Origin of the sequence: Mesorhizobium sp. M0698, assembly GCF_040320455.1 — a bacterium.
GTDB lineage: Bacteria > Pseudomonadota > Alphaproteobacteria > Rhizobiales > Rhizobiaceae > Mesorhizobium.
Genome location: NZ_JAMYPQ010000009.1, coordinates 167,520 through 218,709, shown reverse-complemented (window position 1 = coordinate 218,709; position 51,190 = coordinate 167,520). Strand labels below are relative to the sequence as shown.

The window sequence follows — 51,190 nt, the reverse complement described above, 5'->3', positions numbered from 1 at the left end:
ACCCCCTCCCCTCCCCCCACCGCTCGCAGGGCTGCGCGGCCGGGGTGTTAACTTTTAACCACCACACACAAAACCCACCCCCCCGCCCGGCCCCCGCCCCCCGCTTCTCTGTCGACCTGTGCGCAGCTTAGCGCATGATCATGCGCTGTTTCTCGCGATTTTGCGCATAGCTGGCCTTGTCATAGGCGGCCTGCGCCTCAAGCTGCTCCTTGGTGAAGTTCGTGTAGAGATAGCGCTTGCCGTTCTTGTCGGTCATGAATTTCAGGTTGTCCATGCCGACCGCCACCTCCTTCTCGCCGATGCCAAGGAAGCCGCCGACGTCGATGATGACTGCGTCGACCTTCTTGTCGCCGCCCAGCACGATATCGCCGATCTCGCCGACGTTGACATCGTTGGCGCCGTAGACGGTTGTTCCGACCAGATCCTCGGCCCGGATTTCGCCTATCGGCATTTCAGTCAGTGTCGACTTGTCGATCGACCCGGTCTTGGTCTGGTCTGCCGTCGTTGCGGGCGCTGGGGCATTTTGAGCCGTCTTGCCGGCCTGGTCAGTGTTGTTGGTCGTCGCAGTGTTATCGGTCGTGGCAGTGTTGCTGGCCGTCACAGTAGGCGTGACGACGGCTGGCGCATTAGCCGCGGCATCGTTCGACGCTGTGGTCGCCGGGGCCGGATCATAGGGCTTGCGGTCGAAATCCGGCTGCGCCGTCAGCTCTTCCCTGGTGGTTTGGGCAACCAGCCAGCGATCGCCGTTCCTCTCGGCCCACTGCGCCTTGTCGAAATCATAGGCGACGTTCTTTTCACCTATGCCGAGGAAGCCGCCGACACCGATGACCAGCGATTGCGCCTTGGCTTCCTTGTTGATGACGATGTCGTTTATGTCGCCGATGTTCTGGGCGTCGTCGCCGGTACCGTTGTAGACGGTCTCGCCGATGATATTGGTGGCAAGATTGCCTTCCGCGCGCTTCACGACCGGAGCGGGGTTGTTACCGGCCGGCGCCGCCGGGGCGTTCTGCGCCGTATCGGTGGAGGTCGACGGAGCGGCAGGAGCCGTAGCCGTGGTGTCTGTCGCCGCAGGCGCCGGATCATAGGGCTTGCGGTCGAAATCCGGATGAGCCGTCAGCTCATCCTTCGTCGTTTGCGCTATCAGCCAGCGATCGCCATTTCTTTCGGCCCATTGCATCTTGCTGTAGTCGAAGGCGACGTTCTTGGTCCCAATGCCGAGGAACCCGCCGACGCCGATGACGATGGATTTTACCTGGCCGCGTTCGTCGAAGACGACATCGGTGACCTTGCCGATATTCTCTGCATTGTCGCCGGTGCCGTTATAAACCGACTCGCCGATGATATTGGTGACAAGGCTGCCCTCGGCGCGTTGCACCGGAGCGGCTGGAGCGGAATTCTCTACGGCGGGTGCTTGCGCCGGCGCCGGGGTCGTCGCCGATTGCGCAAATGCACCCGTCGCAATCAATGTTGCGACTGCTGTCGTGGTTAAAAGGGTGCGGATCATCTTAGTGTCTCCTCGTCGGTGATTTCGTGCACGCCGTGCCCGCATAGCGTCGCTGCGGGCGCAGCGTCTTCTGCATGTTCACAACGTTGTGACCACACTGTTGTTCCGAAAAAAGCCGTGGTGCACCCGGTGCGATGTCAATGGTTCTCGGATTCGCCGCGTTGGTCGAAAGGAACATTTTCTCGGCCGCCCCGTTCCACTCCCGGCTGGGGCTCCGTCCCGGCCCGATAGGTGCTGGAAAATGGAACGGCCATGCAGTTTGCAGCGGTGCTGAACAAGGACGGGGGCACCCTGCGCACCATCGATCTTGAGGCCTTCGCCAGTCGGATGCGCGGCACGCTTGAGACTGCCGGCCACTCGATCGATATCGAAATCGTCGCCGGCAAGGATATCGTTGCCACGCTGGACGGCGTAGCTTCCAGGCGCGGCATCGACGTCGTGCTGGCTGGCGGCGGCGACGGAACCATTTCGGCCGCGGCAGCCCGTTTGATGAATGGGGAGAAGGCGCTGGCAATTCTGCCGGCTGGCACAATGAACCTTTTTGCGCGCGGCCTCGGTATTCCGCAGACCCTCGATGCGGCACTGAAATCGTTTGCCGACGGCGAGGTGATGGCGATTGACATTGCAACAGCCAACGGCCGGCCTTTCGTGCATCAATTCTCGATCGGCATGCACGCCAGGATGGTGCAACTGCGCCAGAAGATGGAATTCGGCTCGCGGTTGGGGAAGATGCGCGCCTCGGTGCGAGCCGCTTGGGCGACGATCAACAATCCACCGGCGATGAACGTAACGCTGACGATCGGCGAGGCCGAGATCAGAACCCGGATCACCGGTATCGGCATCACCAACAATCTGTTTGGCGAGGGCCACCTGCCCTATGCCGATAATCCGGCAGGCGGCGTGCTGGGCATCTATGTCACCGTGGCGCGGCGGCGCGGCGAATTGATCAGGTTCCTCTTTGACGTCGCCCGTGGCAAATGGCGCGGCAACGAGCATGTCGAAATCCATCAGGCAAACCGCGCCGTTTTGAAAATCCATTCGACGAACAGGAAAGTTCAGGCCGTCATGGACGGCGAACTGGTAAAGCTCGATCGCGAGACGACCGTCGAAATCCATCCGCGCGCGTTGAATGTTCTCGTCCCGGCGCGCGCCGCCGAGGCAAAGGTTGCCTGACGTGGGATGCGTGATGTGGGGTTGCGTGATGCAAACTGGCGCGAGCGATGGAGAGAACCTAGCCGCTGGGCGTGTTGCCCTGTTCGGTCTTCGGCGTCTCGATCATCCAGCCGTAGATTTCGGCGACGCCCCAGGCGATAAAAGCCAGCAACAGCGCGGCGATCAGGATACGAAGGACATGCCGACCCCGCCGCCCTTGACGGGCTTTGTTTTCAGGAATGGTTTTTGGCATTGTCTGGCTCCATATTTGGCGCCGGCAGGCGTAACTGGCGGGGCGTTGGCTGGTAACGGTCCCCCGCCGCGAAAGTTCCGGCTCTGCAAGGCGGCAGACGGGCCGGTTGGCCTGACCAATCAGCGGAGCCGGCCACCGGGGGCATAGTGGACGACAATAGCCAGAACACGCCGGGCCTGCCGGCCGATATTCGCCGTGTGGTGGGCGCCGCGGACCGTCTTGCCGTGCTGCACGGCCTCGACACGCTGGACGGGGCTGCCGACCCTGATTTCGATCGTATCGGCGGTCTTGCCGCTTCGGCGATGCAAACGTCTGTCGCACTGATCACGCTGGTCGATGCCGAGCGGCAGTGGTTCAAGTCCTGTATCGGCCTCGACGAGACCGAAACCGCAACCGAGACATCGTTCTGCGCCTATACCATCGCAGCCGGCAACGTGCCGATGGTCGTGGCCGACGCGGCGGCGGATCCGCGGTTCAAAGCCAATCCGCTGGTCACCGGCGAGCATCATATCCGCTTTTACGCAGGCGTGCCCATCGTAATCGACGGCGCGCTGATCGGCACGCTGTGCGTGCTCGACCGGAAGCCGCACGCACGTCCCTCCTCTGTCCAGCTCGACCAGCTGTCGGCGCTGGCCGGCCTTGCCGCCAGCCTGTTCACGCTGAAGGATGCAACCCGCAGTGCGGCGATTGCCAAGGCAGCACTGGTTCGAGAGGAAAAGCGGCGCGCTATCGCGCTCGACGCGGCTTCGCTTGCCAGCTGGGCATGGGATATCCGCAGCGATATGATCGACTGCGATGTCCTGCTGCCCGAATTGTTCAACCTGCCGAAGTCGAACAGGCTGAGGGCGCGCGACATCCTGACCGCCATCGACCCGCGCGACGTTCACCAGACCGAAACACGCTTTCGCGACGCGCTGACCGGCAGCGACGATTATTTTGGCGAATACCGTGTCAAAGGCCTCGATCCGCCGCGATGGATCGCAACGCGCGGCCGCGTCATAGAGCGCGACGGCGAGGGCAAGCCAACGCTGATCTTCGGCGTCAACTACGACATTACCGAACGCAAACTTGGCGACGAACGTCAACGGCTGTTGCTGCGCGAGCTCAATCACCGCGTCAAGAACACTTTGGCAACCGTACAGGCGCTGGCGACGCAGACCGTTCGCCATGCCCGCCAGCCAAGCGAATTCCTCGAAGCCTTCAGCGCCAGGCTGCAGGCACTGGGCGTTGCGCACAGCCTGCTGTCGGACCGCGAGTGGCGCGGCATCGGCATCCGCGAGCTGGTGGAGATCGAGCTAAAGCCGTTCCAAGCCGCCGGACAATCGCGCATGGCGATCTCCGGCGCCGATGTCCTGCTCTCACCCGACCAGGCAGTCGGGCTCGGGCTGATCCTGCATGAACTGGCAAGCAACGCACTGCAATACGGGTCGCTCTCGGTTTCCTCCGGAAAGGTCGATCTCGATTGGAAGGTACAAGGCAGGAAGGGCGCACGGCGTTTGTTGCTGGCCTGGCGTGAAAGCGGCGGCCCGCGGGTTGCGCCGCCCGAACGCCATGGCTTCGGCTCGATCCTGATCCGCCGCAGCCTGGCCAAGGTCATTTCCAGCGAGGTGACCCATGAATTCCGGCCGGAAGGCGTGGTCGCCGAAATATCGATTCCGCTCGAAGATTTGTGACGCCAGCATTTTGCGACCGGCGCCAGAATCGTTTGCCCCGAACTATCCCTCCGAACTATTCCCGTTTGCCGGTATCCGGATCATCGGAGCCGCGCTTCACGTTCTCGCGGTAGATAGCGTAGGCGGCGAGTGCTATCGCCGGGCCGAGAATCGCGCCCAGTCCGGCCTTCCCCGGGCCACCTTTGCCCTTGAGCAGCGCCGGCAGCACGGCGAGTACCGCAGTGATGCCGATAGCCTTCATGTCGGCGTTGCGTCGCTTCGCCCGGCGCCTGGCGCGCGAGCCGGCCGACATCCAGTAGACGAGCAGGATGAGACCGGCGATTGCCAGAAAGCCGATCCCGAAGCTCAGGGAAGCTGCCATCGGCCCATAGCGGGCCGCCGTCCAGATATAGGCCGCCCCGACGAGGAAGCCGAGGCCGCACAGCGCCGCGAGCGCTGCGATCGAATAGACAATCGCAGCGACGCGTGCGCGTTGCACCGCCGCAATGGTTTCGCCCGAGGCGAGGCCCGAGATCAGCGATGCAAGCATTCCCATGCGTGCAGAACTAACGGCGCGCGAGAAGAGCGAAGAGGAATCCGACGCCTGCGGCGATCGCCAGCGAAGTCACCGGTTTTTCGCGCATATGCGCTATCATCTGCGCCTCGATGTCCCTGGCGTTGCTGCGCAGGCTGTCGAAGGCTGCCTCGCCCTGGGTTCGCAACTGCTCGACGCTTTCGGCGGCGGCTCGCCGTGCTGCCCCGTAGCCATGTTCGCCAGTTTTGGCCAACAGCTTGGTAAGTTGGTCGATGTCGGCCTTCAATTGTGCGATGTCGGCCTCAATATCGGAATTCGTGCGGGCTTCGTTCGCGGCCTTTCCTGCGGCAGTCGCCATTGCTTCACTCTCCATGCTTTTGCTCGGTCGAAACGCCCGACAGACCCCAAGGTTCCGGCACGAACCTCTTCTAACCCTATCTCCGGCAGCGCGCGTTGCAAATGCCTTGCACGGGCCGAGGCCGACGCATCCGCGCCGGCACGTCTTTTTTAAATGACAGCATGCCAAATAACGATCATGACTTCCCCCGTTTCACGTTAGAGACGCATTTAAGGAGATATTGCTGCGTGCGCGCATCACTTGACGGTTTGCGGATTCTTATCCTGGAAGATGAGTTCCTGATTGCCATGGATATCGAGCAGCTTTGCCGCGACTACGGCGCGCTCAATGTGGTCATCGCCCGTGATCTGACTGAGATCGAACAGCAAGACGTTGCCGCGCAGTTCGATGTGGCCATCGTCGACCTCATGCTGAGCGGCGTTTCGACGCTCCAATTTGCTTCGCGGCTGCGTGAAGCGGGCATCCCGTTCGTCTTCGCCTCGGGCTATTCGGATACCGACGAGATCAAGAAATCCTTTCCCGGCGTCAGGCTGGTCACCAAGCCCTATTCGGGAGACGATCTCGTCGAGGCAGTGGTAACGGCCTGCAGGCGCACGCCTCTTCGCTGAGGCGCGGAGCGGTTCGAACACGCCGCGCTTCACGCAGCCGTCGACCCGGTTACCTGAGCCGAAATTGCGTCCGGGCCATACTCGTCTTCACCGGAGATCTTCAGGATTTCCTGCAGCCGTGTGCGGGCGCGGCTGACGCGGCTCTTGATCGTTCCGACGGCGCAGCCGCAGATCTCGGCCGCTTCCTCGTAGGAGAAGCCCGACGCGCCGATGAGGATAATGGCTTCGCGCTGGTCTTCTGGCAGCAACTCGAGCGCGCCGCGAAAGTCTTCGAGGTCGAGCTGGCCGTGCTGGGCCGGATGAACGGCAAGCCTGGCCGTCATGACGCCATCGCTGTCCTGCACCTCGCGGCCACGCTTGCGCATCTGCGAATAGAATTCGTTGCGCAAGATCGTGAACAGCCACGCCTTCAGATTGGTGCCGGGCTGGAAGCTTTCATGCTTGTCCCAGGCCTTGACCAATGTTTCCTGCACCAGGTCGTCGGCCTTGTCGGCGTTTTGCGTCAGCGACACGGCAAAAGCCCGCAGGCTCGGGATCGAGCCGAGCAAGTCGGTCTTGAAGCCCTGAGAGACGGCCGCCATGCCTCAGTCCTTCTTTTGTACAGGTTCGGCCTTTTCCAACTGGCTGAGCAGTTGGGCGAAGCGATCCGGCACATTGTCGGAGACCAGCTCGTCATAGTATTGTTTGAGTTTGCGGCCGATTTCCGAGTTCGGCCCAAGCGGGTCGCGGGAAGCAGCCCGGCGCCCGTTGCCAACGCCAGCCGTGGTAGCTTTCGTCATGTTCTTCATTTCGCCCTTCGTCCCAGCCTTAAGCCGCCCTTCAACACATAACGCAAGGCAAGCGGCAGCCTCGTCTGGTTGCCCAACCCGCCTTTAAACGCCAGCCTCACATATTAGTTCCGCACGATTGGAACCTTTTTCAAGGAGCCAGCGTTTCAATTGCTGGGCTTGCAAACCGTTTTTAGCTGTAACATGCAATCACGTCATATGAGGGAGACGTCCACTATGAGCCTATCAGCAACCATCGCTCCGCACCTGCCGTTCCTGCGCCGCTTCTCGCGCGCCGTATCCGGATCGCAAGAGAGCGGCGACGCGCTGGTCGCCGCAATGCTCGAGGCCATTATTGCCGATGTCGACATCTTTCCGGACGCATCGAACGACCGCATCGCGCTCTACAAGGTCTTTGCCAAGCTCTTCACCTCGGTGGCCATTCGCGTTCCGCAGGAGCATGCCCAGTCGGCATGGGAACAGCGCGCCGCGGCCAATCTGAATGCAATTGCGCCTCGTCCCCGCCAAGCCTTTCTGCTGGTTGCGGTCGAAGGCTTCAGCGAAGACGAGGCGGCGGAGATTCTCGACGTCGACGAACAGCAATTCTCCGAACTTCTCGCGCAGGCGAGCAACGAGATCTCCCGTCAGGTGGCAACCGACGTGCTGATCATCGAGGATGAGCCGCTGATCGCCATGGATATCGAGGAAATGGTCGAAAGCCTCGGCCACCGCGTCGTCGGAACGGCGCGCACCCACGCCGAGGCGGTGGCGATGTTCGGCAAGGCGCGGCCAAAGATGGTGCTTGCCGATATTCAGCTTGCCGACGGCAGTTCGGGCATTGCGGCCGTCAATGAGATCCTGTCGTCCACCTCGGTGCCGGTGATCTTCATCACCGCCTTTCCCGAGCGCCTGCTCACCGGCGAGCGGCCGGAACCGGCTTTCCTCGTCACCAAGCCGTTCAATCCGGACATGGTCAAGGCTCTTATCAGCCAGGCCCTGTTCTTTGACCGGCACGCCAAAGCCGCGGCATGAAACAGCCGGCGGCCGAACTGAGGCCGCCGGGATAGCCACTCCCTTGGATCAGATGGGCGTGACGCCGGCTCAATTCACTGGCAACCAACTGGGGCAACCAACTGGACCTTTCCACACACCACGGCAATTCGGGCCCTGAAGATTTTCAGCATCGTCTTTTTCGGAAAATGGTGGAACAAACGGAGGCGAATCACGTTTTCACCGCAGCATTGGAAGGAGATCGATCATGCTTTACTGGGCGCTCGTATTTCTCGTCGTGGCGATTATCGCCGGTGCGCTTGGTTTCGGCGGCATCGCTGGCACCTCGGCCGGCATAGCGCAGATATTGTTCTTCATCTTTCTCGCCTTCCTGATCATATCGCTTATTGCCGGCCTGATCAGACGAGCGTGAATGCCAAGCGGCCATTCAAGCGAACACTGGAAGCCGCACCCCTCAAACGGTTTCCAGCCACCGCCGGGCAGTGTCCTCCAACGGGATGCCGCTCGGCGGACCGCTTTTTAAGGCTTGATACGAACCTCCTCCTTTTGGAACCCATTTTTCCGCGAACCGTTCAGCCCGACATGGGTTGAGCAAATTGACCGATGCGTTCCAGAGTCGGAAAAATGAAAGACCGCGGCCAGAGTGATGAGATCATCGCTTTGCATCCCGCCGAAAGCGGGATGCAGCTTGGTCGGGCCCTTCTCCATGCACTGCACAATGCCGGGATTTCCGTCCTGTACCAGGATCGCGAGATGAAGACGGTGTGGGCGCGCAACATGCGCGCGCCCTGGACTTCCGATGCCTCCGACAACAACGGCATCTTGCCGCCGGCGCAGGCCGAGCGTATCGGCGCCGCCAAGCACGAGGTCATCGTATCCGGCAATCCTCAACATCTTGAACTCAGCGTGCCGGCCGATGACGGCGCCCGCTGGTTTCAGGTGTGGATAGACGCCGACCGCAGCGAGACCGGCGCGGTGCAGGGCGTCGTGACCACCATGGTCGAAACAACCGAGCAGAAACGCCGGGAGCAGACGTTGAAGGCGCTGCTGCGCGAAGTCAGTCATCGCTCCAAGAACCTTTTGGCCATCATCCAGAGCATCGCCACCCAGACGGGCCGTTATTCCGGCAGCATTGACGATTTCCTGACGCGCTTCCGGGGCCGATTGCAGTCGCTGGCCTCCTCGCAGGATTTGGTTACGTCATCCAACTGGCGGGGAGCGGCGCTGCGCGAGCTGGTTTCCGGTCAGGTCGGCAGGTACGGCGCGGATCCCTTGCACAGCCTACGCTTCCGCGGCGCAAATCCATATCTCAACCCCAATGCCGCCTTGCACATCGGCTTGGCCATGCATGAGCTCGCCGTCAATTCGGTCAGCTATGGCGCACTGTCGCGCAGCGACGGTTTCGTCGAGGTGACGGCCGATCTGACGGCAGCTTCCGCTGGCGAGCCTGCGCTGTCGCTGACATGGGCCGAAGTGATCGGAGCCAACGACAATCAGCGCAGTGAGAAGCGTTTTGGCAGCGTCGCGCTCGAACGCGTCGTGCCCACTTCATTGAATGGAACGGCGACACTTGAGATCACCGGGAACCGCCTCGAATACCGCCTTGTCGTTCCTCACGGCAATTTCGAGACGGATTAACGAGCGGCGGTCGCCGCGCGAAGGCTTGCTGCGCATCGCCATCTTTAACCGACTGTTCACCATAAAGTCCGATCCTGTCCGAACGTGCCGATCCACCGGATTGAGTTTGGCACAAAATGAAGGGAATGGGCCTTGACGGCTGCCGACTTGAACAGACTGGAACAGGCCGCTCGCGTCTCGATGGGCGGTTTTCAGGATCCCGACGCGTCCGCAGCGCCCGCGCCTCGTGCTTCGCCCCTCCGCTTCGCCGCCGTCGCGCTTATGGCCGCGATCGTCCTGACCGCCGCGTCCCAACTGATCTGAATGGAACTCTGCTTGATCGCTTTGAAACCACTGCCCGAGTGCTCGGCCGTGCCAGTTCGCGGTCACCGACCTGCAGGGCCAGGCCCAACATGTCGTCGCCAGATGCCTTGCCGTCGATCCGGCGCTCGAGGACGACTATGACAGGATCGTCTGGAACGTGCGTCCCAGCGGCACGCTCGATGCGTCCTTGGAGATTTCCGGGTTCGTGGTAGCATCGAACGGCGCACGCCCCGAAAAAGACTATCTTAATCAACAATGAAATCGTGCGGGCAAAGGCCGTACTTTCATGCTAAATGGCGGCTGGAGCTTATTAAAGTGAGGACAAAAGTGAGGATGACTCCATGCGGAAGATGATTATTGCCATGGTTGCCGTGGTTGCGGTCAGCGGCTGCACCACCACGGAAGAGAACGTGGGTATCGGCACTGTGGGCGGCGCGCTCATTGGTGGCGCTGTCGGCGGCGGCAAGGGCGCTTTGATCGGCGCCGGCGCTGGTGCGATTGGCGGTCTGCTCGTTCGCCGTCTGCAAAATGGCTACTGCCAATACAGAGATCGTCACGGCCGGATTTACACAGCTCGCTGCAACTAGTTTCGAGCTCCAGGCGAACAGCAAACGCGGAGGCAGGCCACCTGTCTCCGCGTTTGCCCTTTTAGAGCGCTGTTGCGACGCGGCCCACGAGACGGCGTTTCAGGCCGGCAGCGGAACCTTGATTTCCACGTTCAAGCCATCTTCGCGAAAATCGCGCCTGATTGTGCCACGCAATTCGCGCGTGACGTTGAGATCGATCAGTCTAGTGCCAAAACCGCTCTTTGCCGGTGTCTCGAGCTTCTTCTGACCGGCCTCGCGCCAGTTGAGAGCCAATGTCCGGGTGCCGCTACGGGCGTCGAGCGACCAGTCGACCTTCAGCGCACCGACTGAATTGCCGGCTTCGCCATGCTTCAGCGCATTCGTCGCCAGTTCGTGAAAGACGAGGCCGAGTGCCTGCGTCGTCTTTTCATCGAGAAGAACCTGCGGTCCCGACAGCAGCCCTTCAGGAAGCTCGCTGCCGAACACCTGGCCTAGCTCGATGCGCAGCAGGTCGCCGAGATCGGCTTTCTGCCAGCGTGAGCGCGTCAGCATGTCCTGGGAAGCCGCCATCGCCTGCAGCCGGGCCGAGAAAGAAGCCGAGAATTCCTGGACGTCGGTGGTGTGCGATGCTGTCTGGCGCGCGATTGCCAGCACCCGCGTGATCGAGTTCTTGATGCGATGCTTCATCTCCTGCAGCATCAGGTCTTTTTCCAGCAGGCTCTTTTCGGTCGTTTCGTGAAGCAGCGAGACCGCCTCATAGGCCCGCTCCTGATAGCGGGCCACCAGCGCGATGGCGCCCGCAAGCAGCAGTCCGAACAATCCGAGCATCACCGGGATGGCGCGCGAGGAAGGTTGCGAGAAAGCACTTGTCGGCCTGAACAGGACGACCCACGGCCGGCCGGCGACGGTGATCTTGCGGGTGACCAGCAGCCTGTCGCCGAGGCTCGAAACAGGCGGCGTTTCCGATTGGAACAGCAGGTTGTCGCTGTCCACCGTGCCGTCATAGATCTCGGTGTTGACCGGCAGCAATGGTGCCCGGCTGAGCGCAGCCTGGAACAGATCACGGGCGCGGAAGGCCGCATAAAGGAAGCCGGCAGTCGAGGATCTCGTCGCGTTCACGGCGTCCGGCGCGGTTTCGACATTGAGCCGGACGAAGACGAGGAACCCGGTAAAGGTCTGCGCGGCACCCGTATCCTTGCCGAACTGCACGAGCCCGCTGGCGTGCTGCTGGTCGTCGGCCATCGCCTTTTCGATCGCCTCGCGCCGCGCCGGCCCGGTGAACATGTCGTAGCCGATGCTGGATTTGTTGGACGGATCCAGCGGTTCGAACAGCACGATGGGCGTACGCCACGGTAAGTTCGTGTCGGGATAGATCGGATGGCTTGCGCCGTGATCGTGCAGGATGTCGCGCTCGACCGCCGCCTCGTTGCCAGTTTTCGCCAGGCGGAGGAAACCGATGCCGCGCAGGCCGGCGAAATTATTGTCGATGTCGAGCGCGTTGAAGAAAGCCTTGAACTCGCCCTGCGAGATACCGCCATTGCGTGCGTCGAACAGCGCCCGGGTCGAACGCAGCAGCGACAGGTCCAGGTCGATGCGGCTTTCGATCCGGTTAAGCGCGTCGTCTGCCGTCGCCTCGAATTTAATGCGGGCCGCCTCCTGGGTGGCAAAATAGGCAAAACCCGCCATCGTCAGGCTGATCAGCGCGACGGCGATAAAAGCGACGGTCGGAAAAAGCTTCTTCAATTGCTGATACGTCCCGTGGACGGTTCGGCATCTTTATGGGCAAGTCCCGACGCCAACACAATGGCGAGGCGAAAGCATGGTGACGGCTGGCACATTTTGGCGGCTTGTGATTAGCCGGCTAATTCTCGTTCATGCGGCGATCTTCAGCGCGCCCGGCCCCGGAATGGCGCCGGGTGGGCACTTGCCGAGGATGATCATGCCGAGCACCTCGTCCTGGGTGACGTCGGTTGTGCGCGCCGTTCCGACAACCCGACCGTTCTTCATGACGCAGACACGGTCGGCAAGCTCGAACACGTCGTGAATATCATGGCTGATCAGGAAGATGCCGATGCCGTCGGCCTTGAGCTGCCTGACCAGTTCGCCGACCTGCGCCGTCTCTTGCGGCCCGAGTGCCGCCGTCGGCTCGTCCATGATCAGGATGCGAGCATTGAACAGGATGGCGCGGGCGATCGCCACCGACTGCCGCTGGCCGCCCGAAAGCTTTACCACCGGCTCCTTGAAGCGTTGGAAACGCGGATTGAGCCTGCCCATCACCTTGCGCGCCTCGGCCTCCATGGCGACGTCGTCGAGCGTACCCCAGCCGGTCATCAGCTCGCGGCCGAGAAACAGGTTGGCGGCCGCATCGACATTGTCGGCCAGCGCCAGCGTCTGGTAGATCGTCTCGATGCCGTACTTCTTGGCGTCGCGGGGATTGGAGATCGAAGCCTCCTCGCCGTTGACGAAAATCTGGCCCGCATCGCACTTGTAGGCGCCGGACAGGATTTTTATCAACGTCGATTTGCCGGCACCGTTGTGACCGAGCAAAGCCATCACCTCGCCCGGGAAAAGGTCGACAGAGGCATCGTCGACGGCGCGAATGCCGCCGAAAGCGATGGAGATGTTGCGCATGTCGATCAGCGGCGTGGGAGCGGTTTTGTCTGCCATGCTCGTCCTTCCTCCCTATAGATCCTGCTTGAGCATCAAGTTGTACGAAAACCGGTTTCCACCTTGCGGGATCATGCTCAGACCCGTTTGCGATAGACGGTATCGAGCCACACCGCGACCACCAGCACGGCTCCGACAACGATGCTCTGCAGCGGCGAATCGATGCCGAGCAGCACCATACCGGACTGCAGCGACTGCATCAAAAGCGCGCCGAGCATGGCGCCGAGCACTGTGCCGGAGCCGCCGGCGAGCGACGTGCCGCCGATCACCGCCGCCGCGATGACCAGGAGCTCGTCCAGCGTGCCCAGCGCATTGGTCGACGAGTTCTGCCTGGCTGACGAGATCGCTGCGGCGATCGTCGCCAGCACGCCCATGATCATGAACACCTTCATGGTCACCCAGCGCGTGTTGATACCGGCAAGGTTGGCTGCTTCCGGATTGCCGCCGATGGCGAAGACATAGCGGCCGAAACGGGTACGCTTGGCGATGAAGGTCATGATCAGCCCTACGGCTACAGCCATCAGCACGGGTATGGCGATGCCATGGGCGATGAACAGCCCGCCTTCGGGAACGGTTATATTGTTGGCCGCCGCATATCTGTTCACGATGCCGACCGGCCAAGGATAGGAATTGGCAAGCCATATGGCGCCCATGATGACAAGGCAAGTGACGGCCCCGAGGAACGTCTCGGCCCAGATCGGGCGTAACGGGAAGCGGAACCGCTTGCGCTGCACCCGCCCGTTGAGCAGCATGAACACAACCGCCAGGCACGCGACAATTCCGACGATCCAGCTCCATCGCGCACCGATCGAACCCGTCGGTCCGCCGCCCATCAGCTGGAAAGTGGCATCCAGCGGCGCAATCGTCTGCCCACTGGCGACCCACCATGCGGCACCCCGCCAGACCAGAAGGCCGCCCAGCGTCACGATGAAGGCCGGCACCTCGAGATAAGCGATGATGTATCCCTGGAACGCTCCGATCAGAAGGCCAAGCGCGAGGCCGATGGCCAGCGCCAGGATCCAGATCCAGGGGTTGCCTAATTGCAGACCGACCATTCGCACCAGGAAATGCACCTGCGCAAAACCCATGACCACGCCGATCAGGCCTTCGGCGGAGCCGACCGACAGGTCGATATTGCGCATGACGATAACCAGCACCATTCCGGCGGCCATTATGGCCACGGCCGAAGTCTGCACCGACAGGTTCCAGAGATTGCGTGGCGTCAGGAAGGTCCGGCTGTCGAAGTCGAACGGATTGACGCCGAGCCGTACGCTAGAAATGACATGCAGGCCGACCCAGATGACCAGCAGCGCGCCGACCATGCCGAGCATGCGCGTGTCGAGTTCGGTTGCCTTGAGAAATCGGGCAACAATGCCGAGTTCGGATTCCCGTGCCCGGTCTGTCGTGCTGTCGACCGGCGTGTTGGACGTCGTGTCGGTCATGATGTTTCTCCCGCCGGGTTGCCGTCTGCCGCGGATGCCGGAAGCAGCCTAGAAGTTATCCGCCGGAAGCGGAAAAACAACTCTTGTTGGAAAAACGCCGCGGCGAGCGGCCGCGGCGTTCGGACTTTTCGGAAACGTCGGCTCAGTTGCAGACTGCAACAGTGCCAGCCGTCACCCCGGCGCAGACCTCTTCTTTCTTGATCCAGCCGGCGTCGATGACGACGTTGAGGTTGTCCTTGGTGATGGCGACCGGGGTCAGGAACAGCGACTTGACGGTATTGCCGCCGGGCGTGGTGAAATCCTTCACGCCGGCAATGTCGGTCATCTGCTTGCCGTCGGCCAGTTGCGAGGCGATCTCGGCGGCATTCTTGCCGAGCTCGCGCGCATCCTTCCACACCGACACGGTCTGTGTGCCGAGCGCGATGCGGTTCAGCGCGGCGTGGTCGCCGTCCTGGCCCGAAACCGGAACCGATCCGGCCAGCCCTTGCGCCGTCAGCGCGGCGACGACGCCGCCGGCAGTGCCGTCATTAGCGGCGACCACGGCATCGACCTTGTTGTCGTTGGCGGTCAGGAACTGTTCCATGTTCTTCTGAGCGTTGGCCGGCAGCCAGCCGTCCGTATAGGCCTCGCCGACATTCTTGATCTTGCCGCCGTCAATGGCCTCCTTCAGCACCTCCATCGAACCGGCAAACAGGAAATCGGCATTCGGATCGGAACCCGAACCCTTGATGAAGACGTAGTTGCCTTCCGGCTTCACCTTGAAGACTTCGCGGGCCTGCATGCGGCCGACTTCCTTGTTGTCGAAGGTCAGATAGAACACGTCCTTGTTCTCGATCAGCCGGTCATAGCCGACGACCGGGATGCCTTCGTCCAGTGCCTTCTGCACGGCCGGCCCGATGGCCGAGGCGTCCTGCGCCAGGATGATCAGTGCGCTGGCGCCCTGCGAGATCAGGCTCTCGACGTCGGTGAGCTGCTTGCCGGGGTTGGACTGTGCGTCGGCGGAAATATACTTGTCGCCTGCGGCCTCAATGGCCGCCTTCATTGCGGCCTCGTCGGTCTTCCAGCGCTCTTCCTGGAAGTTCGACCAGGAAACGCCGATGACCTTGTCTTTAGCCTGCGCCACCGACGCCAGCGCCAGCGTCATGGCGACACCCGCCAGAATGGCGGTCGTGAATTTCTTCATCATATCCTCCCTGCGCCGCGTACGGCGTGACCAATTGGCTCAAAGACCAGCTTAGAAGCTCTAATTTTTTCGAGCCTCGAAAAAATACTGGCCCGATCTCCGGCTGCTGTCAACATCGATTCTGATGGATTTTGATGACTCTGCGAGTTTTTTCGAGCGTCGGAATAAACGATGACAGCGCCACCTGCATCTGACACTATTTGCCTGCGTCCGACACTATTTGTCGGACATTACCGACGGCTTCCGGTTCATGAGCGGCCGCGGCAACCGGGAGGAAAGCAAAACAATGTCGGTCGGAATCCGCCATGACGATTTGCGCCGGCGCAACCGGGCGATGGTGATCTCGGCGGTGCGCCGGGCCGGCCAGCCATCGCGTACTGAGATCGCAGCTACTACCGGCCTCAGTCATTCGACCATATCGGCGATCTCTTCCGACCTGATACGGGAAGGCATCCTCGCCGAGAGCAAGGCAAGTGAGCCCGTTTCGTTGAAACGCGGTCGTCCGCAGGTCGGCCTCGCCCTCAACCCGGAAGCGGCGGCGGTGCTGACCGTGGTGTTGTCGCTGAATTTCCTGTCGGCCGCCATTATCGACTATACGGGACAGGTGGTCGCCGAGGAACAGCGCCGGCTGGACACGCTGACCATGCCGCGCGACGAGCTGATCCGTGAATGCATGGCCATCGTCCGGCGCCGGCTGCAGGATCCAGACCTTGACGTCCGCAGTGTCGCCCGCATCGCCCTGGCGATTCAGGGCATTACCGACTCCCCTGCACGCGCCATGCTGTGGTCGCCGATCACGCCGCAGACCGACATCGCCTTTGCCGACATGCTGGAGGACGAATTCGGCATCCCGGCAACGGTGGAGAACGACTGCAACATGATGGCGGTGGCTTTGCGCTGGCGCAATCCGGATCGCTATCGCGACGACTTCATCGCCATCCTGCTTTCGCATGGCATCGGCATGGGGCTGGTGCTGAAGGGCGAACTGTTCACCGGGACGCATTCCTCGGGTGGCGAATTTGGCCACATGATCCATCGTCCGGGCGGCGCGCTCTGCCGTTGCGGGCGGCGCGGCTGCATCGAGGCCTATGCCGGCAACTACGCCATCTGGCGCAACGCCAGGCAGATGAGCGAAGAAAGCGAACCGATCGCCGACGTCAGCGACGCCGACATGCGAGCACTGGCGGCCCGGGCGCGCGAGAAAGATGGGCCGGAACGCGAGGCCTACCGCAAGGCCGGCGAAGCGCTGGGTTTCGGTCTCGGCTCGCTGTTCGCGCTGATCGATCCGGCACCGGTCGCGATGGTCGGCGCCAGTGCCGCCGCCTTCGATCTGATCGAGCCGGCCTTGCGGAAGGCAATCGCCCAGACCGCCGGCGGCCAGCATTCGGGCTCGATCTCCTTCGATACAGAGCCGAACGAATTGCCGCTGATCCGCGAAGGCTGCGCGATGCGGGCGCTAAGCTTCGTCGACCAGGAGATTTTCGCGCCGGGCGCGCAAATGAGGCCCAGCGTCAGAAAGAACGTAGCCTGACCAGGCGGGTCAATCTTCCCTGATCGCATAGCCGGCACCGCGGATGGTGCGGATGACATCCGGCATCCGGCCGTTGTTGACGGCTTTGCGCAGCCGCCCGACATGCACGTCGACGGTGCGTTCGTCGATGTAGATTGTCTCGCCCCAGACATTATCGAGTAACTGGCTGCGCGAGAAGACACGGCCCGGATGCCGCATCATGAACTCGAGCAGCCGGAATTCGGTCGGCCCGAGCCTGATTTCGCTCTTCTTGCGATAGACCCTGTGCGATTCGCGATCGAGCACGATGTCGCCGACCTTCAGCACGCTGGACAGCACTTCCGGCTTGGCGCGCCGCAGCAGCGCCTTGACCCTGGCCATGAATTCCGGTGTCGAAAACGGTTTGACCAGATAGTCGTCGGCGCCGGTCGAAAGCCCGCGCACCCGGTCGCTCTCCTCGCCGCGCGCGGTCAGCATGATGATCGGCAGCCGCTCGGTTTCGGGGCGCACCCGCAACCGACGACAGAGCTCGATGCCGGAAACCGCTGGTATCATCCAGTCGAGCACCAAAAGGTCGGGCACATTCTCCTGCAAACGGATCTCGGCTTCGTCGCCGCGTGTCACCACCTCGACCTGGTAGCCTTCGGATTCGAGATTGTAGCGGAGCAGCACACCCAATGGCTCCTCGTCCTCCACCACCATTATGCGTGGTGCGATCATCGGCTGGGCACCCCCATCATGTCACCGGTGCGGACATTGTCGTTTCGTCCTGCTTCGGACGATTGACCGGCAATTGCTCGCCGGTCAGCACATAATACGCATTTTCGGCGATGTTGGTGACATGGTCGCCGATCCGCTCCAGATTCTTGGCGCAGAACAGCAGGTGCGTGCAAGCGGTGATGTTGCGCGGATCTTCCATCATGTAGGTCAACAGCTCGCGGAACACGGACGTGTATTTGACGTCGATGCGCTCGTCGGCGGCACGCAGCTTGGCCAACGCGGCCGCATCGCCTGCAGCATATTCCTCGATGACACCCTGCACCTGGATGAGAACCAGCTGCGCCATCGCGTCGATGGAATGCGACAGGTCCCGCGGCGTGGCGCTGAGGCCGACCGCACTCACGCGCTTGGCGATATTCTTGGCAAGGTCGCCGATGCGTTCGAGGTCGCCCGCCATGCGGATCGCTCCGACCACATGGCGAAGATCGTGGGCCATCGGCTGGCGTTTGGCGATCAGGGTGATGGCGCGGTCGTCCAGTTCGCGTTGACGCGCATCCATGATGGCGTCGTCGGAAACGACGCGTTGCGCCAGCACGTTGTCGGAATTCAACAGGGCCTTGGTCGCCCCGCCGACCATCGAACCGGCGAGGTCGGCCATGTCGCGGATCAGCTTGCTGATCTGCTCGAGATCCTCGTCGAAAGAAGCGACTGTGTGTTCGCCCATGGTCCTGTCCTCATATGCATGATCGGAACGGCTCAGCCGAAGCGGCCAGTGATGTAGTCCTGCGTGCGCTTCTCGCGGGGCGACGTGAAGATCTTCTCGGTCCGGTCGAACTCGACCAGTTCACCCAGATACATGAAGGCGGTCTGGCGCGACACGCGCGCCGCCTGCTGCATGTTGTGGGTGACGATGACGATCGTATAGTCGGCTTGCAATTCGTCGATCAGTTCCTCGATCTTGGCAGTCGACAGCGGGTCGAGGGCCGAAGCCGGTTCGTCGAGCAGAATGACTTCCGGCTTCACGGCCACGGTGCGGGCGATACAGAGCCGCTGCTGCTGGCCGCCGGACAGGCTCAAGCCGCTGGCGTTGAGCTTGTCCTTGACCTCGCTCCACAGCGCGGCGCGCTTCAACGCCTGTTCGACGCGGCCGTCCATCTCGGACTTGCCGAGGTTCTCGTAGAGCCTGACGCCGAAGGCGATGTTCTCGTAGATCGACATCGGGAACGGCGTCGGCTTCTGGAACAGCATGCCGATCTTGGTCCTGAGGAGGTTGAGATCCTGCGACCGGTCGAGAATGTTCTTGCCGTCGAGCAGCACCTGGCCCTCGGCCGTCTGTTTTGGGTAGAGCTCATAGATGCGGTTGAACACACGCAGCAGCGTCGATTTCCCGCACCCCGAAGGGCCGATGAAGGCCGTGACACTGCGCTCAGGCAGTGACAGGCTGATGTCCTTCAGCGCCTTGCTCTGGCCGTAGTAGAAGTTGAGATTCTTGACCTCGATCTTCGTCTTCTCGACGACCGTTTCGGCCATCGTCATGTCTGGGGACAACATCTGTGTCATCTGTCCTCTCTGCGTCCGGTAAGGCTGCGGGCGAGGATGCTCAAGCCCAGAACCGTCAGGGTGATTATGAGTGCGCCGGTCCACGCCAGTTGCTGCCATTCCTCGTAAGGGCTGAGAGCGAACTGGAAGATGGTCACCGGCAGGCTGGCCATCGGCGCGTTGATATTGCTGCTCCAGAACTGGTTGTTGAGCGCGGTGAAGAGCAGCGGCGCCGTCTCGCCGGAAATGCGTGCTATCGCCAGCAATATGCCGGTGACGATGCCGGACAATGCGGCGCGGTAGGCGACCGAACGGATCACCACCCAGCGTGGCGCGCCGATCGCGGCACCGGCTTCACGCAACGCGTTCGGCACCAGGTTGAGCATGTCTTCAGTGGTGCGCACGACCACCGGAATGACCAGGATGGCAAGCGCAACGGCGCCGGCAATGGCCGAGAAATGTCCCATTGGCCGCACCATCAGCTCATAGACAAACAAGCCGATGATGATCGACGGCGCCGACAACAGGATGTCGTTGATGAAGCGGACGACGGTGGTGATGCGCGAAAAGCGTCCATACTCGGCCATGTAGGTTCCCGCCAGCACGCCGATCGGCGTGCCGACGACAACGGCGATGATCGTCATCAGCAGGCTGCCCGCGATGGCATTGAGCAGGCCGCCGGCCTCGCCCGGTGGTGGCGTCATCTCGGTGAAGACCGCGAGCGAAAGCCCGGCTGTGCCCTTATAGACCAGTGCGCCGAGGATGAGCGCCAGCCAGGCAAGCCCGATGCCGGCGGCGACGACGCAAAGCGCCATCATCACCGAATTCCTGGCTTTGCGGCGGCTGTGGAGCGATGAGGATGTCGACATCGGTCAGGCTCCCGTACGGGCGTCGATCCGCATCAGCATATAGCGGGCGGCGGCAAGGATCAGGAAGGTGATGACGAAGAGGATCAGGCCGAGCGAAACCAGCGAGGAGGTGTAGAGGTCGCCGTCGGCCTCGGTGAATTCATTGGCGATGGTCGCCGAGATCGTCGTGCCCGGCGCGAACAGGGAGGCACTGATGCGGTGGGCGTTGCCGATGACGAAGGTCACCGCCATGGTCTCGCCGAGCGCCCGGCCGAGGCCAAGCATGACGCCGCCCATGATGCCGATGCGGGTATAGGGAATGACCACGCGCCGGGTCACTTCCCAGGTCGTGCAACCGATGCCATAGGCCGATTCCTTCAGCACCGCCGGCACCGTATCGAAGACGTCTTTGGTGATCGAGGTGATGAAGGGCAGCACCATGATGGCAAGGATCAGCGCCGAGGTCAGAAGGCCGATGCCGTAAGGAGGGCCAGCGAAAAGGCTGGATAGTCCCGGCACGCCGTGGAAGACGTTGATGATGAAGGGCTGTATCGCCGTCTGCAGGAACGGCGCGAACACGAACAGGCCCCAGATGCCGTAGATGATCGAAGGAATGCCGGCCAACAGCTCGACCGCTATGCCGATCGGGCGCCTGAGCGGGCGCGGGCAGAGCTCGGTGAGAAAGACTGCAATGCCGATGCCGATCGGAACCGCGATCAGGATGGCGATGGCCGCCGTGACCAGGGTGCCGTAGATCGGCGCCAGTGCGCCAAATTTTTCCGTGACCGGATTCCAGCTTTCAGTCGTCAGGAAAGAAAAACCGAACGACGACAGCGCCTGCCATGAGCCGGCAAACAGCGAGATCGCGACACCGCCGAGGATGACCAGCACAAGAATTGCGGAAGCGCGGGTGAGTCCGCGGAATAGGGCATCTGTGAGCGCGAAGCGCCGCACCGTAGCTTCCCTGGCCCGGGCTGCTGCAGATGATGGCATGGCATCGGAAGCGATGGTCATTGGGTCCTCGCGATTGAAGGCAACAGGGAGGGCGCCATCGACGCCCTCCCTGGAGGAGATTACATAGCCGAGTAGAGCGGCTTGCCGTCGTCGCCGACGACTTCCTTGGCCCACATGGCCTTGACGCTCTCAACCACCTTTTCGGGCATCGGAACGTAGTCCAGCTCGCCGGCCATCTCGTCGCCCTTGTCGTATGCCCAGGCGAAGAATTTGAGCGCTTCGCCGGTGGTCGCGGCATCATCCGGCTTCTTGTAGAGCAGGATCCACGTTGCCGCCGTCATCGGCCAGGACTCGGCGCCCGGCTCGTTGGCGAGGATGACACCATAGCCCGGCTGCGAGCTCCAGTCGGCATTGGCCGCTGCCGCCGAGAACGCCGCCGCGGTGGGCTCGACCTTCTTGCCGTCCTTGTTGATCATATCGGTGTGGGTGAGCTTGTTCTGCTTGGCGTAGGCATATTCGACATAACCGATCGCGCCGCCGGTCTGGGAAACGTTGTTGGCAACGCCCTCATTGCCCTTGGCGCCGATGCCGACCGGCCATTCCACGGCCTTGTCGACGCCGACCTTTTCTTTCCAGTCCGCGCTGACGTCGCCGAGGTAATAGGTGAAGTTGAACGTCGTGCCCGAACCATCGGAACGGTGAACGACCGCGATCGCCTGCGAAGGCAGCTTGACGTCCGGATTAAGCTTCTTGATCGCTTCGTCATCCCAGCTCGTGATCTTGCCGAGGAAGATGTCGGCCAGCGTCGGGCCGTCGAGAACCAACTCGCCCGGCTTGATGCCTTCGAGATTGACGACGGGAACGATGCCGCCCATCACCATCGGGAACTGAGCCAGTCCGGTCGCTTCAAGCTCGTCGCCCTTGAGCGGCGCATCCGAAGCGCCGAAGGTAACGGTCTTGGCTTTGATCTGCTTGATGCCGCCGCCGGAACCGATCGACTGGTAGTTAAGGCCAACGCCGGTGTCTTTCTTGTAGGTGTCGGCCCACTTCGCATAGATCGGGTAGGGGAAGGTGGCGCCGGCGCCGGAGATGTCCGCGGCGAGCGCGGCGGACAGGGTGAGGGTGGTCGTCGCCGCAGCCATTGCAATCGCAACGGCCGCCGAGCGGATGAAATGTCTCATGTGGCCTGCTCCTGTTCGGAATATGGTCTCTCGGCGCCATTCCTCCGGCGCCCGCTGAGGCCAATAGCCCCCGATTATTACAGTCGCATGACAGTTTCATGTCGCTCCGGTAACGGCGCCCAGCCGGGTTAAGAAGGAGCGGCCGCGGGCTTTGTCGGCATGGGCCGCGGTTTGCCGCTGGAATCAGCAGCTTGCGTGAATTCCGGCCGGCATCGTCTGCTCGGCGATCGTAGCCACCGGCTTTAAAAGAAAAAAGCCGGACGGGAGCGCGTTGCATGCAGCCAGAACGTGTCATGGCCGCGCCATCGCCGAAACAGGTCCGTTGGGGTAAATCTGACCCTGTTTCTTGCCGGCGGTCGCTGCTCCCGCCCGTAACTGGAGGAGCGGAACTTCGAATATCCCATTGTCGCCACTGAGCGCAGCTTTGGTATGGTGCGATCGCACCATGGCCTTACGCTGGAAGCGTTGACGAATCGCAAGGTTCTAACTCGCGCTGGACCTCCATCCGCGCCCGACCCGGCGCTCGATCTTCGAGCAACGCCTTCGACTGGAAGTGCGACGACTCTACTTCACGGTATCTACTCCCTTCGCCCTATTCCGCCGGTTGTCGGTTAGGCCGAAGCAGCGTTATAAGCTTGCAGGGGTATTGCTGATGTCTCGACGGATTCTGCCTGTCTTCCTGTGCCTGGCGCTGCCTCTGGGAAGCGGCTGCGCGCGCAGCTATGACGGCACCGTCATCATTCCCAAGCCGCTCGATGTTCGCCGTTTCTGGGACAGGCCTTCGCCGCAGGCGCAAGCCGAACAGTCGCAACTGGAGACCGACGTCTTTCCAGTGGCGCCGCAAACGCCGAAAAGGCCGGCGGTGCGCAGGAGCGCGGCTTCCGTTGCAACGCCTCGGAGGAGGGTCACCAACAACCCGCCCATGCTGTCGCCGGAGCCGACGAAGCCGCTAACTTGCAAGAATGTCAGCGAGCCCGGCAAACGGGCCCGCATGGTCTGCGAATAACCAGCCGACGTCCGTCGATGCGTACGGCTCCAGGCCTTGAAGCGGCTATCCGGCCAGCCGTCTCGGAACATCGCCCGCCCTGGTCAGTCCGCCGGGAAAAAGGCCGGCCCGACCACTCTCACCGGCCGCGCGCCGATCGCTTTCTCGATCGACTGATGCTGGGCAATCCCTGGCACCTCGAAAACCGGCGTTTTTGCCCCTGCGAGAGCGGCACCGGCAGTTTCGATCCCGGATTCAGGAATTTCCGCGACGACGCCAAGATCCGGCTTTGCCGTCGGCAACGGAATGATGGCGTTGCTCATGTTGGCCGGTGTCACGGTTCGTGCCCTGAGCTCGGCGACGCGCCGGTAATAGCGCTTGACGTCGCAGGCCTTGAAGTTCGCGTCGTCGCGGTACCGGAACGCGGCAGGTAGCTCCACATAGGGTTTTCCCGACTCGAGCGCGACCATCTCCTCGGTCTCGCGAGTGGCGTCGCTCAGCGTATAGAGGTCGACGCCGGCATCGTCGCAGATGTAGCGACACTGATCGACCGTTTCCTTCAGATCGTCGCCCTTGGCGAACTGCGATTTTGGCGCGGGGAAGAAATATCCGTCCGACAAGCGAACGCAAAACAGCATCCGATTGCCGCCAATTGTTGTGCCTGCGGACTGGGCCTTGGGTGCCGTGTGTTGCTGCGCCGGCTGTTTCTTGGCAGCGGGGGCGGCGCAGCCCAGCGCGACAAACCTGGCCTTCAATCTGGACGTGTCCCTGCTCGAATTCGACAGTCTGGCGATCTGCCGTTGCACCTCCGCCTTGCTGCTGACCAGGTCGGCGCAGGGATTGAAGAAGAAGCCGGCCGTTTTCGCCGTGCATCTGCGTTGTCTCTCAAGCTTTTGAATCGCGGCGAGTTGCCGGCGCAGTTGGGCAAGCTCGGGGCTGGTCCCGCCGCTGCGCCCCGCCGAAAGCAATTGGCTCCTGATGGCACCGCAGCTATCCGCGTAGGAGAAGGATGTGCCGAGCGCAACGGCTATTGCCGACACCAGCATCAGAATCGTGAGGGGCCAGAAGCGTGTCACTGGAACGACCATTATCCTTGTTGCACCAAGAACAGGATTTCTTTGTCGACTATGGATAAGTACTAGCTAAATCAGTTTTTCCTAATTGAAGTAGATCAAACCGCCACCAGAGACTTTAGCTCTAGTGTATTAGATCCACTCGTGTAAATTCAATATTACATTTTTATTTCAAGATTGAGACGAACCGGCAGCAACGCCGGCGGACGCCCGCCACGGCGAAGTTTGATACGCGCGGCGGGTTCGGCATCGCGATCAATCCGGCGTTACCGGCCGGCCGTTGCTGAAACCTTAGCCCTGGGATCGGCGTTGAGCGGCCAAAGGAGGAGACCGCAAATGTCGATCCACTTCACTGTCGCGGACCTGACCAGGAATCTGTTCCATTCACTTGGGTTGGACCATGAACGCGCACCGAGGCCACTCGACCACGAGCAGGGGCTTTTGCTGGAGTGCTATCTTGCCGGCCAGATACCGGAATCGGCCTGGAGCGACTATGTCTTCGAGATGCCGGAACTGGCGCGACATGTCGAGGCGAGACGAAGGCGCCACTAAAGCGCATCGCGGTCGACCGGGCCTCATGCGACGCGCTTAGGTTCTTGTCTAATGCATGTCGTTGTCGCAAAACCGCTGCACACTTTTGCGCGACATGCATTAGGTCCCGAAAAGTGGAATCCGGTTGTCGGAAAAGATCAAGGCGAAGCCTTCACTCGCGGTGCAACCTGTTCTTGTTTGGGCGAGTTGAATTGCAGAGTGAACACCTTGCCCGGGATGCCTTGAGCCAGCGCCGGTGAAAAGCTCAACGGCAGGCAATGGTCCACGGCCGCGACCGCCGCGTCGACAAAAGCTTGGCGCGTCTTCTCCTCGCCGGCGACGCGGATGGCGGTCGGCTTGGGCCGGCCGATCAGCGTGCCATCGCGCCTGAAGCTGAAGCTCAGGGTGACGGTGGAATTCCCGGCATTCGCCGGAGGGGTCCAGCACGCCTGGATGGCAGCCCCGACCTCGGGCATGGTGTTGAGCGTCGCTGCATTCGATTGACCGGTTGCGCCCACCAGCATGGCGCCTGCAATCACCATCATTCCAGCAATGCTTTTCATGGCAGGGCCTCTGTCCTTGAACCGCCCTCGAGGACGGGACGAACTTCGATGGTAGGGCCGACAGCGGCGATGACAAGATGGCGGCGACGCGTTTCATCAGCCATGCAGGCGTCGTGAAACGCCGTCTGGCGCAACTTCGACAGGGGCTGAAATAAGCAAAAGGCCGGCGCGCAGCCGACCTTTGCTTTCCATCCGCGCCAGTACATCCGTGGTCGCGGGCTGGAGGTGGATTCAGTAGAAAGGGTTTAGGTTAACGAAACCTTAAGCTCCCCACATCGTGCAAACAGGGGAGATTAAGAAAATCCCCAGTTCATTACCGGCTCCTGCAGACGTGCGGACGACCGCTATTGGCTTGTGCCTCAGGCGTTGGCCTGCGACCGCACATAGGCGATATAGCCGCGCACGTCGGCGGCCGGGTCGGCATAGGCCTTGCCGAGCTTCTTCTCGATCGCCGCCATATAGTCTTTTGCCCATTGGGGCAGCGCGTAGTCGATGACGGCGAGGAACTCGAGCGTCGCCGCCAAACGGATGTCGGCGATCGACGGGTTCTTGCCGCCGATGAACGGCTTGCCGTTCCTGAAGAAGCTGTGAAACACCTCCAGCGGCTCGGCTATCGCTTCTATAGCGGCCTTCTGGGCTTCCGACTTCTTGTCGGGATGAGCGTCGCTGTGGCCGACCTCGCCGGCATATTGCGGGAAATTCAGTACAGGATATGTGGCGCGCGCCACATAGGGGTAGAGCGTGCCGATCAGGTAGAACATGGCGCTGTCGATCATTGCCCGCTTGGCCGGCGCCTTGGGATATAATTTCTCCAGCCCGTGCTTGTTGGCGAGATACTGCATGATGGCGCAGCTTTCCCACAAGACACCTCTCGGCAGGCCCTTGTCCTCGATCATCGGCGTAAGATGGGCCGGGTTTCGCGCCATATATTCGGGCGAGCGCGTGAGGCCCCAAACGTCGGTTTCGGAATGATCGAGCCCGGCGGCGCGTGCAAACACCCGAACGCTCATATTGTTGACGCTGGGCTTCAGCATGCTGAGCGTGAGCGCCGGCTTTTTCGCAGGCTTCGCCTTGGCCTTCGCGGGCTTTTTGCCGGAGACCTTCGTCGCCGGCTTTGCCACTTTCGCCGCTGACTTGGCGGCGGCTTTGGCCGCCGGCTTCGCTCCTGGTTTGGCTGCCTTGGCGGCGGGCTTTTTCGCACTCTTCGTTGCTGTCTTTGCCATTATGTCCTCCCTTTGTTTGGCGTGTCGTCAGTATGGATTTTTCGGTGCGCGATCCTCCGACAAGGTTGCGCGCAAGTGCTCGACAAGCGCCTGGATCGCATCGGCAAGGTGCACTTCGGCGATGTTGTAATCGCCGCGCGCGACGCGGATCTTGTGCGCCTGCATCAGCACGTCGGCATGGGTGAAGCCCACCGGCGGCTCGAAACGGTAGGAGGCGAGCTCGATCAGAAGGCCGAGCGGATCCTCGAAATAGATCGAGTCCATGAAGCCGCGATCCTTGACGCCGCTGTGCTTGATTTCACGCTCGTTGAGCCGGGCGACCGCCTGCAAGAAGGTGACGCGCGACACCGCGAAAGCGATGTGATGGACGCAGCCAGTATCGGTTGGCGTGCGCCGCTTGACCGGCGTGCGGCTTTCGTCGGTGAAGACGGTGATCAGCCGGCCGTCGCCCGGATCGAAATAGAGATGGCTTTCGCTTGCCTTGTCGAGATTGGGCTGCTCGAAGATGAAAGGCATGCCGAGCACGCCCTCCCAGAAATCGATCGAGGTCTGACGCCCGGCGCCGACCAGCGTGATGTGATGAACGCCCTGCGATTGCAGTTTTTGCATTGCCTTCCTCCCGTGGCATCTCCTCATCGGCACGAACCGTATCGGTCCGCGCCGATCAATTTGCGGCAGCGCTCCACATGGTCGGCATCCGCATTACGGATACGGCTGATCGCCTATCCGGCCTGCCGAGCGTTCCCTGCCCGGCGTTCTGTGCGCCGGTTTGAGCCTCCCGGCTCATGGTTTGTGACGTGATGCTAATTCAATTGCCGGCGCTGCGCCAGAAGCAGAGAACCCGGCCTGACCCTGACCGATGCCGGTGTATTACAACCATTGTGAGATTACTTGGTACGCCCAAGGGGAATCGAACCCCTGTTCCCGCCGTGAGAGGGCGGTGTCCTGACCGCTAGACGATGGGCGCGTTCAAGAACCGGCGATATAGGCTGACGGCTGGCAAAAAGCAACTAGGGTTAAGGCTGCCGATCGCGCCGGTGAAATATCCGCTGCAAGCCTAGCGTTTTGGCTCGATCAGGTCCCAGAGATTTCCATAGAGATCGGCGAAAACCGCCACAGTGCCATAGGTCTCGTGCCGGGGCGCCTCACGGAATTCGATGCCCTTTTCGAGCATCAGCGCATGGTCACGGGCAAAATCGTCGGTTTCGAGGAACAAAAAGACCCGCCCGCCGGTCTGGTTGCCGACGGCGTGCCTTTGCGCATCGCCGGATGCCTCGGCGAGAGGCAGCCGCGCGCCCTGCCCGTTGCCCGGCGTGATCGTGACCCAGCGTTTGCCGCCGCCGAGGTCGACATCTTCGGCGACCACAAAACCCAGCCGGTCGACATACCACGAGATCGCCTCGTCATAATTTGCGACGACAAGCGCGACCGTGGCAATGCTGCGGTGTTCGGCAAAACCGGTCATTTGTTCCTGATCGAAAAACGGCCGACGATGCGGCGCTCGGTAATGTCATAGACGAAGATGGCGCGGCTGCCGTCGGGCAGCTCGGTGTCGATCGACAGGTGATTGCCGGACAGCGATTGGCTGATCACCCTGGCGCCGACCGGCAGCACGATGTCGCCGTTGACCGTTTCGCCGATCGGCACCTGGATGTCGCTGCTCAGCGGAGGGGCGGCAGGCGGCGCGTTGCGCGCTTTGTAGACAAGCGCCGCGATCACCACCATAAGGGCGAGGAACAGCAGGCCGAGATTGATGGCGACGAAGCGGACGAGCTTCCTCCGCACCTTTTCGACCTCGGGGTCGAGCGGCTTTTCCTCGTCTTCGTCGGCAAGCGGCCGGGCCATGGCAGCAGATTCCGGAACTGTTTTCGATGAGCGCTCATAACGAAGAGGTCAGACAATTAATAGGGGCCGGACCGATCGTGCTGGAGGCGGGCGCCGATGCGGCCGGCCAGCGGCTCGACCAATGGCTGGCGGCCAGGCTCGGCCCCGACATGTCGCGCAGCCGGGTACAGATGCTGATAAAGCAGGGCGCCGTCAGGATCGGCGGCAGGCCAGCCAGCGAAACGAAGCGCAAGATGGCACAAGGTGACAGCGTGTCGGTCGACATGCCGGAGCCGGAACCGGCGGAGCCGCAAGGCGAAGATATTGCGCTGGACGTCCTCTACGAGGACAGCGAGCTGATCGTCATCAACAAGCCGGCCGGGCTGGTCGTACATCCCGGCGCCGGCAACTGGACCGGCACGCTGGTCAACGCGCTGATCCATCATTGCGGCGACAGCCTGTCCGGCATCGGCGGCGTGAGACGGCCGGGCATCGTCCACCGCCTCGACAAGGAGACCAGCGGCGTCATGGTCGTCGCCAAGACCGATCGCGCCCACAAGGCGTTGTCGGAGGCCTTTGCCGACCACGGCCTGACCGGCGATCTCGAGCGGGCGTATCTGGCGTTGGTCTGGGGCATACCGGCAAGGCCGACCGGGACGGTCGACGCGCCGCTCGGCCGCGCCGCCGACCGGGTACGCCGCGCCGTGGTGCCGCAAGGCCGCGACGATGCCCGCCACGCCGTCACGCATTTCACCGTCGTTGAGCGCTTTGGCGAGCAGCAGCAGGAATTCGCCACGGCGAGCCTGGTCGAATGCCGGCTGGAAACCGGTCGCACTCACCAGATACGCGTCCACATGGCCCATATCGGCCATCCGGTGATTGGCGACCCCGAATACGGCCAGGCTTTCCGCACCAAGGCCAATCGGTTGCCCGAGCCGCTAAGAAGCAAGGTAAAGGCGTTTCCGCGACAAGCTTTGCACGCCCGCCTCCTTGCATTTCGGCATCCGGATACCCATCTAACGATGAGGTTCGAAGCACCGATACCGTGGGACATGGAGGAACTCGTCGACGGCTTCCGCAAGCTCTGAACCAACCACCTGAAAACCTGACCGGCGTTGTTCACTTCAACGTGACACACTGTTTCGTGTTGAACAAATGCCTGTCTTTCTGGTTTTGTTCCTATATATGTCGGTTGGCGCGAATGTGCCTTTGGCATTCGCGCCACATGCCCGCCGCGTTTCGGGGGCATCACTCCAATAGAGAGGGGGCGCTATCATGGCCCAGTCATTACCCAGTATCGTTTCCGGCGAAGGCGGTCTCAGCCGCTACCTGGAAGAAATCCGCCGCTTTCCGATGCTTCAGCCGCAGGAAGAGTACATGCTCGCCAAGCGCTACGCCGAGCATGAGGACACCACGGCTGCGCACAAGCTCGTCACCAGCCACCTTCGGCTCGTCGCCAAGATCGCCATGGGCTATCGCGGCTATGGCCTGCCGATCGGTGAGGTGATCTCGGAAGGCAATGTCGGCCTGATGCAGGCCGTCAAGAAATTCGAACCGGAGCGCGGCTTCCGTCTCGCCACCTATGCGATGTGGTGGATCAAGGCCTCGATCCAGGAATACATCCTGCGCTCGTGGAGCCTGGTCAAGATGGGCACCACCGCCAACCAGAAGCGCCTGTTCTTCAACCTGCGCAAGGTGAAGGGCAAGATCCAGGCGCTCGACGAAGGCGATTTGAAGCCCGACCAGATCACCGAGATTGCCACCCGGCTGAACGTCTCGGAAGCGGAAGTCGTGTCGATGAACCGCCGTCTGTCGGGCGACGCCTCGCTCAATGCGCCCATCCGGGCCAGTGAAGGCGAGTCCGGCGAATGGCAGGACTGGCTGGTCGACGACCACGAAAGCCAGGAAGAGATGCTGATCGAGCAGGACGAGCTGGAAAACCGGCGCGGCATGCTGTCGGGCGCCCTTGCCGTGCTCAACGACCGCGAACGCCGCATCTTCGAGGCGCGCCGCCTCGCCGATGAGCCGTTGACGCTTGAAGAGCTGTCGGCCGAGTTCGATATCAGCCGCGAGCGCGTGCGCCAGATCGAGGTGCGCGCCTTCGAGAAGGTGCAGGACGCGGTCAAGGCCGCAGCCAAGCGCCAGACGCAGGCGCTGCGCACCATCGAGGCGCAGCCGGCCGCGTAAGGCCTTCCGGTAGAAACAAATAACGGCGGCGTCAGGTAACTGGCGCCGCCGTTTCTTTTTAGAGGGTTGCCGGTTCCGCGGCGCCTTTTGCGGATGTCCGATCCGCCGTCGTAATTGCTCAGTAGTCTCGCCATGGCGTCCGCAGACGATCTCATCCACAGCGGTATTATCGCAATTTTCCCCAAGCCCTGAAAACCGCAACGCTGCAAGCTGTAGCGGCAATGTTCCGCGCCGACCGGGGCATTTCAAAACCCGGCGCTTGCGGCAGGCGGGGGCGACAACGGACGCCGGGGCCGCGCCGGGCAGTTGAGCCTATTGGAAACGAAAGGCAGTATGACGATGACGATTTCTCCGTTTCTGGCCGCTCTCGGATCCGAAGGTCCCGCAGCCGACCGAGCGAAAGACATGGACCTGTATGGATGGCTGATTGGAAGCTGGGACATGGACTCGGTCCACTACCTCGACGACGGCACAATCCAGAAATGGAATGGCGAATGCCATTTTGGCTGGGTGCTCGAAGGCCGCGCGATTCAGGACGTTTGGATCAGGCCCAAGCGCCCTGCGCCGTCGACGATGTATGGTACGACCTTGCGCATCTTCGACCCTGGGATCGATGGTTGGCATATCATATGGAACGACCCGCTCAACCGGGATCACTCGCGCCAGATCGGGCGGGCCGAGGGTAAGGACATTGTCCAGCTCGGCAATGACTCGCGCGGTCTGAAAACTCGATGGCGTTTCACCGAGATCACTGCCAACAGCTTCCATTGGATCGGCGAGGAGAGATCTTCCGAGAGCGACCCTTGGCAAATCACGTATGAACATTTAGCCCGCCGAACAAAACCCTGACGCTGGACTAAACATTTAGCTGGCGTCTGCGCCGCTCCTCATCCGGCTGCCGCCACCGTCTTCCTGCATAGACCTATCGGATGCAAACATCGCAAAAATCGAATCAGGATCAATAACTTGGATGACCATCGCAGAACGATGAGGGCGGCGCCGAGTCTGAATGGCATTGTAGTGCCAGCGACCCATCTCCTCACAGGCAATCGAGCGGAAATTTCAGATAGCGCCGCCCATTGGATTCCGGTTCCGGCAGGCGTCCGCCATTCATATTGACCTGCAGCGCGTGCAGGATCAGCCGCGGCATCGGCAACGTCCTGTCGCGGGCTTGGCGGAGCGCGACGAAGTCGGCTTCCGTCTTGCAGCCGGCAACATGGATGTTGCCGGCTTTCTGCTCCGCGACCGTGCTTTCCCAGCGCGCTTCGCGACCGCCCGGCTGGTAGTCGTGACCGACGAACAGACGTGTCTCGTCCGGCAGCGCCAGGATGTCCTCGATCGAGTGCCAGAGCCGCTCGGCACTGCCGCCGGGAAAGTCCGTCCTGGCGGTGCCGCTGTCCGGCATGAACAGCGTGTCGTGGATGAAGGCGGCGTCGCCGACGACGTAAGTGATCGAGGCCAGCGTATGGCCCGGCGAGAACAGCACTCTTGCCGGAAGGCCGCCGACCGAAAAAGGCGCGCCGTCGGCGAACAGCCTGTCCCATTGCGAACCGTCGGCGGGGAATTCCGGCCAGTTGTAGATCACCTTCCACAATTTCTGGACGTCGATGACCTTTTCGCCGATTGCCGTCGGCGCTCCGGTTCTCCCCCTCAGATAATGGGCGGCGGAGAAATGATCGGCATGCGGATGCGTGTCGAGGATCCACTCGACCTCCAGCCCGCTTTCCCTGACGAAGTCGAGCAGGGCGTCGGCGTTTTTCGTTGCCGTTGCACCGGACCTTTCGTCGAAGTCGAGCACCGGATCGATGATGGCGCATTTGCGGGTCGCCATGTCGGCGACCACATACTGGACGGACCCGCTCGGCTTGTCATAGAAGCCGGTGACCTGCGACCTGGCCGATAATGCGTCCAATCCCAGCCCCCTTGATCCTCACCGTGGCAGGAATGACTTTCTCTGCCACGGCAAATGAAAGGCATGGTTGTCCGTCAACCAGGCGCCGTCAAGCACCCCATACTCACACGACCAGGAAAACCGAAAATTCTCCGTGCCGCCTCTGCCTGCTCAGGCGGAAGGCTGCTTGGTTTTCCTGAGATATGGCAGGATCGTCTCATAGGCGCCGAAGCGCTTGATGGCATCCTCATTGGAGACGGCAGCGGTGATGATGACGTCCTCGCCCTGCTTCCAGTTCGCCGGCGTCGCCACCTGGTGCTTGGCGGTCAGCTGCATGGAATCGATCGCGCGCAGGATTTCGTCGAAGTTGCGGCCGGTCGTCATCGGATAGGTGAGAACCAGCTTGATCTTCTTGTCGGGCCCGATGACGTAAACCGAACGCACCGTGGCATTGTCGGCGGGCGTGCGGCCTTCCGAGCTCTCGCCGGCACCCGCCGGCAGCATCTCGTAAAGCTTGGCGACCTTGAGATCCTTGTCGCCGATCAGCGGGTAGTTCACCGAATGGCCGGTCGCGGTCTTGATGTCGTTCTGCCACTTTCCATGGCTTTCGACAGGATCGACCGAGATGCCGATGATCTTGACGTTGCGCTTCCTGAACTCGCCTTCGAGCCCGGCCATCGTGCCGAGTTCGGTCGTGCAAACCGGCGTAAAGTTCTTCGGATGGCTGAACAATACAGCCCAGCCGTCGCCGATCCATTCATGGAAGCTGATTGGTCCTTGCGTAGTCTCAGCGGTGAAGTCCGGGGCGATATCGTTGATACGAAGGCTCATGGCGTGTCCCTACCTGTTTGGCTTGCCGCTGGCATTGAACGACCCAGCCGCGCTGCTTGCCTTTCTAACACTGCGGCGTCATCCTTCAAGTGGCTGTTGACGCTAGGATAGTGGCCGGCCTCAAAAAATTTTTGTCACTTAGGTGGGAAATACAGCAGCGATTTCCGCGCTGGCGAAAAAGCCCCGGAGGGTTGGTTAAACGCGCAGGCATTTCCGACGACTGTTCGGCTCAGACGCTGCCCATTCCGCCGTTAAGTGACGTCGCGTCAATGAGGCGACGCGACGCGCTACGCCTTGTTCACTGCCAGCGTCGTCGCCAGGTCTTCCATGCGCTGGGCCAGTGCGCCGAGCGCCCCGGTCAGCACGGAATCGTTCTTGTCGGCCTTGGTCAGTGCATCGTCGCGCGTCTTGCGCAGCGTCAGCACTTCGCTTTCCATGCCCTTGACCCGCTTTTGCAGTTCCGAAAGCTCGTCCATGACCATGATGCCGGCCATCACGGTCAGCCGCTGGTCGCCGATCTCGCCAAAAGAATCCTTCAGATGCGAGACATAGCGGTCGAAGCGCTCTGCAAGATCGATCAGATGCTCTTCCTGGCCCTCGTCGCAGGCCATCCGATACTGCTTGCCGTCGATGGAAACCGTGACTTGTGCCATTGGCCTACCTGTCCAGTACCGCGCGGATGGTTTCCATCGCTGTCACCAGCCTTCGCGACACTTCCTTGTTGGCATCTTCCAGCCGTTCGGCGCGAGCCTCGGAATTGTCGAGCTCCTGCGCCAGCCGCGAGCGGTCGGCGTTCATCCGCTGCACTTCGGCCTCGGCTTCCGAATAGTCCCGCTCGTGCTCGAGCTTGGCCGCGACGGCGTTTTCCAGCCCTTCGATGGCCTTACCCAGCCTGGCAATGACTTCTTTGAGGGTCGTTTCCCCGGTCATGGCTTTCGTCCTGCGCCCTGCCCATCACCGAATCATCCACGTTCAGAACGCGTTATCCCTGAAACATTACGCGTCGTGTGAACCGCACGTCAATAAAGCTGTCGCGACTGTCCCCTGCTAACGCTAATGTAAGTCGCGCATGGCCATCACAAGACCGGCAAAAGCACACCGATTTGTTGACTAAAAGGCCGCGCCTGCTATGTGTCGCGCACCTTTTCAACGGCTTTCCCAAGGCCCAAACCCCCATTTTGGAGGAAGCATGACTTCGCGCGAACAACATGACCGGATGGCCAACGCGATCCGTTTTCTCGCCATGGACGCTGTGGAGAAGGCAAACTCCGGCCATCCCGGATTGCCCATGGGCTGCGCCGACATCGCCACGGTGCTGTTCACCCGCTTTCTCAAATACGATCCGAAGAACCCGCATTGGCCGGACCGCGATCGCTTTATCCTGTCGGCCGGCCACGGCTCGATGCTGCTTTACTCGCTGCTCTATCTGACCGGCTACGAAGACATCACCATCGACCAGATCAAGCAGTTCCGCCAATTGGGGTCGAGGACCGCGGGCCACCCGGAATACGGCCATGCCGCCGGCATCGAGACGACGACAGGCCCACTCGGCCAGGGCCTTGCCAATTCGGTCGGCTTCGCACTCGGCGAGCGCATCATGAATGCCGCTTTCGGCAACGATCTCGTCGACCACTACACCTATGTGCTGGCCGGCGACGGCTGCCTGATGGAAGGCGTATCCCAGGAAGCCATCGCGCTTGCCGGACATCTGAAGCTGAACAAGCTGATCGTCTTCTGGGACAACAACAACATCTCGATCGATGGCCCGGTGTCGCTGGCCGACAACACCGACCAGGTCGCCCGCTTCCAGGCGTCCGGCTGGAACGCCAGCCATATCGACGGCCAGGACCCGGAAGCGATCGCCTATGCCATCGAAGCGGCCCGCCACTCCGACAAGCCGACGATGATTGCCTGCAAGACGACGATCGGCTTCGGCGCACCGACCAAGGCCGGCACCAACAAGGCGCATGGCTCGCCGCTCGGCACCGAGGAAATCGCCGGCGCCAGAAAATTCTTCGGCTGGGATTCGCCGCCCTTCGAGGTCCCGGCCGACATCCTCGACGCATGGCGTACCGCCGGGCGGAGCGGCTTAAAGGCGCGCACCGACTGGGAAAGCCGCCTTGCCAAGGCTGATGCCCAATTGCGCGCAGAGTTCGAACGCCGCATCAGTGGCACGCTGCCAGCCAACTTCGACGCCGTCATTGGCGATTACAAGAAAAAGCTCGCCGCCGACAAGCCGAAGGTCGCCACCCGTAAGTCATCGGAAATGGCGCTGGAGGTCATCAACGGCGCCGTGCCCGAAACCATCGGCGGCTCGGCCGATTTGACCGGCTCCAACAACACCAAGACCAGCCAGACCAAGAACATCACCGCCGACGATTACGGCCAGCGCTACGTTCATTACGGCGTTCGCGAGCACGGCATGGCGGCCGCGCTCAACGGGCTGACATTGCATGGCGGCATTATCGCCTATGGCGGCACTTTCATGTGCTTTTCCGATTATGCCCGTCCGGCGATGCGGCTTGCTTCGCTGATGGGCATCCGCTCGATCTTCGTCATGACCCATGATTCCATCGGCCTTGGCGAAGACGGCCCGACCCATCAGCCGGTCGAGCATCTGGCAGCACTTCGCGCCATTCCGAACCACAATGTCTTCCGCCCCGCCGACGCGGTGGAAACCGCGGAATGCTGGCAGTTGGCCATTGAGTCGGAAAAGACGCCTTCGACATTGGCGCTGACCCGGCAGAACCTGCCGACGGTACGCAACGACTTCGTTGCGGAAAACCTCTCCAGCCGCGGCGCCTATGAACTTGCCGCCGCCAGTGGCGAGGCGGCGGTGACGATCTTCGCTTCGGGCTCCGAGGTCGAGATCGCGCTGGCCGCCCGCGAGGCCTTGGAAAAGCACGGCCACGCGACCCGCGTCGTCTCGGTGCCGTGCTTCGAATTGTTCGACAAGCAGAGCGCCGACTATCGCAGCAGGACGATTGGCAATGCGCCGCTCAAGATTGCCATCGAAGCCGGCATCCGTCAGGGCTGGGATCACTTCATCGGCACCGACGGCATCTTTGTCGGCATGACCGGCTTCGGCGCCTCCGGCACCATCGAACAGCTCTACCCGCATTTCGGCATCACAGCCGAGGCAACGGTGAAGGCGGCGGAAGCCCGTCTGCATGGCAAATGAAAGTGAGCCCCGCCCGGCAAAGGCTGGCATAGCGGTTTTGCCGGGCGGTGGAGCACTAATCGATTTAAATCCACGCCTCGGCGGCTGGATTCTTTGCCCGTCCGCCGTTATGAAGCTGCGGACTTGATCTTCGGCCTCCAACTCCCAGGGAGAGAACAATGACCGTCAGAGTTGCCATCAACGGATTCGGCCGCATCGGCCGCAACATCCTGCGCGCCATCCATGAATCCGGCCGCAAGGATATCGACGTCGTCGCGGTCAACGATCTCGGCCCGGTCGAGACCAACGCGCATCTGCTGCGCTTCGACAGCGTGCATGGCCGCTTTCCGCATGAGGTGACGGTTGACGGCGACCAGATCATCGTCGGCAAGGAAAAATTCAAGGTCACCGCGATCAAGGATCCGACGCAACTGCCCTGGAAGGAGCTTGGCATCGACATCGCGCTCGAATGCACCGGCATCTTCACCGCCCGCGACAAGGCCGTCGCCCATCTGACCGCCGGTGCCAAGCGCGTTCTCGTCTCCGCTCCGGCAGAGGGCGCCGATCTCACCGTCGTCTATGGCATCAATCACGACAAGCTGACCAAGGACCACATCGTCATCTCGAACGCCTCCTGCACCACCAACTGCCTGGCGCCGCTGGCGGCCGTGCTGAATGAGGCGGTCGGCATCGAGAAGGGCATGATGACGACGATCCATTCCTACACCGGCGACCAGCCGACGCTGGACACCATGCACAAGGACCTCTACCGCGCCCGCGCCGCCGCGCTGTCGCAGATTCCGACCTCGACCGGTGCTGCCAAGGCCATCGGCCTGGTACTGCCCGAACTCAAGGGCAAGCTCGACGGCATCTCCATCCGCGTGCCGACCCCGAACGTCTCGCTCGTCGATTTCAAGTTCATCGCCAAGCGGCCGACCACCGTCCAGGAGATCAATGACGCGGTGATCGCCGCCTCGAACGGCAAGCTGAAGGGCATCCTCGCCGTTACCCGTCACCCCAATGTTTCGATCGACTTCAACCATGATCCGCATTCCTCGATCGTGGCGCTCGACCAGACCAAGGTCATGGACGGCAACTTCGTTTCGGTGCTGTCGTGGTACGACAATGAGTGGGGCTTTTCCAACCGCATGGGCGATACCGCCGTCGCCTTCGGCAAGACCATCGCCTGATCGCAGAGCCAGCTTCTCGACCTGGAGACGCCCGGCTCAGTCCGGGCGTTTTTCATTGCAGCACGAACCGCCGAGGCACGCTCCGCTGCTCGGGGGTGCCAAAACTTTCGACGATCGGCAGCGTGGGGCAAAAAGCCACGCTGCTGCCTTGCAGCGGCCATGTCTTCGCCCCACTCTCCCGTGATGCCGGAGCATATCGACTAGGGGCGACCAACGAATGGAGCATGGTATCTATCTTGTGACGCTCGTTGGCGCAGCACTTGTCGTTGCCGCCGCGTTTTCAAGCCTGATCGCCTTCCGTTTCGGCGCCCCTCTCCTGCTGCTGTTTCTCTGCATCGGCCTCGCCACCGGAACCGACGGTCTCGGCATCCATTTCGACAATGCCCGAGTTGCTTATTTTGCCGGCTCATTGGCGCTGGCGGTCATCCTTTTCGATTCCGGCTTTGGCACGCCGCTCAACGCCTTGCGGCAGGCGGCCGGGCCGGCGCTGTCGCTGGCCACATTCGGCGTCCTTTTGACCACCGGACTCTTCGGCGCCGCCGCCTATTATCTGCTCGACCTGACCTGGCTGGAATCCTTCCTGCTCGGTGCCGCCGTCGCCTCGACCGACGCCGCGGCGGTGTTCTTCCTGCTGCGCGCCGGCGAGATTAATTTGCGCGAGCGCGTGCGGTCCACGCTCGAGGTGGAATCCGGCACAAATGACCCGATCGCCATCTTCCTGACCATCACGCTGGTCGAGGTCATCGCCGCCAATACCCACCCCGAGGCCAAGGTGCTGGTCACCGATCTTGCCGTCGGCTTCCTTGTCAACATGGGGCTCGGCGCGGTCATCGGCATTCTCGGCGGCATGGCCATCGTGCGCCTTGTCGATCGCCTCAATCTCGATCACGGCCTGCTGCCGATCTTCGTGCTGACGCTGTCGCTTATGGTGTTCGCTGCCGCCGGTGCCGTCGGCGGCTCCGGCTTTCTGGCGGTCTATCTCGCAGGCCTGATTGCCGGCAATTCCGATATCCGGGCCGTCACCATCCTCAAGCGCTTCCAGGACGGCATGTCGTGGCTGGCGCAGATCATCATGTTCCTGATCCTCGGCCTGTTCGCGACGCCTTCGCAATTTCCGGCGATCCTGGTGCCGGCAGTGCTGCTCGGCCTGTTCCTGGTATTTGTGGCACGGCCAATCGCCGTCTGGCTCTGCCTGGTGCCGTTCCGTCTGCCACGCCCGGAAGTCGCCTTCGTCTCGTGGGTTGGCCTGCGTGGTGCCGTGTCGATCCTGCTTGCCATCACGCCGCTGCTCGGCGGTCTTGAGAACGGCCGCCTCATCTTCAACACTGCCTTCATCATCGTGCTGGTCTCGCTGATCATCCAGGGATGGACCGTCGGGCCGCTGGCGCGCCGTCTCGGCCTTATCGTGCCGGCCCGCCTGGGACCGCTCGACAAGGTCGAATTGGAACTGCCGGGCTCCGCCCATCATGAGCTTCTCGCCTACCGCGTGGCACCTGGCAGCCCGGTGGCGCGCGGCGAACGCATTCCGCGCTGGGCGCGGCCGTCGCTGGTGCTGCGCGACGGACGCTCGATGCGCTTCCAGGATATGGGCCGGCTCGCGGCCGGCGACCATGTCTACATCTTCGTGCCGGACCGCTATCCGCGCCTGCTCGACAAGCTGTTCGCCAGCCGTGCCGTGGTCGATCCCGAGGACGCGGATTTCTTCGGGGCCTTCGCCGTCGATCCGTCACGCCCCGCCGAGGAACTGGAGACCGCCTACGCGCCGGGCCTGACCGAAGCGGAACGCAAGCTCAGCATTGGCGACCTGGTCACTACGCGGCTCGGCGGCCACGCCGAATACGCCGACCGCGTGCTGCTCGGTCCGATCGAGCTGATCGTCCGCGACGTCGACGACAAGGGCAGGATCACCGGCCTTGGCCTGTCCTTTGAGCCGACCGCGCCGGTGGCGCGCGTTCCGGTGTTCCTCAGCGCCGGCGAAATCCGCGATCGCATCGCCGCCATCATCCGCAACCGGCGCAAGCCGGCCGAGGCGCAGGCGGTCGAGGCGGCGGCCGAGATGGAACCGGTTCCGCAGCCCGTGGTGGAAAAGACAACTGGCGAAGGCTGACCGCTGTCCACCCGAGCCGCGGAACCCTGCCGCGAGGCTGAAGAATGGCTCGGCAACTGGTGTGGCGGGTCCATGTGGTCCGACATCGCCGGAAATGATCCCGATCGGCCGGTTGCGAGGGCGTCCGGCCGATCAGTCGCCAATTCTCCGGCGCGCCATAGGGGCGCGCTTAATTGTTGCGGGCCGCTACGAACTGCGCCGCTTGTTTCAGAAGCGCAGCCTGCTCGCCAAAAGGTTCGAGCAACGCATGAGCCTGGTCAACGAGGCCATGGAGCTGGCCCCGCGCCCAGTCCGGTCCGTGCAGCGCGACCAGCGTCGCCTTGCCGGCCGCGGCATCCTTGCCGGTCGCCTTGCCCATCTGATGCGCGTCGGCGGTCAGGTCGAGCAGATCGTCGGCAAGCTGAAAGGCAAGCCCGATCGCCGAGCCGAACTCGGCCAGCCTTTCGCGGTCGCCCGACGGCGCGCCGGCAAGGATAGCGCCCGCTTCGCAGGCAAAGCGGATCAGCGCACCGGTTTTCATCGCCTGAAGCCGGATGATGCCGGCCTCGTCCGGCCGGCTTTGTTCGGCTTCGAGATCGAGCATCTGGCCGCCGACCATGCTTCCCGCCCCGGCGGCGCGGGCCAGTGCCAGCACCAGCGTTGCCCTGCGCTCGGCCGGCAGCATTGTCGCCTCGTCGGCAAGGATGTCGAAGGCAAGTGTCAGCAAGGCGTCGCCCGCAAGAATGGCGGTCGCCTCATCGAAAGCCCTGTGCACGGTCGGCTGGCCGCGGCGCAAATCGTCGTCGTCCATGGCCGGCAGATCGTCATGGATGAGCGAATAGCAGTGCACGCATTCGAGCGCCGCCGCGACGCGCAGCGCCGCCTCGCCGTCGGCTGAAAACAGTGCAGCACTTTCCATGACCAGGAAGGGACGCAGTCGTTTGCCGCCGTTCAGCACGCCATGTCGCATTGCCGCCATCAGGCGTTCGGGCCGCGCGACCTCGCCCGAAAGCGTCCGTCCGTCGAGCAACCGCCTCAGCAGCGCCTCGAGCGGAACTGCCCGGGCAATAAGTGCAGCTTCGAACGCCATTTGGTCGTCTTTCGTCATGGTCGGGAGCGGTAGCCGACACTCAGACGTTGCGCAAGAAGCCAAGCGCCATTATGCCGGGGGCAGGGAGTAGCGCGGACTGGGTGGCTTGGCGGAACCGATCGTCGATCACGAAACCGAAGGGTTGGACATGGCGAGACCGAGACGCGGCAGCCGCATCGGTCTTCAACGCTGGGTCCGGCGCGGCATCGCCGTCGCGGTCGTGCTGGCGCTGGTGCCGGTGGTGCTGACCTTCCTGTACCTGCCGACATTCGTGCATCCGGTGTCGACATTGATGCTGAAGGACCTGGCGACGTTTTCTGGCTACGATCGGCGCTGGGTTTCCATCGACGATGTCGCGCCGGTGCTGGCATATTCGGTCATCATGTCGGAGGACGGGCAGTTCTGTTTCCATCGCGGCGTCGATCTGGGCGAGTTGCGCGGCGTCGTCGACGATGCGCTCGCCGGCGAGATGACACGTGGCGCCTCGACCATCACCATGCAGACGGTAAAGAATCTTTATCTATGGTCGCGGCCGTTGGGCTCGGTCCGTAAGGTCGTGGAACTGCCGCTGGCCGTCTATTTCGATGCGGTGCTGTCGAAACGGCGGATCATGGAGATCTACCTCAACATCGCCGAATGGGGACCGGGCATCTACGGCATCGAGGCCGCCGCCCAGCATCATTTCGGCGTCTCGGCAAAACAGCTGTCGCGCCGGCAGGCAGCGCTGCTTGCCGTCACCTTGCCGAATCCGATCGTGCGCAATCCGGCGAAACCGGGGCCGGGACTGAGGCGGCTTGCCGCGTTGATCGAACGGCGCGCCGGCCGCGCCGGCGCCTATGTCGGTTGCCTGCGATAGTGTCAAAAAAAAACACGGCGACGCTGGCCAAAACGCCGTCGGGCGTGTATAGGCACCCGACTTTCTCAGATTCCGGCCCCTGATGTGGCCCTTTCACGAGGGCCGCCGGGGCGTTTTGACCATGTAGTGGAGCATATCCATGGCCGTTCCGAAACGAAAAACCTCTCCGTCGAAGCGCGGCATGCGCCGTTCTGCCGACGCACTGAAGGCCCCGACCTATGTCGAGGACAAGAACTCCGGCGAGATGCGCCGTCCGCACCATATCGACCTGAAGACCGGCATGTATCGCGGTCGCCAGGTTCTGGAGCCGAAGGAAAGCTGAGAGAGCTTTCGACGGTTTATGGGTTGCGAAACGACCGGCCATTGGCCGGTCTTTTTGCGTTTGCGACAACTGATCGTATCAGCCGGGCCTGACATTGTTGTTTCACGCCGTCTTTGTCCGTGTTTATCGGCCGCACGAAAATTCTTGACGGCGAACGCCGGGCGCACTCTACAAAGATCAGTCCAACCGGAGCCGCCACATGTTCGGTGCCATCCCGCTGCTGATCGTGCCTTTCATCCTCTACAATCTCGGGCTTTTGGGAATATTCGGCAGCGGCGACGATCCGTGGGCCACCGAAATGTTTTCGGTCCGGATGATGTCGGGTGGCGTGTTCTCGATGACCCTCGGCGACCTCATCGTGCTGATCGCACTGATCTTCTTGTTCGTCGAAGTGGTGAAGTCGACGCGCACGACAAATGCCTCGATCATGGACCATCTTTTGTCGACCTTCGTCTTTGTGGCCTATCTGGTCGAGTTCCTGCTGGTGAAGGGCGCCGCCCATTCCGTTTTCTTCACACTGATGGTCATAGCGCTGATCGACGTGCTGGCCGGCTTTTCGGTGTCGATGCGGTCGGCCACCCGCGACATCAATATGAGTTAAGGATCCCGACTCAGCCCGGGTCAGCGGTGAAGCCAGCCGCCTCGACGCCGGCGATGGCTGCCGTTTCATCATTGTCGGACGTGTCGCCGGAAATACCGATGGCGCCGATGATCGTGCCGGCGTTGTCGCGGATCAGCACGCCGCCGACGACCGGCAGGACGCGCCCGCCCGACACGTCGGAGACGCCGGCGATCAGATGCGGGCGCTCCTTGGCGAAAGCTTCCACCCGGCGCGAGCCCATGCCGATAGCGAGCGCGCCATAGGCCTTGCCGGCCGACATTTGCGGACGCAGGAACGAGGCGCCGTCCTGACGCTGGAACGCGACCAGATGGGCGCCGGCGTCGAGCACCGAGACGCCAAGCGGCCTGAGCTTGAGCTCGGCACCCTTGGCAAAGGCGGCGGCGATGATTTCAAGGGCTTTGTCGAGCGTCAGTGCGGTCATGGCCGTCTCCTAAACGCGCCAGTTATCAACCGGCAGAACAGACTCCGAGTGAACTGTTTCGCGTGCGAAAGGAAGCATGCATTCTGGGAGCGCCGGCCTATTTCTTCTTGGCGCGAGGCTTCTTCACCGGGGCCGGAGGCGCATTGGCCAGGTCTTCCGCTTCCTTGGCGAGGCGCAGCGCCCGCAGCTTGTTGGTCTTGGCTTGGCGAGCGTCGCTCTCGGCGACATATTCCGCCATCGCCTTCTGGCGAACCGTGGCTGCCTCTTCCTGTTTCTTGAAACGCAAATCGGCCCGCGCACGGGCAGTGTCCTTAGAGTTCTCGACCAAGAGCGTTATCCAATCCGTAAATTATCTTCAGTCCCTTGATAGCAGAGCCAGCCCGCAATTGGGAAAATAAGTTGGTCATGGCGCCGGATCGCAGCCGACTCGCTCCGCCTTGCGGGCGACTACCGCATCGTATCCGGCCTGCAAAGTCGCGCGGACGGTGGGTCCAGATGGGGCGGGAGACGCACCCAGATGCTCGTGGCGCAACTCGTTCATGAACTTATCCCACATCGGCGGGCCGCCTTTTTCCAGAAGCTCGGCACGGATAGAGAGCTCTTCGCTGACCGGCAGCCAGACGCGGCCCCAGGCGCCGAGATGCGCCAGGATCGGCATCAGCGTAATCGCCATTTCGGTCAGGCTGTAGATCGCCTTTTGCTTGTGGGAGGGATCGTCCGCCTTGGTCAGCATGCCGAGCTCCATCAGCCGCTTCAGCCGGTCGGCGAGGATGTTGGAGGCGATGCCCTCCATCGAGCCGTTGAGCAGTTCGCGAAAGTGGCGTCTGCCGCCGAAGATGATGTCGCGAAGGATGATCAGGCTCCACCGGTCACCGAACACTTCGAGCGACAGGTTGATGGGGCATCCGGACCGACGATCGATGTTCATGCGAATCTCCAAAACCGGTTGCATTGTCGTATCGTTTTAATATCGTGCAACTGATTGCAACTTGCAATCGGATTTGCGGCCCAAGGAGGAAAGTCATGAGAAACGCCGAATACCCCGAAATCGTATCCCAAACCTTCGGCGATCCGGCCCATCCGGCGGTGTTGTTGATCATGGGCGCGATGGCTTCCATGCTTTGGTGGCCCGAAGCGTTTTGCCGGAAGCTGGCCGGCGAAGGTCGCTTCGTGATCCGCTATGACAATCGCGATACCGGCCGTTCGACCAAATACGCGCCGGGCGAGCCGCCTTATACATTCGACGACATGGCGGACGATGCTATCCGCGTCCTTGACGACCATGGAATCCGAAAGGCGCATGTGGTCGGCATGTCGATGGGCGGCATGATCGCGCAGCTCGTTGCGTTGAAATACCCGTCGCGTGTCACTTCGCTGACGGTGATCAGCAGTTCGCCCTTGGGCATCGATACGTCGCATTTGCCCGGAACCACCGAGGCCTATAGGAAACATTCGGCCGAAGGCGCGAAGGTCGACTGGTCTGACCGTGGCCAAGCGGTCGATTTCATGGTCAAAAACGCGCGTGCGCTCGCCGGCACCGCGCATCCGTTCGATGAGGCGCGGACGAGAGCGTTCGTGGAACAGGACTACGACCGGTCCGGCGGCTTTCTCAGCGCGACCAATCACTTCATGCTCAAGGGCGGCGAAGATCGGAGCGGCGAGGACTGGACGGGGCGGCTGCACGAGATGAAGATTCCGCTCCTCGTTGTCCACGGCACCGACGATCCGATCTTTCCAGCCGAGCATGGCGCCGCTCTTGCCGACGCGGTCGCCGGTGCAAGACTGGTCCGGATCAAGGGCGGCGGCCACGAGCTGCATCCCGACGATTGGGCCGCGATCATCGATGCGATCGTCGCCCACAGCCGGGCCACGTAGCAGCGGGCCGAACCTTGACACCGGATGCCCGCGAGACGAAGCACCAAAGATAGGAGCAAAAATGTCCCTGACGATGCATCTTCATCCGCTGGCCTCCTTCTGCTGGAAACCGCTGATCGCGCTCTATGAGAACGGCACGCCATTCACATCGGTCGTCGTCGATCTCGGCAACGAACAGTCGCGCGCGGCGTTCCTGAAATTGTGGCCGGCCGGCAAGATGCCGGTGCTGCGCGATGAGGCGCTGGACCGGACCGTGCCGGAATCGACGATCGTCATCGAATATCTCAACGCGTATTATCCCGGACCGGTCGAGCTGATCCCCGGCGATCTCGATCTCGCCCGTCAGACCCGGCTTGCCGACCGCTTCTATGACTTCTACGTCCAGGAACCGATGCAGAAGATCGTTGGCGACCGGCTGCGGCCGGAGGGCAAGACCGATCCGTTCGGCGTCGAGCAGGCCCGCGCCCAGCTGCGCAGCTCCTACGCCATCATTGAACAGGACATGCAGTCGAGGACATGGGCGGTGGGTGCGAGCTTCACCATGGCCGACTGCGCTGCCGCCCCCGCGCTGTTCTACGCCAACAAGGTCGAGCCGTTCGGAGACGAATATCCTGCGGTCAGGCGCTATCACGACCGGTTGCTGCAACGCCCCTCGGTTGCCCGTGTGATCGAGGAAGCGCAGCCGTATTTCAAGCTCTTCCCCTACAACAATGGCTAGAGTGGTTCATCGTTTCACGGAAACGCCGAACCGCTCTATCTCTTCCGGACGGAAAACCGCTTCACATTTTTCCTGGAATTGCTCTAGGCCCGATGCTGCATAGTTGCTCGACGCGCTGACGATGCCTCTCAGCTTCCGGGTGAACCGAGCTGCTCCGCATCCCAGAACTGGTCAAGCCAGATGTTGAGCTTCAGGAAGCCGGCATTGCTGACCGTATAGACGCGCCTGGTGCCTTCCGGCTTGGCGTTGACCAACCCCGCATCAAGCAGCACCTTCAGGTGCTGCGAAACGGCCGGGCGGGACACCGGCAAGCCGGATGCCAATTCGTTGACGGTCTTCGGTCCGCGCCGGAGCTCTTCCAAGAGATGGCGCCGGTTGGGATCGGCAATCGCCATGAAGGCGTCGGAAAGCATCATGCCTTATTTGTGGGGCAAAGCGCCTCGAATCTCAACTGTCGGCTTCAGCTTTTCTGCGCGGGTCGAGCCGCAACGCTTCCGGCGTCACCGAGCGATCGGCGGGCTGGGTCTTGAAGGCATCGCGGCCTTCGATCGGCACCGGCGCGCGACGGCTGATGCGCAGCAGCGTATAGCCAGCCAGGCTGAGATGCGCGAGCGCAGTGGCCAGGAACAGCCCCTCAGGGCGCATCCAGCCCATCAGGCCGGCGGCCACCAGCGGACCGATCATCGTGCCGAAGCCATAAAGCAGCAGCAGGCCGCCCGACACTTTGACGAAGTCCTCCGATCGCGCATGGTCATTGGCATGCGCCACCGCGATCGAATAGAGCGTGTAGGCGAAGGCGCCGTAGGCGGCGGTGCAGACGATGACGAAGACGCCGGAGCGCGGTTCGAACAGGAAGATGGCGATGGCAAACAGCGCAGCGCCGAAGGCCGCGCCCGCCAGCACGAAACGACGGTCCGTCGTGTCGGAGAGCCGCCCGGCCGGAAGCTGCATGGCGGCGCCGGCGATGACCACGAGGCTCATCATCAGCGCGATCTCGGCTGTCGAGATGCCGATGCGCGCTCCATAGACGGCACCAAGTGTACCCCAGGCGCCGTTGGCGATGCCGATCAGCACGCAAGCGATCGCCGACACCGGCGAATTGACGTAGAGCCCCTTGACGTCAAGCGACACGTCCTGCAGCGGCTTGGGGTGAGACGCCGTCGAGACCGCCGTCGGGATCAGCGACAGGCAGAACAGAATACCGGTGATCATGAACAGCGACGCCGATCTCACATCGCCGCCGGCAACGATCATCTGACCGCCCATGATCGAGGCATAGGTGACCATCATGTAGAGGCCGAAGACGGTGCCGCGGTTTTCGTTGGTGGCCTTCTCGTTGAGCCAGCTTTCGATGACCATGAAGGCGCCGGCCATGGTGAAGCCGGTGAAGGCGCGCAGCAGGATCCAGGTATATTCGTCGATAATCAGGCCGGTGAGCAGTGCGACGATCGCTCCCGATGCGGCAAAGGCGCCGAAAGCCCTGACATGACCGGCGCGGCGCACGATGCGTGGCGCAAAGAAGCAGCCGGTGACGAAGCCGCCGGCCCAAGCCGTGCCCATCAGGCCGAGCGATGCCGTCGAGAAGCCCTCCACCTGGCCGCGCAGCGGCAACAGCAGACCGTGCAATCCGGATGCCGCCAACAGGAACGCGGTGCCGCGCAGCAGCGAGAGGATCGGTCTGTAGCTTGCGAACATTTTTCAATCCGGCTGGCGTTTAGGGCACAAGTCTGGAGACAGCGGCATTCGGGCTTTTCGGCGGCGTGCCCGAGCTTTTGGAATTACCCGCAGTAACTACCCGCGGCGAAACAGCGCCTCTGCCGCCGACTTGGTCGAGCCCTTGGTCTTGAGCTCGGCTTCCAGCCGGGCGATCTCGTCGCGCAGGATGCCGATCCGTTCGGACAATTCATCGACGGAAAGCAGCGACAGATCCTGCCCGATCTCGTGCGGGCGCGCTTTCTTCTTGGGTTCGTCGTCGAAGATCGCCATCGTCGCTCCTCCGTGATTGCCCATTTGCCTGATTTGCCAATGAGCATACATAGGGCAAGGGTATGGATGCAAATGGCGGGCAAGAGCTGGCACGAGAAACCGGCGGAGCACGACGGGAAAATTCATGGCGAACGCACAGAAAATTCCGGCGAAGATGATGGCGATCGCCATATCGGAACCGGGCGGGCCGCGGGTGCTGAAACCGGAAACCCGCGACGTACCGGTTCCCGGTCCCGGCGAGATCCTGATCCGGGTGCGGGCCGCCGGCGTCAACCGGCCGGACGTGCAACAGCGCAAGGGCGCCTATCCGCCACCGCCGGGAGCGTCGGATCTGCCGGGCCTGGAAGCAGCAGGCGAAGTTGCTGCCCTTGGTGACGAGATATCGCGCTGGCGCGTCGGCGACCGGGTCTGTGCGCTGACGGCGGGCGGCGGCTATGCCGAATATGTCAGAGTGCACGCCGGCAGCGTGCTACCGCTGCCCGCCGGCTTTACCTACACCGAAGCGGCGGCGCTGCCGGAAAACTACTTCACTGTTTGGCACAATGTCTTCGAGCGCGGCGGCCTGAAGAGCGGCGAGACCCTGCTCGTGCATGGCGGCTCGTCGGGTATCGGCACCACCGCGATCCAGCTTGCTGCCGCTTTCGGCGCCTATGTCGTCACCACCGCCGGCAACAAGGAGAAATGCGACGCCTGCCTCAAGCTCGGCGCCGACCGGGCGATCAACTACCGCGAGGAGGACTTCGTCGCCGCAGTCAAGGAGGCAACCGGCGGCAAGGGTGCCAATGTCATCCTCGACATGGTCGGCGGCGACTATGTGGCGCGAAACTATGAGGCTGCAGCCATGGAAGGCCGCATCGTCCAGATCGCGACGCAGGGCGGGACGGTGGCGAGCGCCGATTTCTTCAAGATCATGGCCAAGCGGCTCGTGCACACAGGATCGCTGCTCAGGCCACGCACCGTGGAGTTCAAGGCGGCAGTTGCGGCTGCGCTGGAGGCGCAGGTTTGGCCGCTGCTCGGCACGCGCAAGGTTGCGCCGGTGATGGATACGATCTTCCCGCTCAAGGAAGCGTGGCGGGCGCATGAGCGGATGGAGGAGGGTGAGCACATCGGCAAGATTGTGCTCGATGTCGCCTGACGGCCCGCAAACAGGCTGAACGAAAGCTTAATGGTGCAATGCAACAAACGCATTGCGGCCATGCAAAAGCGTCTGTTCAATTTTTCATCGCCGATGCCTATTTACGCGGCATCAAAACGATGGAGGACTATCATGAACCCGATCCGCGCTTTCCGTAACTGGCGCATGTACAACGAAACCGTGCGCGAACTGAACCGGCTGAATGCTCGTCAGCTCAACGACCTCGGCATCAACCGCGGCGACATCGAGAGAGTCGCCCGCAAAGGGCTTTGATCTCGAGCACGATCCCGCTCGAAGACCGGGCGCTGCTTTTCGGCAACGCCGAGCCGCGGTTCGGGATCAAGCTTTAGAAGCCAGAGCCGCAGCAGACGGATTTCCGTCGCCGGTTCCGAGCCCGCCCGACCTTGGTCTGGCGGGCTTTGTCTTTTTGAAGCTTTCGACTGCATGGCGTCATCTGCCGACCCTTCGCGGTCTGCTGGTCGCGCTGCCGTGCCGTCCTTGACGCGCGCCTGCCAAAAACATTGCGAAACGGCGAGCGAGCGGTTATATAGACCGCGATTTTCCCATTTTGGTGGCTCTAAACCACCGCCCGCGCGGGAACGCGGGCGAACGAGAAGGATTTTTGTAATGGCCAATACGCTGCTGATGCCAAAGGCGACCGCCGTCTGGCTGGTTGACAACACAGCGCTTTCCTTCGAGCAGATCGCGCAGTTCTGCGGACTGCATCCGCTTGAGGTCAAGGCGATCGCCGACGGCGAGTCGGCGCAAGGTATCAAGGGCATGGACCCGATCATGACCGGCCAGCTCACTCGCGACGAGATCGCGCGCGCAGAGAAGGACCCGAACCACCGGCTGAAGCTCTCCGATCCCAAGGTGCGGGTGCCGGAATCCAAACGCAAGGGTCCGCGCTACACGCCGCTGTCGAAGCGCCAGGACCGGCCCAACGCCATCCTCTGGCTGGTGCGCAACCATCCCGAGCTCAAGGATGCGCAGATTGCCCGCCTTGTCGGCACAACGAAGTCGACGATCGACCAGATCCGCGACAGAAAGCACTGGAACTCCGCGAATCTCCAGCCGATGGATCCGGTGACGCTCGGCCTGACGTCGCAGATCGACCTCGATATGGAAATCAACCGCGCCTCGCGCGGCCGCGAGCAGGCGCAGCCGGTCGGCGATACGCTGCTGCCGGCCGCCTTGACCGAACGGCTGGTGCCGGCGCCCGAAAAGCCGAAGGACGAGGACCGCGAACTTGACGCCAACGCCGTCTTCGCCAAGCTTTCGGCGCTGAAGTCGAAGGACAAGGACGCCGACGAAGAGGAATAGGTCTGGCATCCAAAACAAAAAGCCCGCTTACAAGCGGGCTTTTTTTTGTGATCTTCCGTGTCAGCTTCGCGCTGCCCGGTCCGGCGCCATGCCGTAATCCTCGCTGCGCTCCACCGCGCGATAGAAATCGGCGAGCTGCTTGCCGCGCTCCGGCTTGAAGGTGCGGCCGGCGATGACCACCGAGGCGATGCGGTCGATGCGGAAGGCGCGGAAATCGCCGCGCATCTCACACCAGGCGACCAAGGTCCACACCTTGCCCCAGAACCACAGGCCGAGCGGGCGGATGTCGCGCGCGGTGCTGCGGCCGGCCTCATCCGAATAGTCGATGGTCAGCACCTGACGTTTCTCGATGGACCGCTCGATCAGGTCGATGGCTTCGCGGGCGGCATCGCTTACCACCCACATCGGCGTGTGGATCTCGGTACGGGCGATGCGGTCCTTTTCGGCGTCGGGCAACACGGCGCCTATCTTGACCAGCGCCTCGTCGGCGGCTCGCGCCATGGCCGCGCCACCAAACGCGCGCACCATGCGGGCGCCGGCGACCAGCGCGACGATCTCGTCACGCGTGAACATCAGCGGCGGAAGGTCGAAACCCTCCCTCATCATGTACCCGACACCGGCCTCGCCGTCGATCGGCACGCCGGTCGACTGCAGGTCTGCGATGTCGCGATAGATCGTCCGCTCGGAAACCTCGAGCCACGTGCCCAGCTTCTGAGCGGTGACCAGACGACCACCACGCAGATGCTGCACGATCTGGAAGAGCCTGTCGGCGCGGCGCATCGTATGGTCCCTCGGCGTCTATCGTTCCAGCCCTTCGCGCTTGCGCTGCGCGGCGACGAAGGCCGCGCCGAAGGACAATTTCCTCGTTGTCGGCGTGTTTGCGTCGACCACCCGCCAGAACGGCGCA

General features: G+C 62.2%; 60 protein-coding genes, 1 tRNA gene and 1 pseudogene (1 of these 62 running past the window's edge). 26 read left to right on the top strand and 36 right to left on the bottom strand.

All coding sequences use genetic code 11. The features are described 5' to 3' along the window. Window positions 1–127: 127 nt before the first annotated feature. Window positions 128–1,504, bottom strand: coding sequence for a PRC-barrel domain-containing protein (locus NKI16_RS19935; protein ID WP_352621567.1), 1,377 nt, complete (start codon window positions 1,502–1,504; stop codon window positions 128–130). Between the two features lie 252 nt (window positions 1,505–1,756). On the opposite strand from NKI16_RS19935, the gene NKI16_RS19930 reads away from it, so the two are divergent. Next, complete coding sequence (locus tag NKI16_RS19930; protein ID WP_352621565.1) at window positions 1,757–2,677, top strand: diacylglycerol/lipid kinase family protein; 921 nt, start codon at window positions 1,757–1,759, stop codon at window positions 2,675–2,677. Between the two features lie 58 nt (window positions 2,678–2,735). Here NKI16_RS19930 and NKI16_RS19925 read toward each other — a convergent pair whose 3' ends face one another. Further along, window positions 2,736–2,909, bottom strand: coding sequence for a hypothetical protein (locus tag NKI16_RS19925; RefSeq protein WP_292659198.1), 174 nt, complete (start codon window positions 2,907–2,909; stop codon window positions 2,736–2,738). A gap of 146 nt (window positions 2,910–3,055) precedes the next feature. Between NKI16_RS19925 and NKI16_RS19920 the strand changes: the two genes are divergently transcribed. Beyond that, window positions 3,056–4,582: a sensor histidine kinase gene (locus NKI16_RS19920; protein ID WP_352621563.1), complete on the top strand. Its 1,527-nt coding sequence runs from the start codon at window positions 3,056–3,058 to the stop codon at window positions 4,580–4,582. A gap of 55 nt (window positions 4,583–4,637) precedes the next feature. Here the strand turns inward: NKI16_RS19920 and NKI16_RS19915 are convergent, their stop codons facing one another. Continuing rightward, window positions 4,638–5,117 carry a hypothetical protein gene (locus NKI16_RS19915; protein WP_352621561.1) on the bottom strand — a complete coding sequence of 160 codons (480 nt, stop codon included), beginning with the start codon at window positions 5,115–5,117 and terminating at the stop codon, window positions 4,638–4,640. Between the two features lie 10 nt (window positions 5,118–5,127). Continuing rightward, window positions 5,128–5,454 (bottom strand): ElaB/YgaM/YqjD family protein, encoded by a 327-nt coding sequence (locus NKI16_RS19910; RefSeq protein ID WP_023678546.1) that lies wholly within the window; start codon window positions 5,452–5,454, stop codon window positions 5,128–5,130. A 227-nt stretch (window positions 5,455–5,681) separates the two neighbouring features. Here NKI16_RS19910 and NKI16_RS19905 point away from each other — a divergent pair, with 227 nt between their 5' ends. Next, complete coding sequence (locus NKI16_RS19905; protein ID WP_352621560.1) at window positions 5,682–6,062, top strand: response regulator; 381 nt, start codon at window positions 5,682–5,684, stop codon at window positions 6,060–6,062. 29 nt (window positions 6,063–6,091) lie between these two features. Here the strand turns inward: NKI16_RS19905 and NKI16_RS19900 are convergent, their stop codons facing one another. Continuing rightward, the gene (locus NKI16_RS19900; RefSeq protein WP_023678544.1) at window positions 6,092–6,643 is read right to left on the bottom strand and encodes a sigma-70 family RNA polymerase sigma factor; all 552 of its coding nucleotides are present in this window, start codon (window positions 6,641–6,643) and stop codon (window positions 6,092–6,094) included. A 3-nt stretch (window positions 6,644–6,646) separates the two neighbouring features. Further along, window positions 6,647–6,850 carry a NepR family anti-sigma factor gene (locus NKI16_RS19895; protein WP_023720919.1) on the bottom strand — a complete coding sequence of 68 codons (204 nt, stop codon included), beginning with the start codon at window positions 6,848–6,850 and terminating at the stop codon, window positions 6,647–6,649. A 216-nt stretch (window positions 6,851–7,066) separates the two neighbouring features. On the opposite strand from NKI16_RS19895, the gene NKI16_RS19890 reads away from it, so the two are divergent. The 6 genes and pseudogenes from NKI16_RS19890 (at window position 7,067) to NKI16_RS19870 (ending at window position 10,368) form a co-directional block, all read left to right on the top strand. Next, window positions 7,067–7,861, top strand: a complete 795-nt coding sequence (locus tag NKI16_RS19890; RefSeq protein ID WP_352451151.1) for a response regulator — start codon at window positions 7,067–7,069, stop codon at window positions 7,859–7,861. A 226-nt stretch (window positions 7,862–8,087) separates the two neighbouring features. Continuing rightward, window positions 8,088–8,252 carry a DUF1328 domain-containing protein gene (locus tag NKI16_RS19885; protein ID WP_023678541.1) on the top strand — a complete coding sequence of 55 codons (165 nt, stop codon included), beginning with the start codon at window positions 8,088–8,090 and terminating at the stop codon, window positions 8,250–8,252. Between the two features lie 191 nt (window positions 8,253–8,443). Further along, the gene (locus NKI16_RS19880; RefSeq protein WP_352621558.1) at window positions 8,444–9,478 is read left to right on the top strand and encodes a sensor histidine kinase; all 1,035 of its coding nucleotides are present in this window, start codon (window positions 8,444–8,446) and stop codon (window positions 9,476–9,478) included. Between the two features lie 132 nt (window positions 9,479–9,610). After that, window positions 9,611–9,781 (top strand): hypothetical protein, encoded by a 171-nt coding sequence (locus NKI16_RS19875; protein WP_023678539.1) that lies wholly within the window; start codon window positions 9,611–9,613, stop codon window positions 9,779–9,781. Window positions 9,782–9,836: 55 nt separating this feature from the next. Further along, a pseudogene (locus NKI16_RS34070) lies at window positions 9,837–10,040 on the top strand (hypothetical protein); the annotation flags it as partial. A gap of 82 nt (window positions 10,041–10,122) precedes the next feature. Further along, window positions 10,123–10,368, top strand: coding sequence for a YMGG-like glycine zipper-containing protein (locus NKI16_RS19870; protein ID WP_006328050.1), 246 nt, complete (start codon window positions 10,123–10,125; stop codon window positions 10,366–10,368). A 99-nt stretch (window positions 10,369–10,467) separates the two neighbouring features. Here NKI16_RS19870 and NKI16_RS19865 read toward each other — a convergent pair whose 3' ends face one another. The 4 genes from NKI16_RS19865 to xylF form a co-directional block, all read right to left on the bottom strand. Next, window positions 10,468–12,090 carry a CHASE domain-containing protein gene (locus NKI16_RS19865; RefSeq protein WP_352621556.1) on the bottom strand — a complete coding sequence of 541 codons (1,623 nt, stop codon included), beginning with the start codon at window positions 12,088–12,090 and terminating at the stop codon, window positions 10,468–10,470. A 129-nt stretch (window positions 12,091–12,219) separates the two neighbouring features. Next, complete coding sequence (locus NKI16_RS19860) at window positions 12,220–13,014, bottom strand: ATP-binding cassette domain-containing protein (RefSeq protein ID WP_352621554.1); 795 nt, start codon at window positions 13,012–13,014, stop codon at window positions 12,220–12,222. A gap of 77 nt (window positions 13,015–13,091) precedes the next feature. Further along, window positions 13,092–14,456 carry a sugar ABC transporter permease gene (locus NKI16_RS19855; protein ID WP_352574833.1) on the bottom strand — a complete coding sequence of 455 codons (1,365 nt, stop codon included), beginning with the start codon at window positions 14,454–14,456 and terminating at the stop codon, window positions 13,092–13,094. Between the two features lie 142 nt (window positions 14,457–14,598). Continuing rightward, window positions 14,599–15,639 carry a D-xylose ABC transporter substrate-binding protein gene (gene xylF, locus NKI16_RS19850; RefSeq protein WP_352480859.1) on the bottom strand — a complete coding sequence of 347 codons (1,041 nt, stop codon included), beginning with the start codon at window positions 15,637–15,639 and terminating at the stop codon, window positions 14,599–14,601. A 286-nt stretch (window positions 15,640–15,925) separates the two neighbouring features. On the opposite strand from xylF, the gene NKI16_RS19845 reads away from it, so the two are divergent. Then, entirely contained in the window at window positions 15,926–17,170 is a 1,245-nt protein-coding gene (locus NKI16_RS19845) for an ROK family protein (protein WP_352480860.1), read from the top strand. 9 nt (window positions 17,171–17,179) lie between these two features. On the opposite strand, the gene phoB is transcribed toward NKI16_RS19845, so the two are convergent. From phoB to pstS, 6 genes are read right to left on the bottom strand one after another with little or no spacing between them, the layout of a single operon-like run. Continuing rightward, window positions 17,180–17,869: a phosphate regulon transcriptional regulator PhoB gene (phoB, locus tag NKI16_RS19840; RefSeq protein WP_031212149.1), complete on the bottom strand. Its 690-nt coding sequence runs from the start codon at window positions 17,867–17,869 to the stop codon at window positions 17,180–17,182. A gap of 16 nt (window positions 17,870–17,885) precedes the next feature. Continuing rightward, window positions 17,886–18,593: a phosphate signaling complex protein PhoU gene (gene phoU, locus NKI16_RS19835; protein ID WP_023678534.1), complete on the bottom strand. Its 708-nt coding sequence runs from the start codon at window positions 18,591–18,593 to the stop codon at window positions 17,886–17,888. A gap of 32 nt (window positions 18,594–18,625) precedes the next feature. Further along, on the bottom strand, window positions 18,626–19,429 hold the full coding sequence (gene pstB / locus NKI16_RS19830; RefSeq protein ID WP_352923610.1) for a phosphate ABC transporter ATP-binding protein PstB: 804 nt from the start codon (window positions 19,427–19,429) through the stop codon (window positions 18,626–18,628). Then, a complete protein-coding gene (gene pstA / locus NKI16_RS19825) occupies window positions 19,426–20,277 on the bottom strand; it encodes a phosphate ABC transporter permease PstA (protein WP_023678532.1) in 852 nt (283 codons plus the stop codon). The genes pstB and pstA overlap by 4 nt, the downstream gene beginning before the upstream one ends. A gap of 3 nt (window positions 20,278–20,280) precedes the next feature. Continuing rightward, window positions 20,281–21,270: a phosphate ABC transporter permease subunit PstC gene (gene pstC / locus NKI16_RS19820; RefSeq protein ID WP_023678531.1), complete on the bottom strand. Its 990-nt coding sequence runs from the start codon at window positions 21,268–21,270 to the stop codon at window positions 20,281–20,283. A gap of 59 nt (window positions 21,271–21,329) precedes the next feature. After that, window positions 21,330–22,391 (bottom strand): phosphate ABC transporter substrate-binding protein PstS, encoded by a 1,062-nt coding sequence (pstS, locus tag NKI16_RS19815; protein ID WP_031212147.1) that lies wholly within the window; start codon window positions 22,389–22,391, stop codon window positions 21,330–21,332. 652 nt (window positions 22,392–23,043) lie between these two features. On the opposite strand from pstS, the gene NKI16_RS19810 reads away from it, so the two are divergent. Next, a complete protein-coding gene (locus NKI16_RS19810; protein ID WP_352451139.1) occupies window positions 23,044–23,397 on the top strand; it encodes a hypothetical protein in 354 nt (117 codons plus the stop codon). 83 nt (window positions 23,398–23,480) lie between these two features. Here NKI16_RS19810 and NKI16_RS19805 read toward each other — a convergent pair whose 3' ends face one another. Further along, window positions 23,481–24,452, bottom strand: a complete 972-nt coding sequence (locus NKI16_RS19805) for a DUF2865 domain-containing protein (protein WP_352621551.1) — start codon at window positions 24,450–24,452, stop codon at window positions 23,481–23,483. 333 nt (window positions 24,453–24,785) lie between these two features. Here NKI16_RS19805 and NKI16_RS19800 point away from each other — a divergent pair, with 333 nt between their 5' ends. Continuing rightward, on the top strand, window positions 24,786–25,001 hold the full coding sequence (locus tag NKI16_RS19800) for a hypothetical protein (RefSeq protein ID WP_352451137.1): 216 nt from the start codon (window positions 24,786–24,788) through the stop codon (window positions 24,999–25,001). Between the two features lie 137 nt (window positions 25,002–25,138). On the opposite strand, the gene tolA is transcribed toward NKI16_RS19800, so the two are convergent. From tolA to NKI16_RS19770, 6 genes are all read right to left on the bottom strand, one after another. Then, complete coding sequence (gene tolA / locus NKI16_RS19795; RefSeq protein ID WP_352703757.1) at window positions 25,139–25,504, bottom strand: cell envelope integrity protein TolA; 366 nt, start codon at window positions 25,502–25,504, stop codon at window positions 25,139–25,141. Window positions 25,505–25,902: 398 nt separating this feature from the next. Then, the gene (locus NKI16_RS19790; RefSeq protein ID WP_352451135.1) at window positions 25,903–26,766 is read right to left on the bottom strand and encodes a glutathione S-transferase family protein; all 864 of its coding nucleotides are present in this window, start codon (window positions 26,764–26,766) and stop codon (window positions 25,903–25,905) included. Window positions 26,767–26,793: 27 nt separating this feature from the next. Further along, a complete protein-coding gene (locus NKI16_RS19785; RefSeq protein WP_352621547.1) occupies window positions 26,794–27,375 on the bottom strand; it encodes a VOC family protein in 582 nt (193 codons plus the stop codon). A 283-nt stretch (window positions 27,376–27,658) separates the two neighbouring features. Then, window positions 27,659–27,733, bottom strand: a tRNA-Glu gene (locus tag NKI16_RS19780). Window positions 27,734–27,823: 90 nt separating this feature from the next. Then, window positions 27,824–28,231: a VOC family protein gene (locus NKI16_RS19775; RefSeq protein WP_352621545.1), complete on the bottom strand. Its 408-nt coding sequence runs from the start codon at window positions 28,229–28,231 to the stop codon at window positions 27,824–27,826. After that, entirely contained in the window at window positions 28,228–28,611 is a 384-nt protein-coding gene (locus NKI16_RS19770; protein ID WP_352457953.1) for a fimbrial protein, read from the bottom strand. Before NKI16_RS19770 ends, NKI16_RS19775 begins: the two co-directional genes overlap by 4 nt. 26 nt (window positions 28,612–28,637) lie before the next feature. Here NKI16_RS19770 and NKI16_RS19765 point away from each other — a divergent pair, with 26 nt between their 5' ends. The 3 genes from NKI16_RS19765 to NKI16_RS19755 all read left to right on the top strand — a co-directional run bounded on the left by NKI16_RS19765 (window position 28,638) and on the right by NKI16_RS19755 (window position 31,626). Further along, window positions 28,638–29,678 carry an RluA family pseudouridine synthase gene (locus NKI16_RS19765; protein ID WP_352571978.1) on the top strand — a complete coding sequence of 347 codons (1,041 nt, stop codon included), beginning with the start codon at window positions 28,638–28,640 and terminating at the stop codon, window positions 29,676–29,678. A gap of 187 nt (window positions 29,679–29,865) precedes the next feature. Further along, window positions 29,866–30,777: an RNA polymerase sigma factor RpoH gene (gene rpoH / locus NKI16_RS19760; protein WP_023678514.1), complete on the top strand. Its 912-nt coding sequence runs from the start codon at window positions 29,866–29,868 to the stop codon at window positions 30,775–30,777. A gap of 333 nt (window positions 30,778–31,110) precedes the next feature. Continuing rightward, a complete protein-coding gene (locus NKI16_RS19755) occupies window positions 31,111–31,626 on the top strand; it encodes a hypothetical protein (RefSeq protein WP_352621543.1) in 516 nt (171 codons plus the stop codon). Between the two features lie 190 nt (window positions 31,627–31,816). On the opposite strand, the gene NKI16_RS19750 is transcribed toward NKI16_RS19755, so the two are convergent. From NKI16_RS19750 to NKI16_RS19735, 4 genes are all read right to left on the bottom strand, one after another. After that, on the bottom strand, window positions 31,817–32,689 hold the full coding sequence (locus NKI16_RS19750; protein ID WP_352621541.1) for an MBL fold metallo-hydrolase: 873 nt from the start codon (window positions 32,687–32,689) through the stop codon (window positions 31,817–31,819). A 150-nt stretch (window positions 32,690–32,839) separates the two neighbouring features. Beyond that, entirely contained in the window at window positions 32,840–33,499 is a 660-nt protein-coding gene (locus NKI16_RS19745; protein ID WP_023720958.1) for a peroxiredoxin, read from the bottom strand. A 287-nt stretch (window positions 33,500–33,786) separates the two neighbouring features. Continuing rightward, a complete protein-coding gene (locus NKI16_RS19740; protein WP_254816554.1) occupies window positions 33,787–34,152 on the bottom strand; it encodes a cell division protein ZapA in 366 nt (121 codons plus the stop codon). A gap of 4 nt (window positions 34,153–34,156) precedes the next feature. Continuing rightward, entirely contained in the window at window positions 34,157–34,429 is a 273-nt protein-coding gene (locus NKI16_RS19735) for a DUF4164 domain-containing protein (protein ID WP_006200774.1), read from the bottom strand. A gap of 259 nt (window positions 34,430–34,688) precedes the next feature. On the opposite strand from NKI16_RS19735, the gene tkt reads away from it, so the two are divergent. The 3 genes from tkt (at window position 34,689) to NKI16_RS19720 (ending at window position 39,956) form a co-directional block, all read left to right on the top strand. After that, window positions 34,689–36,680, top strand: coding sequence for a transketolase (gene tkt, locus NKI16_RS19730; RefSeq protein ID WP_352621539.1), 1,992 nt, complete (start codon window positions 34,689–34,691; stop codon window positions 36,678–36,680). Window positions 36,681–36,838: 158 nt separating this feature from the next. Further along, the gene (gene gap / locus NKI16_RS19725; RefSeq protein ID WP_023678507.1) at window positions 36,839–37,849 is read left to right on the top strand and encodes a type I glyceraldehyde-3-phosphate dehydrogenase; all 1,011 of its coding nucleotides are present in this window, start codon (window positions 36,839–36,841) and stop codon (window positions 37,847–37,849) included. A gap of 217 nt (window positions 37,850–38,066) precedes the next feature. Then, complete coding sequence (locus NKI16_RS19720; RefSeq protein WP_352589844.1) at window positions 38,067–39,956, top strand: potassium/proton antiporter; 1,890 nt, start codon at window positions 38,067–38,069, stop codon at window positions 39,954–39,956. A 169-nt stretch (window positions 39,957–40,125) separates the two neighbouring features. Here the strand turns inward: NKI16_RS19720 and NKI16_RS19715 are convergent, their stop codons facing one another. Beyond that, the gene (locus NKI16_RS19715) at window positions 40,126–41,043 is read right to left on the bottom strand and encodes a polyprenyl synthetase family protein (protein WP_352457948.1); all 918 of its coding nucleotides are present in this window, start codon (window positions 41,041–41,043) and stop codon (window positions 40,126–40,128) included. A gap of 79 nt (window positions 41,044–41,122) precedes the next feature. Between NKI16_RS19715 and NKI16_RS19710 the strand changes: the two genes are divergently transcribed. The 3 genes from NKI16_RS19710 (at window position 41,123) to NKI16_RS19700 (ending at window position 42,804) form a co-directional block, all read left to right on the top strand. Continuing rightward, window positions 41,123–41,881, top strand: a complete 759-nt coding sequence (locus NKI16_RS19710) for a biosynthetic peptidoglycan transglycosylase (protein ID WP_031212144.1) — start codon at window positions 41,123–41,125, stop codon at window positions 41,879–41,881. A gap of 139 nt (window positions 41,882–42,020) precedes the next feature. After that, window positions 42,021–42,203 carry a 50S ribosomal protein L32 gene (rpmF, locus tag NKI16_RS19705; RefSeq protein WP_006203806.1) on the top strand — a complete coding sequence of 61 codons (183 nt, stop codon included), beginning with the start codon at window positions 42,021–42,023 and terminating at the stop codon, window positions 42,201–42,203. A 199-nt stretch (window positions 42,204–42,402) separates the two neighbouring features. Next, the gene (locus NKI16_RS19700) at window positions 42,403–42,804 is read left to right on the top strand and encodes a hypothetical protein (RefSeq protein WP_023678503.1); all 402 of its coding nucleotides are present in this window, start codon (window positions 42,403–42,405) and stop codon (window positions 42,802–42,804) included. Between the two features lie 10 nt (window positions 42,805–42,814). On the opposite strand, the gene NKI16_RS19695 is transcribed toward NKI16_RS19700, so the two are convergent. The 3 genes from NKI16_RS19695 to NKI16_RS19685 form a co-directional block, all read right to left on the bottom strand. Beyond that, window positions 42,815–43,246, bottom strand: a complete 432-nt coding sequence (locus NKI16_RS19695; protein ID WP_023678502.1) for a GlcG/HbpS family heme-binding protein — start codon at window positions 43,244–43,246, stop codon at window positions 42,815–42,817. 97 nt (window positions 43,247–43,343) lie between these two features. Further along, complete coding sequence (locus tag NKI16_RS19690) at window positions 43,344–43,574, bottom strand: hypothetical protein (RefSeq protein ID WP_023678501.1); 231 nt, start codon at window positions 43,572–43,574, stop codon at window positions 43,344–43,346. A 75-nt stretch (window positions 43,575–43,649) separates the two neighbouring features. Further along, window positions 43,650–44,174, bottom strand: coding sequence for a winged helix-turn-helix transcriptional regulator (locus NKI16_RS19685; RefSeq protein WP_023678500.1), 525 nt, complete (start codon window positions 44,172–44,174; stop codon window positions 43,650–43,652). Between the two features lie 95 nt (window positions 44,175–44,269). On the opposite strand from NKI16_RS19685, the gene NKI16_RS19680 reads away from it, so the two are divergent. After that, a complete protein-coding gene (locus NKI16_RS19680; RefSeq protein ID WP_023678499.1) occupies window positions 44,270–45,121 on the top strand; it encodes an alpha/beta fold hydrolase in 852 nt (283 codons plus the stop codon). 61 nt (window positions 45,122–45,182) lie between these two features. Continuing rightward, complete coding sequence (locus NKI16_RS19675) at window positions 45,183–45,839, top strand: glutathione S-transferase family protein (protein WP_352457946.1); 657 nt, start codon at window positions 45,183–45,185, stop codon at window positions 45,837–45,839. Window positions 45,840–45,967: 128 nt separating this feature from the next. Here NKI16_RS19675 and NKI16_RS19670 read toward each other — a convergent pair whose 3' ends face one another. From NKI16_RS19670 to NKI16_RS19660, 3 genes are all read right to left on the bottom strand, one after another. Further along, window positions 45,968–46,255 carry an ArsR/SmtB family transcription factor gene (locus tag NKI16_RS19670; RefSeq protein ID WP_023678497.1) on the bottom strand — a complete coding sequence of 96 codons (288 nt, stop codon included), beginning with the start codon at window positions 46,253–46,255 and terminating at the stop codon, window positions 45,968–45,970. A gap of 31 nt (window positions 46,256–46,286) precedes the next feature. Then, the gene (locus NKI16_RS19665; protein WP_023678496.1) at window positions 46,287–47,534 is read right to left on the bottom strand and encodes an MFS transporter; all 1,248 of its coding nucleotides are present in this window, start codon (window positions 47,532–47,534) and stop codon (window positions 46,287–46,289) included. A 96-nt stretch (window positions 47,535–47,630) separates the two neighbouring features. Continuing rightward, entirely contained in the window at window positions 47,631–47,825 is a 195-nt protein-coding gene (locus NKI16_RS19660; protein WP_023678495.1) for a DUF1192 domain-containing protein, read from the bottom strand. A 124-nt stretch (window positions 47,826–47,949) separates the two neighbouring features. Between NKI16_RS19660 and NKI16_RS19655 the strand changes: the two genes are divergently transcribed. The 3 genes from NKI16_RS19655 to NKI16_RS19645 all read left to right on the top strand — a co-directional run bounded on the left by NKI16_RS19655 (window position 47,950) and on the right by NKI16_RS19645 (window position 50,283). Beyond that, window positions 47,950–48,960 carry an NAD(P)H-quinone oxidoreductase gene (locus NKI16_RS19655; RefSeq protein ID WP_036238914.1) on the top strand — a complete coding sequence of 337 codons (1,011 nt, stop codon included), beginning with the start codon at window positions 47,950–47,952 and terminating at the stop codon, window positions 48,958–48,960. A gap of 132 nt (window positions 48,961–49,092) precedes the next feature. Then, window positions 49,093–49,233, top strand: a complete 141-nt coding sequence (locus NKI16_RS19650; protein WP_352621537.1) for a DUF1127 domain-containing protein — start codon at window positions 49,093–49,095, stop codon at window positions 49,231–49,233. Between the two features lie 354 nt (window positions 49,234–49,587). After that, entirely contained in the window at window positions 49,588–50,283 is a 696-nt protein-coding gene (locus tag NKI16_RS19645) for a DUF1013 domain-containing protein (RefSeq protein ID WP_292655650.1), read from the top strand. A gap of 60 nt (window positions 50,284–50,343) precedes the next feature. Here the strand turns inward: NKI16_RS19645 and NKI16_RS19640 are convergent, their stop codons facing one another. Both NKI16_RS19640 and NKI16_RS19635 read right to left on the bottom strand, forming a co-directional pair. Beyond that, window positions 50,344–51,063, bottom strand: a complete 720-nt coding sequence (locus NKI16_RS19640; RefSeq protein WP_023678491.1) for a helix-turn-helix transcriptional regulator — start codon at window positions 51,061–51,063, stop codon at window positions 50,344–50,346. Window positions 51,064–51,081: 18 nt separating this feature from the next. Then, window positions 51,082–51,190, bottom strand: partial view of a hypothetical protein gene (locus NKI16_RS19635; RefSeq protein ID WP_023678490.1) — the final stretch only. Its footprint extends 299 nt past the window's final position; the window shows 109 of its 408 coding nt (coding positions 300–408); its start codon lies beyond the right edge, outside the window; it ends in the stop codon at window positions 51,082–51,084.

What these genes read in the sequence shown, in the direction of transcription:
- NKI16_RS19935 (WP_352621567.1), bottom strand. Translation starts at nt 1,504, where the DNA reads ATGATCCGCACCCTTTTAACCACGACAGCAGTCGCAACATTGATTGCG.
- NKI16_RS19930 (WP_352621565.1), top strand. Translation starts at nt 1,757, where the DNA reads ATGCAGTTTGCAGCGGTGCTGAACAAGGACGGGGGCACCCTGCGCACC.
- NKI16_RS19925 (WP_292659198.1), bottom strand. Translation starts at nt 2,909, where the DNA reads ATGCCAAAAACCATTCCTGAAAACAAAGCCCGTCAAGGGCGGCGGGGT.
- NKI16_RS19915 (WP_352621561.1), bottom strand. Translation starts at nt 5,117, where the DNA reads ATGGGAATGCTTGCATCGCTGATCTCGGGCCTCGCCTCGGGCGAAACC.
- NKI16_RS19910 (WP_023678546.1), bottom strand. Translation starts at nt 5,454, where the DNA reads ATGGCGACTGCCGCAGGAAAGGCCGCGAACGAAGCCCGCACGAATTCC.
- NKI16_RS19900 (WP_023678544.1), bottom strand. Translation starts at nt 6,643, where the DNA reads ATGGCGGCCGTCTCTCAGGGCTTCAAGACCGACTTGCTCGGCTCGATC.
- NKI16_RS19895 (WP_023720919.1), bottom strand. Translation starts at nt 6,850, where the DNA reads ATGAAGAACATGACGAAAGCTACCACGGCTGGCGTTGGCAACGGGCGC.
- NKI16_RS19890 (WP_352451151.1), top strand. Translation starts at nt 7,067, where the DNA reads ATGAGCCTATCAGCAACCATCGCTCCGCACCTGCCGTTCCTGCGCCGC.
- NKI16_RS19885 (WP_023678541.1), top strand. Translation starts at nt 8,088, where the DNA reads ATGCTTTACTGGGCGCTCGTATTTCTCGTCGTGGCGATTATCGCCGGT.
- NKI16_RS19880 (WP_352621558.1), top strand. Translation starts at nt 8,444, where the DNA reads ATGCGTTCCAGAGTCGGAAAAATGAAAGACCGCGGCCAGAGTGATGAG.
- NKI16_RS19870 (WP_006328050.1), top strand. Translation starts at nt 10,123, where the DNA reads ATGCGGAAGATGATTATTGCCATGGTTGCCGTGGTTGCGGTCAGCGGC.
- NKI16_RS19860 (WP_352621554.1), bottom strand. Translation starts at nt 13,014, where the DNA reads ATGGCAGACAAAACCGCTCCCACGCCGCTGATCGACATGCGCAACATC.
- NKI16_RS19855 (WP_352574833.1), bottom strand. Translation starts at nt 14,456, where the DNA reads ATGACCGACACGACGTCCAACACGCCGGTCGACAGCACGACAGACCGG.
- xylF (WP_352480859.1), bottom strand. Translation starts at nt 15,639, where the DNA reads ATGAAGAAATTCACGACCGCCATTCTGGCGGGTGTCGCCATGACGCTG.
- NKI16_RS19845 (WP_352480860.1), top strand. Translation starts at nt 15,926, where the DNA reads ATGTCGGTCGGAATCCGCCATGACGATTTGCGCCGGCGCAACCGGGCG.
- phoB (WP_031212149.1), bottom strand. Translation starts at nt 17,869, where the DNA reads ATGATCGCACCACGCATAATGGTGGTGGAGGACGAGGAGCCATTGGGT.
- phoU (WP_023678534.1), bottom strand. Translation starts at nt 18,593, where the DNA reads ATGGGCGAACACACAGTCGCTTCTTTCGACGAGGATCTCGAGCAGATC.
- pstB (WP_352923610.1), bottom strand. Translation starts at nt 19,429, where the DNA reads ATGACACAGATGTTGTCCCCAGACATGACGATGGCCGAAACGGTCGTC.
- pstA (WP_023678532.1), bottom strand. Translation starts at nt 20,277, where the DNA reads ATGTCGACATCCTCATCGCTCCACAGCCGCCGCAAAGCCAGGAATTCG.
- pstC (WP_023678531.1), bottom strand. Translation starts at nt 21,270, where the DNA reads ATGACCATCGCTTCCGATGCCATGCCATCATCTGCAGCAGCCCGGGCC.
- pstS (WP_031212147.1), bottom strand. Translation starts at nt 22,391, where the DNA reads ATGAGACATTTCATCCGCTCGGCGGCCGTTGCGATTGCAATGGCTGCG.
- NKI16_RS19810 (WP_352451139.1), top strand. Translation starts at nt 23,044, where the DNA reads ATGTCTCGACGGATTCTGCCTGTCTTCCTGTGCCTGGCGCTGCCTCTG.
- NKI16_RS19800 (WP_352451137.1), top strand. Translation starts at nt 24,786, where the DNA reads ATGTCGATCCACTTCACTGTCGCGGACCTGACCAGGAATCTGTTCCAT.
- tolA (WP_352703757.1), bottom strand. Translation starts at nt 25,504, where the DNA reads ATGCTGGTGGGCGCAACCGGTCAATCGAATGCAGCGACGCTCAACACC.
- NKI16_RS19790 (WP_352451135.1), bottom strand. Translation starts at nt 26,766, where the DNA reads ATGGCAAAGACAGCAACGAAGAGTGCGAAAAAGCCCGCCGCCAAGGCA.
- NKI16_RS19785 (WP_352621547.1), bottom strand. Translation starts at nt 27,375, where the DNA reads ATGCAAAAACTGCAATCGCAGGGCGTTCATCACATCACGCTGGTCGGC.
- NKI16_RS19775 (WP_352621545.1), bottom strand. Translation starts at nt 28,231, where the DNA reads ATGACCGGTTTTGCCGAACACCGCAGCATTGCCACGGTCGCGCTTGTC.
- NKI16_RS19770 (WP_352457953.1), bottom strand. Translation starts at nt 28,611, where the DNA reads ATGGCCCGGCCGCTTGCCGACGAAGACGAGGAAAAGCCGCTCGACCCC.
- NKI16_RS19765 (WP_352571978.1), top strand. Translation starts at nt 28,638, where the DNA reads ATGAGCGCTCATAACGAAGAGGTCAGACAATTAATAGGGGCCGGACCG.
- rpoH (WP_023678514.1), top strand. Translation starts at nt 29,866, where the DNA reads ATGGCCCAGTCATTACCCAGTATCGTTTCCGGCGAAGGCGGTCTCAGC.
- NKI16_RS19755 (WP_352621543.1), top strand. Translation starts at nt 31,111, where the DNA reads ATGACGATGACGATTTCTCCGTTTCTGGCCGCTCTCGGATCCGAAGGT.
- NKI16_RS19745 (WP_023720958.1), bottom strand. Translation starts at nt 33,499, where the DNA reads ATGAGCCTTCGTATCAACGATATCGCCCCGGACTTCACCGCTGAGACT.
- NKI16_RS19740 (WP_254816554.1), bottom strand. Translation starts at nt 34,152, where the DNA reads ATGGCACAAGTCACGGTTTCCATCGACGGCAAGCAGTATCGGATGGCC.
- NKI16_RS19735 (WP_006200774.1), bottom strand. Translation starts at nt 34,429, where the DNA reads ATGACCGGGGAAACGACCCTCAAAGAAGTCATTGCCAGGCTGGGTAAG.
- tkt (WP_352621539.1), top strand. Translation starts at nt 34,689, where the DNA reads ATGACTTCGCGCGAACAACATGACCGGATGGCCAACGCGATCCGTTTT.
- gap (WP_023678507.1), top strand. Translation starts at nt 36,839, where the DNA reads ATGACCGTCAGAGTTGCCATCAACGGATTCGGCCGCATCGGCCGCAAC.
- NKI16_RS19720 (WP_352589844.1), top strand. Translation starts at nt 38,067, where the DNA reads ATGGAGCATGGTATCTATCTTGTGACGCTCGTTGGCGCAGCACTTGTC.
- NKI16_RS19715 (WP_352457948.1), bottom strand. Translation starts at nt 41,043, where the DNA reads ATGACGAAAGACGACCAAATGGCGTTCGAAGCTGCACTTATTGCCCGG.
- rpmF (WP_006203806.1), top strand. Translation starts at nt 42,021, where the DNA reads ATGGCCGTTCCGAAACGAAAAACCTCTCCGTCGAAGCGCGGCATGCGC.
- NKI16_RS19700 (WP_023678503.1), top strand. Translation starts at nt 42,403, where the DNA reads ATGTTCGGTGCCATCCCGCTGCTGATCGTGCCTTTCATCCTCTACAAT.
- NKI16_RS19695 (WP_023678502.1), bottom strand. Translation starts at nt 43,246, where the DNA reads ATGACCGCACTGACGCTCGACAAAGCCCTTGAAATCATCGCCGCCGCC.
- NKI16_RS19685 (WP_023678500.1), bottom strand. Translation starts at nt 44,174, where the DNA reads ATGAACATCGATCGTCGGTCCGGATGCCCCATCAACCTGTCGCTCGAA.
- NKI16_RS19680 (WP_023678499.1), top strand. Translation starts at nt 44,270, where the DNA reads ATGAGAAACGCCGAATACCCCGAAATCGTATCCCAAACCTTCGGCGAT.
- NKI16_RS19675 (WP_352457946.1), top strand. Translation starts at nt 45,183, where the DNA reads ATGTCCCTGACGATGCATCTTCATCCGCTGGCCTCCTTCTGCTGGAAA.
- NKI16_RS19670 (WP_023678497.1), bottom strand. Translation starts at nt 46,255, where the DNA reads ATGATGCTTTCCGACGCCTTCATGGCGATTGCCGATCCCAACCGGCGC.
- NKI16_RS19665 (WP_023678496.1), bottom strand. Translation starts at nt 47,534, where the DNA reads ATGTTCGCAAGCTACAGACCGATCCTCTCGCTGCTGCGCGGCACCGCG.
- NKI16_RS19660 (WP_023678495.1), bottom strand. Translation starts at nt 47,825, where the DNA reads ATGGCGATCTTCGACGACGAACCCAAGAAGAAAGCGCGCCCGCACGAG.
- NKI16_RS19655 (WP_036238914.1), top strand. Translation starts at nt 47,950, where the DNA reads ATGGCGAACGCACAGAAAATTCCGGCGAAGATGATGGCGATCGCCATA.
- NKI16_RS19650 (WP_352621537.1), top strand. Translation starts at nt 49,093, where the DNA reads ATGAACCCGATCCGCGCTTTCCGTAACTGGCGCATGTACAACGAAACC.
- NKI16_RS19645 (WP_292655650.1), top strand. Translation starts at nt 49,588, where the DNA reads ATGGCCAATACGCTGCTGATGCCAAAGGCGACCGCCGTCTGGCTGGTT.
- NKI16_RS19640 (WP_023678491.1), bottom strand. Translation starts at nt 51,063, where the DNA reads ATGCGCCGCGCCGACAGGCTCTTCCAGATCGTGCAGCATCTGCGTGGT.